This window comes from Streptomyces aquilus, assembly GCF_003955715.1.
Taxonomy (GTDB): Bacteria; Actinomycetota; Actinomycetes; order Streptomycetales; family Streptomycetaceae; genus Streptomyces; species Streptomyces aquilus.
This window is the reverse complement of sequence record NZ_CP034463.1, coordinates 5,980,780-6,038,122: the sequence shown is the minus strand read 5'-3', so window position 1 is coordinate 6,038,122 and position 57,343 is coordinate 5,980,780. Positions and strand designations below refer to the sequence as shown.

51 protein-coding genes and 3 rRNA genes (1 of these 54 cut by a window edge) are annotated in these 57,343 nt (G+C 69.4%); 17 read left to right on the top strand and 37 right to left on the bottom strand.

Annotation, left to right across the window (positions count from 1 at the left end; translation table 11 throughout):
- Window positions 1-79: the final stretch of a hypothetical protein gene (locus tag EJC51_RS27795; RefSeq protein WP_126273582.1), read on the top strand. The gene continues 167 nt to the left of window position 1, outside the view; 79 of the gene's 246 nt are visible here — the last part of the coding sequence; its start codon lies beyond the left edge, outside the window; it ends in the stop codon at window positions 77-79.
- On the opposite strand, the gene EJC51_RS27790 is transcribed toward EJC51_RS27795, so the two are convergent.
- Window positions 25-1,317: a helix-turn-helix domain-containing protein gene (locus tag EJC51_RS27790; RefSeq protein WP_126273581.1), complete on the bottom strand. Its 1,293-nt coding sequence runs from the start codon at window positions 1,315-1,317 to the stop codon at window positions 25-27. The genes EJC51_RS27795 and EJC51_RS27790 overlap by 55 nt on opposite strands.
- A gap of 175 nt (window positions 1,318-1,492) precedes the next feature.
- Between EJC51_RS27790 and EJC51_RS27785 the strand changes: the two genes are divergently transcribed.
- Window positions 1,493-2,200: a DUF4232 domain-containing protein gene (locus EJC51_RS27785; protein WP_126273580.1), complete on the top strand. Its 708-nt coding sequence runs from the start codon at window positions 1,493-1,495 to the stop codon at window positions 2,198-2,200.
- Here the strand turns inward: EJC51_RS27785 and hemB are convergent.
- The 9 genes from hemB to EJC51_RS27740 form a co-directional block, all read right to left on the bottom strand.
- Complete coding sequence (hemB, locus tag EJC51_RS27780; protein ID WP_126273579.1) at window positions 2,194-3,198, bottom strand: porphobilinogen synthase; 1,005 nt, start codon at window positions 3,196-3,198, stop codon at window positions 2,194-2,196. The two genes, EJC51_RS27785 and hemB, sit on opposite strands and share 7 nt — an antisense overlap.
- Window positions 3,199-3,259: 61 nt before the next feature.
- Window positions 3,260-4,468, bottom strand: a complete 1,209-nt coding sequence (locus EJC51_RS27775; protein WP_126273578.1) for a hypothetical protein — start codon at window positions 4,466-4,468, stop codon at window positions 3,260-3,262.
- Window positions 4,468-5,292, bottom strand: a complete 825-nt coding sequence (locus EJC51_RS27770; protein WP_132799873.1) for a C39 family peptidase — start codon at window positions 5,290-5,292, stop codon at window positions 4,468-4,470. Before EJC51_RS27770 ends, EJC51_RS27775 begins: the two co-directional genes overlap by 1 nt.
- A gap of 117 nt (window positions 5,293-5,409) precedes the next feature.
- Entirely contained in the window at window positions 5,410-5,688 is a 279-nt protein-coding gene (locus tag EJC51_RS27765; protein WP_244362878.1) for a helix-turn-helix domain-containing protein, read from the bottom strand.
- Between the two features lie 154 nt (window positions 5,689-5,842).
- Entirely contained in the window at window positions 5,843-7,549 is a 1,707-nt protein-coding gene (locus EJC51_RS27760; protein ID WP_126273575.1) for a bifunctional uroporphyrinogen-III C-methyltransferase/uroporphyrinogen-III synthase, read from the bottom strand.
- Window positions 7,546-8,505 carry a hydroxymethylbilane synthase gene (gene hemC / locus EJC51_RS27755; protein ID WP_126273574.1) on the bottom strand — a complete coding sequence of 320 codons (960 nt, stop codon included), beginning with the start codon at window positions 8,503-8,505 and terminating at the stop codon, window positions 7,546-7,548. Before hemC ends, EJC51_RS27760 begins: the two co-directional genes overlap by 4 nt.
- Window positions 8,502-10,256 carry a glutamyl-tRNA reductase gene (locus tag EJC51_RS27750; RefSeq protein ID WP_126273573.1) on the bottom strand — a complete coding sequence of 585 codons (1,755 nt, stop codon included), beginning with the start codon at window positions 10,254-10,256 and terminating at the stop codon, window positions 8,502-8,504. The genes hemC and EJC51_RS27750 overlap by 4 nt, the downstream gene beginning before the upstream one ends.
- A complete protein-coding gene (locus EJC51_RS27745) occupies window positions 10,253-11,026 on the bottom strand; it encodes a redox-sensing transcriptional repressor Rex (protein ID WP_126273572.1) in 774 nt (257 codons plus the stop codon). Before EJC51_RS27745 ends, EJC51_RS27750 begins: the two co-directional genes overlap by 4 nt.
- 235 nt (window positions 11,027-11,261) lie before the next feature.
- Window positions 11,262-11,546 (bottom strand): glutaredoxin family protein, encoded by a 285-nt coding sequence (locus EJC51_RS27740; RefSeq protein WP_126273571.1) that lies wholly within the window; start codon window positions 11,544-11,546, stop codon window positions 11,262-11,264.
- A gap of 118 nt (window positions 11,547-11,664) precedes the next feature.
- Here EJC51_RS27740 and EJC51_RS27735 point away from each other — a divergent pair, with 118 nt between their 5' ends.
- The 3 genes from EJC51_RS27735 to EJC51_RS27725 all read left to right on the top strand — a co-directional run bounded on the left by EJC51_RS27735 (window position 11,665) and on the right by EJC51_RS27725 (window position 15,206).
- Window positions 11,665-12,585 (top strand): HAD family hydrolase, encoded by a 921-nt coding sequence (locus EJC51_RS27735; RefSeq protein WP_079310684.1) that lies wholly within the window; start codon window positions 11,665-11,667, stop codon window positions 12,583-12,585.
- 376 nt (window positions 12,586-12,961) lie between these two features.
- A complete protein-coding gene (locus EJC51_RS27730) occupies window positions 12,962-13,735 on the top strand; it encodes an ECF subfamily RNA polymerase sigma factor, BldN family (RefSeq protein ID WP_126273570.1) in 774 nt (257 codons plus the stop codon).
- Window positions 13,736-13,970: 235 nt separating this feature from the next.
- A complete protein-coding gene (locus EJC51_RS27725; protein WP_126273569.1) occupies window positions 13,971-15,206 on the top strand; it encodes a DUF5667 domain-containing protein in 1,236 nt (411 codons plus the stop codon).
- A 69-nt stretch (window positions 15,207-15,275) separates the two neighbouring features.
- Here the strand turns inward: EJC51_RS27725 and EJC51_RS27720 are convergent, their stop codons facing one another.
- From EJC51_RS27720 to EJC51_RS27660, 12 genes are all read right to left on the bottom strand, one after another.
- Window positions 15,276-16,340, bottom strand: coding sequence for a lysophospholipid acyltransferase family protein (locus EJC51_RS27720; RefSeq protein WP_126273568.1), 1,065 nt, complete (start codon window positions 16,338-16,340; stop codon window positions 15,276-15,278).
- 14 nt (window positions 16,341-16,354) lie between these two features.
- A complete protein-coding gene (locus EJC51_RS27715; RefSeq protein ID WP_126273567.1) occupies window positions 16,355-17,416 on the bottom strand; it encodes an NAD-dependent epimerase/dehydratase family protein in 1,062 nt (353 codons plus the stop codon).
- A gap of 237 nt (window positions 17,417-17,653) precedes the next feature.
- A complete protein-coding gene (locus EJC51_RS27710) occupies window positions 17,654-17,752 on the bottom strand; it encodes a 30S ribosomal protein bS22 (protein WP_003948845.1) in 99 nt (32 codons plus the stop codon).
- A gap of 158 nt (window positions 17,753-17,910) precedes the next feature.
- Window positions 17,911-18,123 carry a helix-turn-helix domain-containing protein gene (locus EJC51_RS27705; protein ID WP_004984898.1) on the bottom strand — a complete coding sequence of 71 codons (213 nt, stop codon included), beginning with the start codon at window positions 18,121-18,123 and terminating at the stop codon, window positions 17,911-17,913.
- Window positions 18,124-18,252: 129 nt separating this feature from the next.
- A complete protein-coding gene (locus EJC51_RS27700) occupies window positions 18,253-19,068 on the bottom strand; it encodes a phosphatase (protein WP_126273566.1) in 816 nt (271 codons plus the stop codon).
- A gap of 887 nt (window positions 19,069-19,955) precedes the next feature.
- Window positions 19,956-21,131, bottom strand: coding sequence for an acetoin utilization protein AcuC (locus EJC51_RS27690; protein WP_126273564.1), 1,176 nt, complete (start codon window positions 21,129-21,131; stop codon window positions 19,956-19,958).
- The gene (locus tag EJC51_RS27685) at window positions 21,082-22,299 is read right to left on the bottom strand and encodes an MFS transporter (RefSeq protein WP_126273563.1); all 1,218 of its coding nucleotides are present in this window, start codon (window positions 22,297-22,299) and stop codon (window positions 21,082-21,084) included. The genes EJC51_RS27690 and EJC51_RS27685 overlap by 50 nt, the downstream gene beginning before the upstream one ends.
- A 111-nt stretch (window positions 22,300-22,410) precedes the next feature.
- Window positions 22,411-23,112 (bottom strand): VC0807 family protein, encoded by a 702-nt coding sequence (locus EJC51_RS27680; protein WP_126273562.1) that lies wholly within the window; start codon window positions 23,110-23,112, stop codon window positions 22,411-22,413.
- A gap of 93 nt (window positions 23,113-23,205) precedes the next feature.
- Window positions 23,206-23,850, bottom strand: coding sequence for an HAD family hydrolase (locus EJC51_RS27675; RefSeq protein WP_126273561.1), 645 nt, complete (start codon window positions 23,848-23,850; stop codon window positions 23,206-23,208).
- 61 nt (window positions 23,851-23,911) lie between these two features.
- Window positions 23,912-24,028: ribosomal RNA gene (rrf, locus tag EJC51_RS27670) — 5S ribosomal RNA — on the bottom strand.
- A gap of 94 nt (window positions 24,029-24,122) precedes the next feature.
- Window positions 24,123-27,244 (bottom strand): 23S ribosomal RNA (locus EJC51_RS27665).
- A 308-nt stretch (window positions 27,245-27,552) separates the two neighbouring features.
- Window positions 27,553-29,078, bottom strand: a 16S ribosomal RNA gene (locus EJC51_RS27660).
- The 16S, 23S and 5S rRNA genes sit together here, the layout of an rRNA operon.
- A gap of 844 nt (window positions 29,079-29,922) precedes the next feature.
- Between EJC51_RS27660 and trpS the strand changes: the two genes are divergently transcribed.
- A complete protein-coding gene (gene trpS, locus EJC51_RS27650; protein ID WP_126273560.1) occupies window positions 29,923-30,942 on the top strand; it encodes a tryptophan--tRNA ligase in 1,020 nt (339 codons plus the stop codon).
- Window positions 30,943-30,997: 55 nt separating this feature from the next.
- On the opposite strand, the gene proC is transcribed toward trpS, so the two are convergent.
- The 3 genes from proC to EJC51_RS27635 all read right to left on the bottom strand — a co-directional run bounded on the left by proC (window position 30,998) and on the right by EJC51_RS27635 (window position 33,548).
- Complete coding sequence (proC, locus tag EJC51_RS27645) at window positions 30,998-31,807, bottom strand: pyrroline-5-carboxylate reductase (RefSeq protein ID WP_126273559.1); 810 nt, start codon at window positions 31,805-31,807, stop codon at window positions 30,998-31,000.
- Between the two features lie 131 nt (window positions 31,808-31,938).
- Window positions 31,939-32,727, bottom strand: a complete 789-nt coding sequence (locus EJC51_RS27640; protein WP_126273558.1) for an ABC transporter permease — start codon at window positions 32,725-32,727, stop codon at window positions 31,939-31,941.
- Complete coding sequence (locus tag EJC51_RS27635) at window positions 32,724-33,548, bottom strand: ABC transporter ATP-binding protein (RefSeq protein WP_425276847.1); 825 nt, start codon at window positions 33,546-33,548, stop codon at window positions 32,724-32,726. Before EJC51_RS27635 ends, EJC51_RS27640 begins: the two co-directional genes overlap by 4 nt.
- A gap of 292 nt (window positions 33,549-33,840) precedes the next feature.
- Between EJC51_RS27635 and EJC51_RS27630 the strand changes: the two genes are divergently transcribed.
- Window positions 33,841-35,283, top strand: coding sequence for a SulP family inorganic anion transporter (locus EJC51_RS27630; protein WP_126273556.1), 1,443 nt, complete (start codon window positions 33,841-33,843; stop codon window positions 35,281-35,283).
- Here EJC51_RS27630 and EJC51_RS27625 read toward each other — a convergent pair.
- From EJC51_RS27625 to EJC51_RS27605, 5 genes are all read right to left on the bottom strand, one after another.
- Window positions 35,247-36,014, bottom strand: a complete 768-nt coding sequence (locus EJC51_RS27625) for a class I SAM-dependent methyltransferase (protein ID WP_126273555.1) — start codon at window positions 36,012-36,014, stop codon at window positions 35,247-35,249. The two genes, EJC51_RS27630 and EJC51_RS27625, sit on opposite strands and share 37 nt — an antisense overlap.
- A gap of 74 nt (window positions 36,015-36,088) precedes the next feature.
- Window positions 36,089-36,592, bottom strand: a complete 504-nt coding sequence (locus EJC51_RS27620) for an EamA/RhaT family transporter (protein WP_126273554.1) — start codon at window positions 36,590-36,592, stop codon at window positions 36,089-36,091.
- A gap of 43 nt (window positions 36,593-36,635) precedes the next feature.
- A complete protein-coding gene (locus EJC51_RS27615; protein WP_166682909.1) occupies window positions 36,636-36,968 on the bottom strand; it encodes a hypothetical protein in 333 nt (110 codons plus the stop codon).
- 27 nt (window positions 36,969-36,995) lie between these two features.
- Window positions 36,996-37,337, bottom strand: a complete 342-nt coding sequence (locus EJC51_RS27610; protein ID WP_126273553.1) for an SH3 domain-containing protein — start codon at window positions 37,335-37,337, stop codon at window positions 36,996-36,998.
- 151 nt (window positions 37,338-37,488) lie between these two features.
- Window positions 37,489-37,800 (bottom strand): SH3 domain-containing protein, encoded by a 312-nt coding sequence (locus EJC51_RS27605; protein ID WP_126273552.1) that lies wholly within the window; start codon window positions 37,798-37,800, stop codon window positions 37,489-37,491.
- A gap of 182 nt (window positions 37,801-37,982) precedes the next feature.
- On the opposite strand from EJC51_RS27605, the gene EJC51_RS27600 reads away from it, so the two are divergent.
- Window positions 37,983-40,073 (top strand): serine/threonine-protein kinase, encoded by a 2,091-nt coding sequence (locus tag EJC51_RS27600; protein WP_126273551.1) that lies wholly within the window; start codon window positions 37,983-37,985, stop codon window positions 40,071-40,073.
- A 76-nt stretch (window positions 40,074-40,149) separates the two neighbouring features.
- On the opposite strand, the gene ilvD is transcribed toward EJC51_RS27600, so the two are convergent.
- The 4 genes from ilvD to EJC51_RS27580 form a co-directional block, all read right to left on the bottom strand.
- A complete protein-coding gene (gene ilvD / locus EJC51_RS27595) occupies window positions 40,150-42,003 on the bottom strand; it encodes a dihydroxy-acid dehydratase (protein WP_126273550.1) in 1,854 nt (617 codons plus the stop codon).
- Between the two features lie 110 nt (window positions 42,004-42,113).
- Entirely contained in the window at window positions 42,114-42,722 is a 609-nt protein-coding gene (locus tag EJC51_RS27590) for a TetR/AcrR family transcriptional regulator (RefSeq protein WP_126273549.1), read from the bottom strand.
- Window positions 42,719-43,546 (bottom strand): sugar phosphate isomerase/epimerase family protein, encoded by an 828-nt coding sequence (locus tag EJC51_RS27585; RefSeq protein ID WP_126273548.1) that lies wholly within the window; start codon window positions 43,544-43,546, stop codon window positions 42,719-42,721. The genes EJC51_RS27590 and EJC51_RS27585 overlap by 4 nt, the downstream gene beginning before the upstream one ends.
- A gap of 77 nt (window positions 43,547-43,623) precedes the next feature.
- A complete protein-coding gene (locus EJC51_RS27580; protein WP_126273547.1) occupies window positions 43,624-44,556 on the bottom strand; it encodes a Ppx/GppA family phosphatase in 933 nt (310 codons plus the stop codon).
- A 71-nt stretch (window positions 44,557-44,627) separates the two neighbouring features.
- On the opposite strand from EJC51_RS27580, the gene EJC51_RS27575 reads away from it, so the two are divergent.
- Window positions 44,628-45,554, top strand: coding sequence for a DUF3109 family protein (locus EJC51_RS27575; protein ID WP_126273546.1), 927 nt, complete (start codon window positions 44,628-44,630; stop codon window positions 45,552-45,554).
- 127 nt (window positions 45,555-45,681) lie between these two features.
- On the opposite strand, the gene EJC51_RS27570 is transcribed toward EJC51_RS27575, so the two are convergent.
- A complete protein-coding gene (locus EJC51_RS27570) occupies window positions 45,682-47,382 on the bottom strand; it encodes a BACON domain-containing protein (protein WP_425276809.1) in 1,701 nt (566 codons plus the stop codon).
- Window positions 47,383-47,632: 250 nt separating this feature from the next.
- Between EJC51_RS27570 and EJC51_RS48870 the strand changes: the two genes are divergently transcribed.
- From EJC51_RS48870 to disA, 3 genes are all read left to right on the top strand, one after another.
- Window positions 47,633-48,328, top strand: coding sequence for a hypothetical protein (locus tag EJC51_RS48870; RefSeq protein ID WP_244362876.1), 696 nt, complete (start codon window positions 47,633-47,635; stop codon window positions 48,326-48,328).
- A gap of 57 nt (window positions 48,329-48,385) precedes the next feature.
- A complete protein-coding gene (gene radA / locus EJC51_RS27560; RefSeq protein WP_126273544.1) occupies window positions 48,386-49,795 on the top strand; it encodes a DNA repair protein RadA in 1,410 nt (469 codons plus the stop codon).
- An 82-nt stretch (window positions 49,796-49,877) separates the two neighbouring features.
- On the top strand, window positions 49,878-51,002 hold the full coding sequence (gene disA / locus EJC51_RS27555) for a DNA integrity scanning diadenylate cyclase DisA (RefSeq protein ID WP_059193952.1): 1,125 nt from the start codon (window positions 49,878-49,880) through the stop codon (window positions 51,000-51,002).
- 102 nt (window positions 51,003-51,104) lie between these two features.
- On the opposite strand, the gene EJC51_RS27550 is transcribed toward disA, so the two are convergent.
- Window positions 51,105-51,935, bottom strand: a complete 831-nt coding sequence (locus EJC51_RS27550; protein WP_126273543.1) for a hypothetical protein — start codon at window positions 51,933-51,935, stop codon at window positions 51,105-51,107.
- Between the two features lie 311 nt (window positions 51,936-52,246).
- Between EJC51_RS27550 and EJC51_RS27545 the strand changes: the two genes are divergently transcribed.
- The 5 genes from EJC51_RS27545 (at window position 52,247) to cseC (ending at window position 56,877) form a co-directional block, all read left to right on the top strand.
- A complete protein-coding gene (locus tag EJC51_RS27545) occupies window positions 52,247-53,215 on the top strand; it encodes an HhH-GPD family protein (RefSeq protein ID WP_126273542.1) in 969 nt (322 codons plus the stop codon).
- Between the two features lie 236 nt (window positions 53,216-53,451).
- Complete coding sequence (locus EJC51_RS27540) at window positions 53,452-53,994, top strand: SigE family RNA polymerase sigma factor (protein ID WP_059193955.1); 543 nt, start codon at window positions 53,452-53,454, stop codon at window positions 53,992-53,994.
- A complete protein-coding gene (locus EJC51_RS27535) occupies window positions 53,979-54,701 on the top strand; it encodes a hypothetical protein (protein WP_399578958.1) in 723 nt (240 codons plus the stop codon). Before EJC51_RS27540 ends, EJC51_RS27535 begins: the two co-directional genes overlap by 16 nt.
- 113 nt (window positions 54,702-54,814) lie before the next feature.
- Window positions 54,815-55,519, top strand: a complete 705-nt coding sequence (gene cseB / locus EJC51_RS27530) for a two-component system response regulator CseB (protein ID WP_126273541.1) — start codon at window positions 54,815-54,817, stop codon at window positions 55,517-55,519.
- An 11-nt stretch (window positions 55,520-55,530) separates the two neighbouring features.
- On the top strand, window positions 55,531-56,877 hold the full coding sequence (cseC, locus tag EJC51_RS27525; protein WP_126273540.1) for a two-component system sensor histidine kinase CseC: 1,347 nt from the start codon (window positions 55,531-55,533) through the stop codon (window positions 56,875-56,877).
- A 26-nt stretch (window positions 56,878-56,903) separates the two neighbouring features.
- On the opposite strand, the gene EJC51_RS27520 is transcribed toward cseC, so the two are convergent.
- Entirely contained in the window at window positions 56,904-57,335 is a 432-nt protein-coding gene (locus EJC51_RS27520) for a VOC family protein (RefSeq protein WP_126273539.1), read from the bottom strand.
- Window positions 57,336-57,343 lie beyond the last annotated feature (8 nt).

The following is a 57,343-nucleotide window of genomic DNA, read 5'->3' as shown; positions in this document are numbered from 1 at the left end:
TTCGACCTCGACCTCGACCTCGCTCTACGACGACCCGCCGGCCGGCTCCCAGGCCTCTCCGCCGAGCGGGAACTCGTAAGCCGGTCGCCCGTTGTTGCCACTGGTGCGGAAGGGCTTCCCCTTGTTGTCGATCCGCAGCGTGCCGCTGCGCGACCCGCTCGACCAGTTCAGCTCCAGAAACCAGCTCACGTCGTAGGCGGAGGCGTCGGCCCGGATGTAGTAGACCTCGGGGTCCGACTCGCTCACCTTGAACGGGAAGTCCCGGTGCCCGGCCTCGGGCACTACTGCGGGCCGCGTCGCGTCGAGGGCGACGGTGAAGGACCGGGTCGGCACATTGCCGCCGCAGCCCACGCCCGGAAACGCCATGGCGTAGTCGTTCCAGGCGAGCGGCGACCGCTTTCCGACCATCTGCACGGTCAGGTCCTTGACGACCACCGTCTCCTCACCCGTGCCCTGCACGGTGAGCGTCACATACTGCTCCCCCGACGACACCGCCCCCGTGGCGGCCACCCACGCCGCCGCACGCTGCTCGATCGGCGGCGGAGGCACCTCGCCGGGCGGCTTGTCGACGAGATACCGCTGGGCGCAAGGACTCTCCCAGGAGTACGGGGCGACAGAGACGGTCAGCGGAACGGCGGGGGCGGAGGCCGACGGAGTGGAGGTCGCCTTCCCGCCGGTGCCCTTTTCCCGAGCCTTGTCCTTCGCGGTGGCCGTGGGCGAGGCGGACGGCGAGCTCTTCGAAGGCGAGGGTGACGCTGCCGTGCTCTCCTCCCCCGCCCTGTCGTCACCGGCGACGGACACGGACCCCCCGGGACGCTCACTGCGGTCGCCGTCCCCGCCCGAGGGCAGCCCCAGGGCAAGCCCGACGGCACCGAGGACACCGGCCACGGCGATGGCGGCGACGAGGGCGGTACGACGACGCCGGGGCGTCGCGACGGCGGCGACATCCGTGACCTCGTCAGCCTCCACAGGAGCCGCGGACTCAGCAGGCTCCACAGGTGCCGCAGCCTCCACAGGCGCCGCGGGCTCCACAGGCGCCGTAGATGGCGAAGCCGCCCCCTTCTTCCCCCGCCCCGCATCCGCCAGCACCCACCGCCGATGCAGCTCGACGAGCTCCTCCGGCGTGGCCTTGCACAGCCGCGCGAGCCGCTCGGCGGGCGCGTAGTCCGCCGGTACGGCATCGCCGTTGCAGTAGCGGTGCAGCGTCGACGTACTCATGTGAAGCCGCTTGGCGAGCACCCCGTAGCTGAGCCCGGAGCGGTCCTTCAACTCCCGCAGAAACTCGGCGAACGCATCCGCGCCGGAGCCGTCGGTCACCGTTCTCCACCCCCATGTCGTCCCGTTCCGGCGTTCCAGGAACGGACTGTTCTAGCAGGTCAAAGCCCCTTTGGGCGTTCCAGCGTCCCGTATGGTCCGGCAGCGCTGGCGGCCGGGACGAGGCGCCCCACAAGCTCTGATCATCCCAACCAGCGCTTCCGAAAGGGAACTTGCCATGCGTACCGTTCGCCACCACCTGCTCGCCGCCGCCGGCCTCACGCTCGCCACCCTCGCACTGACCGCCTGCAATGACGGAACGGGCACGACGGACGAGGGAGCGGCGAAGCCGACCGCCTCCGCGACGGCATCGACCACGGACAAGCCGGCGGCCGAGAAGCCGACGACCGAGAAGCCGGCCGCCACCCCCGCGAGCAACAACACCACGAAGCCCTCGACGGCCGCCCCCTCCGCGAAGGACTCCGCGAAGGACTCCGCGAAGGAGGACAACCCCGCCGCCTACGCCTTCTGCAACGGCTCCAACACCACGACCACCGCCCAACCGGTCTCCCGCCCCCTGAACCACATGCTCCTGACGGTGAAGAACACCGGCTCGAAGCCCTGCAACCTCACCTACTACCCGGTGCTGCGCTTCGACGGCATGCAGTGGGCGCCGCGCCCGATCGAGGCCTCGCACCCGCAGGCGGTCGTCACGCTGAACCCCGGCGAGTCCGGTTACGCGGGCGTGCTGCTGTCGGCCGCCGACGGCAGCGGCGACGGCGGTACGACGGGCAAGAAGCTGACGGTGATGTTCCAGGCGGGCACGCCGAACAGCGACGGGGGAGCGTCGGCGATCCCGGCGCTCCCCGCGAAGGGCGTGTACTACGACAGCACCCTGGCGCCGACGTACTGGCAGACGACGGCGGACGACGCCCTGTCCTACTGACGGCCGTCGTTCAGCAGCTGGGCCGCCTCGACGGCCCAGTAGGTGAGGATGTTCTGGGCCCCGGCCCGCTTGATGCCGGTCAGGGTCTCCAGGATCGCCCGCTCCCGGTCGATCCACCCCTTCTCTGCCGCGGCCTCGACCATCGAGTACTCGCCGGAGATCTGGTAGGCGGCGACGGGGACGTCGACGGCGTCGGCGACCCGGGCCAGGATGTCGAGGTAGGGCCCGGCCGGCTTGACCATCACCATGTCGGCCCCCTCCTCCAGGTCGAGGGCCAGCTCCCGCAGCGCCTCCCGGGCGTTGGCGGGGTCCTGCTGGTAGGTCTTGCGATCGCCCTTGAGCGAGGAGTTGACGGCCTCCCGGAACGGCCCGAAGAAGGCGGACGCGTACTTGGCGGTGTAGGCGAGGATGGCGACATCCTCGCGGCCGATCTGGTCGAGGGCATCGCGGATGACCCCGATCTGCCCGTCCATCATCCCGCTGGGCCCGACGACATGGGCGCCCGCATCGGCCTGCACCTGGGCCATCTCGGCGTAGCGCTCCAGGGTGGCGTCGTTGTCGACGCGCCCTTCGCTGTCGAGCACCCCGCAATGCCCGTGATCAGTGGTCTCGTCGAGACACACGTCGGACATCACCAGCAGGTCGTCACCGACCTCGGCCCGCACATCGCGCAGGGCGACCTGCAAGATCCCGTCAGGATCGGTCCCAGGCGTCCCGAGGGCGTCCTTCTTGCTCTCCTCGGGCACCCCGAACAGCATGATCCCGGACACCCCGGCGGCAACGGCCTCGGCGGCGGCCTTCTTGAGACTGTCCCGCGTGTGCTGCACCACCCCCGGCATGGCAGCGATCGGCACCGGCTCGCTCACGCCCTCCCGCACGAACGCGGGAAGGATGAAGTCGGCGGGGTGCAACCGGGTCTCGGCAACCATCCGCCGCATCACAGGCGAGGTCCGCAACCGCCGCGGCCGACTACCAGGAAACGATCCGTACTTCGACATACCCCTAAGCTACGCCCGCCCGCACCCTGCCTTTACCGACGCCTCGTCGGGCTCCGGCGTCTCACGAGGAGGAGTGCCGCCAGGCCAGGACCGTCGGCTTGGTACCCCGGGACTGGGCGAACTGGTACGGGTCGTAGACGACGTACAGCGTGTCGTCGTAGCCCCTCGGTACCCCGAGCCCGACGGCGTCGGCGGCGAACACGGTCGCCTTCGTGGGCCGGCGGACGTCGTTCAGCGCGTAGCCGCTGCCCGACCAGGTCACCAGGCGGTCCTTGGTGACCCAGGCGACGGTGTAGAAGCCGTTGACCGCCTTGCCGACCTCGATCGGAGCCGTCTCTGCGCCGATCGTGAGGACCTTGATCCTGGCGGTCTCGTCGGCGGAGCGCGGATAGTAGGCGATGCGCCCGCCTCGGACGGCGAAGCCGCCGCTGCCGGTGAACGTCGCCACCTTCACGGCCGCCCTCGGGTGCTGCCCGAGGCCCAGGCGGTAGGTGGTACGGATGCTCGTCCCGCCGTCCTGCGACAGCTTCCCCTCGGTGAGGTACAAGGTGCGGCCGTCCACGTCGAGTTGACCGAATCCGGATCCGGCGCGGGTCAGGACGCGCACGGGCCTGCCCTTGCCCGGTGTCCAGCGGAAGACGCCCGTCTTCCCACCGGGCAGGGCCTCCTCCCAGACGAAGGAGCCCTTGTAAGCCAGCGGATGCGGCACCAGGCTCTGGGGACCGGCGTGCGCCGACCGGGCCAGCAGCACCGGCTTGTGCGAGCTGAGGGGCTGGCTGTACAGCCGCCAGCGGTAGCAGTCCGCGGCCTCCGACTTCTCCTCCCCGCAGGCCGTACCGTCGAGCTGGCGGCTCTCCACGCGCAGCAGCCGGCCGGATGCCAAGGTGACCGTGTTGGACGTCCAGCCGGGGTTCGCCTGCTGGTAGCGCCGCACCGTGCCGGTGCCGGAATCCACGACCCACGTCTCGGACCCCTGGCCGTCGGAGGCCGACTTGGCGGGTGGGACGGCGAGGAAGGCCAGGTTCCTGCCGGAGCGGACCACGCCCGTGCTGTCGATGTTCCAGCCGCTGGGCATGCCGAGGGTGCCGTCGGGCGCGAGATGCGCCAGGGCATGCGGCACCGGCGAGACCGGCTTCAGCCGCAGCGCTGCCGGGGCCCCGGCGGCCGCCGGGTCTGCCTCGGCGGCCGCCGTGCCGCTGTCGCATCCGGAGGACAGCAGTGCCGCCGCCGCACAGAGCAGCGGCAGCACGAACCGCGAACGCAGAGTCACTACCACACCAGCTCGTTGTCGGCCTTGCCGTCGCCGCCGTAATTGGCGTTCATCGCAGCCCAGACGTACTTCCGGTTGACCGCGTGGCGGCCGTACAGGGCGTTGGCATCGACCGGGTCGAAGTACTTGAGCGAGACGCCGTCGCTCCCGTAGCCGTAGAGGGTGATGAAGTGCAGGCCGTGGTAGCCGTTGCTGCTCCAGATCGGCAGGGAGTGGCCCTGCACCAAGGGGATCAGGGGAGCCTTCCAGCCGCCGTCCACGTTGATCTTGACTCGGGCGAAGAGGTCCTTCGCGCTGCTCGTGTTCTTCGAGTCCTTGTAGCCGTTGCGGGACTGATAGGCGTTGAGGGCGGCCGGGATCTTCGAGGCGTACGTACCGTCGCTGTCCGTGTGCATCTTGGTCGCCAGCGTCGACTGCGCCTTGGTCACCGAGAAGGCGGTGAGGGCGGCCCGGCCGGCCGCGGGGCCGCACCAGTAGTGCTTCTGCTGCATCTGCGTGGTGATGCCGATCGTGTTGTACGAGACGGCCGCGGTGGCGCCGGACGCGTCCGTGGTCGTGGCGTCGTCGTCGTCCGGCAGCGAGGCCTCGATGACCGCGAGCTTGATCTGCTTGGCCCACTCCGTGCTGGTTCCGTCGGCCTCGCCGGCGTCGTCCACGCGTGCGCCGTTGATGAAGCTGGACGTGGCCATTTCGGTCGACGCCGGGTCGGTGTCGTCGGGGCCCTCGATGTCGTCGGCTGCGAACGCGGGGCCCGTGACGAGGCCGACCGCGAGCAGGCCGGAGACCAGCGCACAGACAACACCGGGACGATGGCGAACGGGCATGGTGCGATTCCCCCTTGAGAAGGCGCTGTCGGAGCGCTGTTGATCAAGCGGTGCACCAGCCAACCAGGCCGAGATCCGGCCGGACATCGGCCTCTCAGCCAGTTACCGACGAGTAACTCACCCGAGGAATCCGCTGACTTGAGCCAGCACCATCGCGCAGGCGATCTCCACCCGGCTGGTCGCCTCCAAGTGCCGCAGCACATCGGCTACATGGGCCCGCACCGTGCGCGGACTGATGAACAACCGGTCGGCGATCTCCGGATCGCTCAGCCCGCTCGTCACCAGCTCGGCCACCTCGCGCTGGCGCGGGCTGAGCCCGGGCAACAGACGCGCTCTCGCCCGATGCCCGGCGATGATCCCGCCAATCCCGTCGAGCGGTACGCCTCCGCTGCTCACGGCACTCCCCCTCACCCACACCATGCCTGGTCAGAGCATGGACATGACGTAAGGATAGGCGGGGGAAGTTATGGACGGCGCAAAGTATTCGGGCACGCGGTGAGGGCGGTCGCCACGGGCGCCGCCCTCACCGGAAGGGTCACCTCTCCGACCGTCAGGTCGTACGCCGCCGCCGCGCCCCCGGCCGCCGCTCACTCGGCCGTGTCACCGGATCCCCGGCCTCGACCGCCGCCGCCCGCCGCTTCAGCCCGAAGTCGGCCAGCGCCTCCGCGAGCTTGTGCACGGACGGCTCCGGAGCCATCACATCCACCCGCAGCCCGTGCTCCTCGGCCGTCTTCGCCGTCGCCGGCCCGATACACGCGATCACGGTCACGTTGTGCGGCTTGCCGGCGATCCCCACCAGGTTCCGCACGGTCGAGGACGACGTGAAGAGAACGGCGTCGAAGCCACCGCCCTTGATCGCCTCCCGCGTCTCCGCCGGCGGCGGCGAGGCCCGCACGGTCCGGTAGGCGGTGACGTCGTCGACCTCCCACCCGAGCTCGATCAGCCCGGCCACCAGCGTCTCGGTGGCGATGTCGGCACGCGGCAGGAAGACCCGGTCGATCGGGTCGAAGACGGGGTCGTACGGCGGCCAGTCCTCAAGGAGCCCCGCCGCCGACTGCTCACCGCTCGGCACCAGATCCGGCTTCACACCGAACGCGATGAGCGCCTTCGCGGTCTGCTCACCCACCGCGGCCACCTTGATGCCCGCGAAGGCCCGGGCGTCGAGCCCGTACTCCTCGAACTTCTCGCGGACGGCCTTGACCGCGTTGACGGAGGTGAAGGCGATCCACTCGTAGCGTCCGGTCACGAGCCCCTTGACGGCCCGCTCCATCTGCTGGGGCGTGCGCGGCGGCTCGACGGCGATGGTCGGCACCTCGTGCGGCACAGCGCCGTAGGAGCGCAGCTGGTCGGAGAGCGAGGCCGCCTGCTCCTTCGTACGCGGCACGAGAACCCGCCACCCGAAGAGGGGCTTGTTCTCGAACCACGACAGCTGGTCGCGCTGGGCGGCGGCGGAACGCTCACCGACCACGGCTATCACCGGCCGCCCGCCCTCGGGCGAGGGCAGCACCTTGGCCTGCTTGAGCGTCTGGGCGATGGTGCCCAGGGTCGCCGTCCAGGTGCGCTGGCGCGTGGTCGTACCGGCGACCGTGACCGTCATCGGGGTGTCCGGCTTGCGGCCCGCGGCCACCAGCTCGCCGGCCGCCGCCGCGACCGAGTCGAGGGTCGTCGACACCACGACCGTGCCGTCCGAGGCCCCCACCTCCGTCCAGCACCGGTCGGAAGCGGTCCGGGCGTCCACGAACCGCACGTCCGCGCCCTCGGCGTCGCGCAGCGGCACACCGGCGTAGGCGGGCACGCCGACCGCGGCCGCGACACCGGGAACCACCTCGAAGGGCACCCCGGCGCGGGCGCACGCCAGCATCTCCTCGGCGGCGTACGCGTCGAGCCCGGGGTCCCCGGACACCGCACGCACGACCCGCCTGCCGCCCCGCGCGGCCTCCATGACAAGATGTGCGGCATCCCTCACGGCGGGGACACCCGCGGTTGCTGACGAACCGTCAACAACCGTCAGCTGAGGCGCGCCTGTGCCCGGGACCGGGTCCGACGAGGACCCCGGCTCCGTGTTCACGACGGCGACGCCCGAACGGGCGTGGACGCGTACGACGTCGAGCACCTCGTGCTCGGCGACGAGGACGTCCGCGCTCGCCAGCGCCTCCACGGCGCGCAGAGTCAGTAGTCCCGGATCCCCGGGTCCGGCACCCAGGAAGGTGACGTGCCCGTGCTCAGGACCGGCGGCAGGAAGGGTGGTGGGGCTCACTGTGCTCGCTCCCCCATCAGACCGGCCGCGCCCTGGGCAAGCATCTCGGCCGCGAGTTCACGGCCGAGCGCCATTGCTTGGTCGTACGTCTCGGGCACGGGACCGGTGGTGGACAGCTGCACCGTACGGGAGCCGTCGGTGGTACCGACTATCCCCCGCAGGCGCATTTCCTTGACAACGTGCCCGTCGGCCAGCAGGTCGGCCAGCGCGCCCACAGGGGCGCTGCAACCGGCCTCCAGGGCGGCGAGCAGCGACCGCTCGGCGGTCACGGCGACCCGCGTGAACGGGTCGTCGAGCTCTCCGAGCGCGGCGATCAGGTCCGCGTGGTCCGCGGCGCATTCGATCGCGAGTGCTCCCTGGCCGGGAGCGGGCAAAACCGTGTCGACCGACAGGAAGTCGGTCACCTCTTCGATGCGCCCGATGCGGTTCAGTCCGGCCGCGGCCAGCACCACCGCGTCCAGCTCACCGTCGTGGACGTACCGGATGCGCGTGTCCACGTTCCCGCGGATCGGCACGGCCTCGATGTCGAGGCCGTGGGCGCGTGCGTACGCGTTCAGCTGGGCCATGCGCCGCGGCGAGCCGGTACCGATCCGGGCCCCGCGGGGCAGGTCGGTGAACTTCAGCGCGTCCCGGGCGACGATGACGTCCCGCGGGTCCTCGCGCACCGGGATCGCGGCGAGCGCGAGCTCCTCGGGCTGCCCGGTCGGCAGGTCCTTGAGGGAGTGGACGGCGAAGTCCACCTCACCCTTGAGCAGCGCCTCCCGCAGCGCGGTGACGAACACACCCGTGCCACCGATCTGCGCGAGCTGCTCCCTGCTCACATCCCCATACGTGGTGATCTCGACGAGCTCGACGGGCCGCCCGGTCACCTGGCTCACGGCGTCCGCCACCTGCCCGGACTGGGCCATGGCGAGCTTGCTCCGCCTGGTCCCGAGCCGTAGCGCCTTCTCACTCATGCCGGCCCTCGGTCTTCCTCATCGGTGGTGCTGTCCTCGGCGCGGGACACGGCGGCCACCGTCTCCTGGTCGAGGTCGAACAGAGTCCGCAGCGCGTCCGCGTACCCGGCACCGCCGGGCTCGGCCGCGAGCTGCTTGACCCGTACGGTCGGAGCGTGCAGCAGCTTGTCCACCACGCGCTTCACGGTCTGCGTGATCTCGCCGCGCTGCTTGGCGTCGAGCCCCGGGAGGCGCCCCTCCAGCCGGGCCATCTCCATCGCCACGACGTCGGCGGCCATGGTGCGCAGCGCGACGACGGTGGGGGTGATGTGCGCGGCCCGCAGTGCGGCCCCGAACGCGGCCACCTCGTCGGCGACGATCCGCCGCACCTGGTCCACGTCGGCGGCCATGGGCGCGTCGGCGGAAGCCTCCGCCAGCGACTCGATGTCGACGAGCCGCACCCCGGCGATCCGATGCACGGCGGCGTCGATGTCACGGGGCATGGCGAGGTCGAGCAGGAAGAGCACGGGCTCCGGCCCCGCGGCGAGCGGTTCGGGCCGACGCCGCTCGGGAATCCGCCCACCGGCGGCCGCCGCGGCGGCGAGCGCGGCGATGGCCTCCGCCTCGTCGACGACGGACCCGGTGCCCTGCGGCCGGGGCGCGTTGTCGACCCAGGCGGCATGCTGCTCGAGCTCGGCGGCGGCCATCCCGGCGACAGCGGCTTCCCCGAGCACGGAGAAACCGGGGGTGGCCTGGACGGCGTTCAGGTCGAGCGGACAGTTGTCCTCAGCCGACCCCGTCTGGTCCGCGGGCAGTCGTGCCGCTTGGGCGGCACGGGTGGGCGCGGACGGCACCCCGACAGCGCCGGGCCGCGCGACACCCTCGGCCTCAGCCCCCGCCACGGGCACCCGCCCACGAACAGCACCCGAAACGGCCTCACCAGTGAGCACCAGCCCGGTCGCGCCCGTACAAGACACCACAACATCGGCACGTGTCAGCTCGCCCGGCACCGCGTCCATCGGTACCGCGCGGGCCACCACGTCCCCGTCACCGGCGTCGGAAGAGGCACCCTCGTTGAGAATCTCGGCCAGCCGATCGGCCCGCTCCGCGGTCCGGTTGGCGATGACCACCTCGGCCACCCCGGCCCGCACCAGCGTCGCCGCGGCCAGCGAGGACATCGAACCGGCCCCGATGACCAGTGCTTTCTTCCCCCGCGCCCACTCCGCGGCGTCACCGCCGGAGGCACCCGCGGCGAGCTGCTCCAGCCCGAAGGTCACCAGCGACTGCCCGGCCCGGTCGATCCCGGTCTCGGAGTGCGCCCGCTTGCCGACCCGAAGCGCCTGCTGGAAAAGATCGTTGAGCAGCCGCCCGGCGGTGTGCAGCTCCTGCGCCTTGCCCAGCGAGTCCTTGATCTGCCCGAGGATCTGCCCCTCGCCGACGACCATGGAGTCGAGCCCGCAGGCGACGGAGAACAGGTGGTGAACCGCCCGGTCCTCGTAGTGCACGTACAGATAGGGAGTGAGCTCCTCAAGGGCCACCCCGCTGTGCTGGGCGAGCAGCGTGGACAGCTCGGCGACACCGGCGTGGAACTTGTCGACGTCGGCGTACAGCTCGATGCGGTTGCAGGTGGCGAGCACCGCGGCCTCGGCGGCCGGCTCCGCGGCGACCGTGTCCTGGAGCAGCTTGATCTGGGCGTCGGCGTTCAGCGCCGCCCGCTCCAGCACGCTGACCGGGGCGCTGCGGTGGCTCAGCCCCACGACGAGGAGACTCATGCCGGCATCACGGCGGGTACGTCCCCGTCAGGTCCCTTGTCAGCGGAGGCGGACTCGCCGCGCGCGGCGACGGCCGGAGCGCCCCCGTCGGTCCCGGCGGCGGCCTCCTCACCGGCCTTGCGCTGCTCGTGGAAGGCGAGGATCTGGAGTTCGATCGACAGATCCACCTTGCGCACGTCGACCCCGTCCGGAACGGACAGCACGGTCGGCGCGAAGTTCAGGATGGAGGTGACACCGGCGGCGACGAGCCGGTCGCAGACCTGCTGGGCGACGCCCGGCGGGGTGGTGATCACGCCGATGGAGACGCCGTTGTCGGAGATGATCTTCTCCAGGCCGTCGCTGTGCTGCACGGCGATCCCGGCGACCTGCCGTCCGGTCATGGCCGGGTCGGCGTCGATGAGGGCGGCCACCCGGAAACCGCGGGAGGCGAAACCGCCGTAATTGGCGAGGGCGGCACCGAGGTTGCCGATACCGACGATCACGACCGGCCAGTCCTGGGTGAGCCCGAGCTCACGGGAGATCTGGTAGACGAGATACTCGACGTCGTACCCGACACCACGCGTTCCGTAAGAACCCAGGTAAGAGAAATCCTTGCGCAGCTTCGCGGAGTTGACCCCCGCCGCGGCCGCGAGCTCCTCGGAGGAGACCGTGGGCACCGAGCGCTCCGACAGTGCGGTCAGCGCGCGGAGGTACAGCGGAAGCCTGGCGACGGTGGCCTCGGGAATCCCTCGGCTACGGGTCGCCGGTCGGTGAGTTCGGCCAGTTGCCACGGTGCTCCTGCGGGTAGAGCGGGGCTGCAGGCGGTCACACGTACCTAGACCGCCCCGTCGAATGCAGGCTATGTCTTTGTGAACGCGTGCACAAAGATGGTGTCCGATTTGCCCGGCCAACGTGACCGGGGTCACGCACTGCAGTCTCGGGGGCAAAACAGGTCACTCTCCTCACGAATCCCACCCCCAAGGCCAAGCCGCCAACGATCCTAAGCGAGTTTGCGGATCGTTTGGACTACTCGGTCAGTGCCCTGCGCAGTCGATCTTCGTTCACCCGCCAGAACGTGTGCTGTTCACCGTCGACGAGTACGACGGGAATCTGCTCCCAGTACTGGTCGTGCAGCGCCTGATCTGTGGAGATGTCCTTCTGCTCCCACGTCACACCGAGCTCGCCGCACACCTTCTCCACCACCAGCTGTGCGTCATCACACAGATGGCAGCCCGGTTTGCGGATGAGAGTGACCAGCCTGTCCTGGGGCGCCGACGGCTTCCGGCGGAAGAGGGGACTCATACCGGCCATTGTCCCGCGCCCCTCCACTCGCCCGCGAGCAGTCCTTTAACGACGGAGTCGCGGAGAGTTCACACCCTCCAAACCTCTCGACTCCGGAACCACCGAACAAACTGGCTATGCTCACGCCATGGCCGCTCTCGGATGGCTCACTCCCCGTAGGCGCTCCGCCACGGCGCGGAGCGTGTTGGCAGGCGAGGCCTCGGCGGAGGCCGCGCGCAAGTCGTCACAGGAGGTCGAGGAGACCTCAACCCCGGAACCGGAGTTCCCGGTACTCGGCGACGACAAGGCAGCCGCCTTCTTCGACCTCGACAACACCGTCATGCAGGGTGCGTCGCTCTTCCACTTCGGCCGGGGCCTGTACAAGCGGAAGTTCTTCGAGACCCGCGACCTCGCCAAGTTCGCCTGGCAGCAGGCCTGGTTCAGGCTGGCCGGCATCGAGGACCCCGAACACATGCAGGAGGCCCGCGACTCGGCCCTCTCCATCGTCCAGGGCCACCGCGTCTCCGAGCTGATGTCCATCGGCGAGGAGATCTACGACGAGTACATGGCCGAGCGCATCTGGCCGGGCACCCGCGCCCTCGCCCAGGCCCACCTGGACGCGGGCCAGAAGGTGTGGCTCGTCACCGCGGCCCCCGTGGAGATCGCCCAGGTCATCGCCCGCCGCCTCGGCCTGACCGGCGCGCTCGGCACGGTCGCGGAGTCCGTGGACGGCGTCTACACCGGCAAACTCGTCGGCGAACCCCTGCACGGCCCCGCGAAGGCGGAGGCGGTACGCGCGTTGGCCGCCGCGGAGGGCCTGGACCTCTCCCGCTGCGCGGCCTACAGCGACAGCCACAACGACATCCCGATGCTCTCCCTGGTCGGCCACCCCTACGCGATCAACCCGGACACAAAGCTGCGCAAGCACGCCCGCCAACTGGACTGGCGTTTGCGCGATTACCGCACCGGAAGGAAGGCCGCGAAGGTGGGCATCCCGGCGGCGGCAGGGGTGGGCGCGGTGGCGGGCGGCACAGCGGCAGCGATCGCTCTGCATCGCCGGCGCCGGTAACGCACCTGGGGGCGCGGGGCTGTGTCGATTTGCGGCTCCGCCGCGTGGGCGCGACCGGCCGCAGCGGGCCCGCGCCCGAAACACAACCAGTACCCCCCTCCCCCTCCCTCCAGTCCTCTTGTCGGGACACAGCCACAACACGCCCCGCTCCTGACCGAAACCCGATCCAAAACGATCAACAACCGGTCACCCTGCGGTACTTGAGAGGGCATCAATCGGTTACAGAAGCGACGTAATCGATGAATAGAGCAACTGGGTGTAGCAGTGCCTGCACGAAGCGTTATTCTCCTCAGACGCAATCCGGTACCCCTCCGTCGCTACGACGGGTGAACGGTCCCGCACTGCACGTGATGGAAGCTCTGCCTCTGGGAGTCCCGTGTACTCACACGTCGGGGTTGACGCCTCGGGCCTGGCTACGCTGCGCGCGACGGTCAACAACCTCATGCGCTTCGTCCCCACCGCGTACGCCATCCCCGCCCTTGCCGTAGCCACCGCACCAACCGGCCCGTGCTACGCACTGGCCGAGAGCAGCGCGGCCGTCGGCAGAAGGGGACGCTCGGCCGGCGCCGCAACGACCACCCGCCGTCCCGCCGCGGACAGCGACAGCGCCCGGATGATGGATCTCGTGGAGCGCGCCCAGGCCGGCGAGGCCGACGCGTTCGGGCGGCTCTACGACCAGTACAGCGACACCGTCTACCGGTACATCTACTACCGCGTCGGCGGAAAGGCGACCGCCGAGGACCTCACCAGCGAGACGTTCCTGCGGGCGCTCAGAAGGATCGGCACCTTCACCTGGCAGGGCCGCGACTTCGGCGCCTGGCTGGTGACCATCGCCCGCAACCTCGTCGCCGACCACTTCAAGTCGAGCCGCTTCCGCCTGGAGGTGACCACCGGCGAGATGCTCGACGCCAACGAGGTGGAGCGCTCCCCGGAGGACTCCGTCCTGGAGTCCCTCTCCAACGCCGCGCTCCTGGACGCCGTACGCCGCCTCAACCCGCAGCAGCAGGAGTGCGTGACGCTCCGCTTCCTCCAGGGCCTGTCCGTCGCCGAGACCGCGCGCGTGATGGGCAAGAACGAGGGCGCGATCAAGACCCTCCAGTACCGGGCCGTCCGCACCCTCGCCCGGCTCCTGCCGGAAGACGCCCGCTGACGCCGGGCACTCTGAGCCACTCCCAACTCACGGTCGGTTAAAGTCCGTTGACTTCGCGATCCGATCATCCGCAGTCCGTAACCCAAGTGCCGCGCCGCTCGTTGTGCGGGATGCAGGCTCCCTGTGGTCACTCCCTGGCCGACATCGATCACTCGATCGTGTGCATGTGGTCAGGGCGTGCAACCCTCAGGACCCCCTGGGGAGTCGACCGTCATGACGAGAGGAGGTGCCGCCAGTGATCGCGAACGTATCGGCGCACCGGCGGGCGAACGCCTTCGCCCAGGCCCTGGAGGACCAGTCCGACCGGGGCACGGCGGCCCAAGAGGCCGAAGGACCGGCGCCCGACCCGGCCGCCGCCGAACAGACCGAGCAGGGCCGCATGATGGCCCTCGCGGAATGTCTCGGCGAGCTGCCGAGGCCGACGCTGGATCCCGAGGTCAAGGTCGTCCAGCGGGCCCAGCTGGTGGCAGCGTTCGAGGCCATGCTCCAAGAGGGCACCGTCGGAGGCGAGGCAGGCGACGCGTCGGTGCCCGAGCAACGCTCGCATCGCGCGCGGGGCGCCCACCGGGCGACCGGGCTGGGCAAACTGCGACCGCGTTCCCGGCTCACCAAGGGCCTCGCGGCCGGCGGGCTCAGCGTCGGGGTCGCCGCGGGAGCCTTCGGCGGAGTCGCAGCGGCCAGCTCGGACGCCCTCCCGGGCGACTCGCTCTACGGCCTCAAGCGCGGCATCGAGGACTTCAAGCTCAACTACCTGTCCGACGGGGACGACGAGCGCGGCGTGGCCTACCTCGACCAGGCCTCCACCCGGCTCAACGAGGCCCGCCGGCTGATGGACCGCGACCGCGGCGGCCAGCTGGACCACGAGTCGCTGGGCGAGATCCGCCGCGCCCTGTCCGGCATGCAGCACGACGCGACCGAAGGCCACCGCCTGCTGCACGAGGCCTACGAACGCGACCCGGACTCCCTCGGCCCCATCCAGGCCCTCTCCTCCTTCTCGCGCTCGCACCGCGAGGTCTGGGGTGCGCTCCGCGACCGTCTCCCCGTCCAGCTGGGCGATGTCAGTCAGCAGGTGTCGTCGGTGTTCGACGCCATAGACGAAGAGGTCGCCCCGCTCCAGTCCCTGCTCCCCCAGCCCCCGGCCCAGGACGGCGGCGCGAGCAGCAGGCAGAGCGGTTCCGGTACGGCGTCCAAGGGCACCTCCGGCTCCGACCGCTCGGCCACCCCGAGCAAGGGCAACGGCACCTCGGACGGCTCGGGCACCGACTCCGGCAAGCCCAGCCACTCCGCCTCCTCCGGCAGCGACGACGGCCTGCTCGGCGGCAACACCGGCGGCCTCCTGGACCCCCCGGAGACCGGCACCGGCACGTCCACGCCGACGACCACCCCGTCCACCGAACCGGACGTCACCCTCCCGCCCCTCCTCCCGGGCCTCCTGCCCGGCCTGGGCATCAACGGAGAAGACGCGAGCTAGAGAAACGGCGGTACGACGATGGGGGCGCCCTTCCCGAGGAGGGCGCCCCCATCGTCGTACCACCAACTGCTAGAAGAACACCGACCGGCGCTGCACCAGCAGCTTGTAGAGCGTGTGCTGGATCTGTTCGCGTACCTGGTCCGTGAGGTTGAACATCAGCATCGGGTCCTCCGCCGCCTCCGGCGGATAGCCGTCCGTGTGGATCGGCTCGCCGAACTGGATCGTCCACTTCGTCGGCAGCGGGATCGCGCCGAGCGGGCCGAGCCACGGGAAGGTCGGCGTCAGCGGGAAGTACGGGAAGCCGAGGAGGCGCGCCAGGGTCTTGGCGTTGCCGATCATCGGGTAGATCTCCTCCGCGCCCACGATCGAGCACGGGATGATCGGGGCGCCCCGGCGCAGGGCCGTCGAGACGAAACCGCCCCGGCCGAAGCGCTGGAGCTTGTAGCGCTCGCTGAACGGCTTGCCGATGCCCTTGAAGCCCTCCGGCATGACGCCGACCAACTCGCCCTGGCCGAGGAGCCGTTCCGCGTCCTCCGCGCAGGCCAGGGTGTGGCCGAGCTTGCGGGCCAGCTCGTTGACCACCGGCAGCATGAAGACCAGGTCCGCGGCGAGGAGGCGCAGATGCCGGCCCGCAGGGTGGTTGTCGTGCACCGCGACCTGCATCATCAGGCCGTCCAGCGGCAGCGTCCCGGAGTGGTTGGCGACGATCAGCGCGCCGCCCTCCGCCGGGATGTTCTCGACGCCCTTCACCTCGACCCGGAAGTACTTCTCGTACACCGGCCGTAGCAGCGACATCAGGACCTGGTCGGTCAGCTCCTCGTCGTAACCGAAGTCGTCGACGTCGTAGTCGCCGGTGAGCCGGCGGCGCAGGAACGACAGCCCGCCGGCGATACGCCGCTCGAGACCGCCGGCCCCACCCTCGTCCTGCGGCCCGACCGGCGGCTGTTCCTCACGCGTCACAGGGACATCATCCTGCGCCGACGCCCTGCCGGGCAGGGGTTGAACCTCACGGACCTCACGGACCAGCGACGATTCCTTGCGTCGGCTCCCCGCGCCGCGGCGCCGCGACGGCCGCTGCACGGCGGCCCCGCGGGACCTGTCGTCGTCGAACGGAATGACCTTGGCGTCCGCCATCGTTGATGCGCTCCTCAGTTGGCGCTCTGCGTCGGGGGGTGGCCGCCGCCCAGGGCGGGCAGCGCGGCGATCCGGTCGACGGCCCCCGCGAGGGCCTCCGGCGGCAGCAGCCCGGGGCCGCGGACCCGCGCGAAGTCCGCGAAGGTCTCCGCCGTCGTGTACTTCGGCTGGAAGCCCAGCGTCTCCCGCATCTGGTCCGTCGCCACGACCCGGCCATGGGTGAGCAGCCGGATCTGTTCGGGCGAGAAGTCCGTCATGCCCAGCGTACGGACCAGGGAGCCCGCCCAGGTGACGGCGGGCAGCAACAGCGGCACGGTCGGCCGCCCGAGCCGCCGCGAGCACTGCGAGAGCAGCAGCACGCCGTCGCCGGCGATGTTGAAGGTGCCGCTGTTGAGTGTGCCCCGCTCCGGTTCGTGCGAGGCGATCCGCAGCACCTCGATCACGTCGTCCTCATGGACGAACTGCAACCGCGGGTCGTACCCGAACACGGTCGGCAGCACCGGCAGCGAGAAGTACGAGGCGAGCGGGGTGTCCGCGCTCGGCCCGAGGATGTTCGCGAACCGCAGCACGCACACGGCGACATCGGGCCGCCGCCGCGCGAAGCCGCGCACATACCCCTCGACCTCGACGGCGTCCTTGGCGAACCCGCCGCTGGGCAGGGACTTGGGCGGGGTGGTCTCGGTGAAGACGGCCGGATCACGGGGCGCCGACCCGTACACGTTCGTACTGGACTTCACCACCAGCCGCTTGACCGACGGCGACTTCTGACAGGCCCCGAGCAGCTGCATGGTGCCGATGACGTTGGTCTCCTTGACCGTGGTCCGGCTGCCACCGCCGAGTGCCATCGCCGTCACATCCAGGTGTACGACCGTATCGGCGGCCGTCTCGGCCAGCACCCTCGCTATGGTCGGCTGCCGGATGTCGGCCTGGATGAATTCGGCACCGCCCAGATGGTGCTCCGGCGGCACGGCGTCCACGGCGATCACCCGGTCGACCCGCGGGTCCCGCTGGATGCGCCGGACGAACCGACCGCCCAGTTGACGGGCCACTCCGGTCACGAGCACGACCTTGCCCAAGATCAGCGCCTTCCTTCCAGCACTCGTCCCCCTGCACACCCTGTCGCGTTCCCCGTGTGCGGCCAACCTAGCGGGTCGATGTTGCGCTGTGATGACCACCCAATGCACGAAGTGACGACATCCACAGTCGTACGACCAGACCAGGCCATGTGAAGCGGGCGGGGGACGGTGGATATGCGTGTGGCCCCCCACCGGGTGTGGTGGGGGGCCACATCACGCAGTCTGCGCGGCGCCGTACTACTTCTTGTTACGACGCTGAACGCGCGTGCGCTTGAGCAGCTTGCGGTGCTTCTTCTTCGCCATCCGCTTGCGCCGCTTCTTGATAACAGAGCCCACGACTACCCTCGCTCACTTCTCATCCACTCGGCGTTTGGGCGCCATGGGCCCACACGACCTACGAGGGGCTAGCCTACCCGCCCGAGCGCTGAGGTCGTAATCGAGGGGGAAAGGGGGGTCCGGAACATGCCCTGAAGGATCCCCCCACCCCACAGCCATCAGGCGGTTTCCACCCCCACATAGCTCTCGCGAAGGTACTCGTGAACCGCTTGCTCGGGGACGCGGAAGGACCGCCCCACCCGGATCGCGGGCAGATGACCGCTGTGCACCAACCGGTACACGGTCATCTTCGACACTCGCATCACCGAGGCGACTTCCGCCACGGTAAGGAACTGAACCTCGTTCAGAGGCCTCTCGCCAGCTGCAGCCATGACACACCTGAACCTTCCGCACTCGACGGCCACCGGCTTCCCCTTCCGGTGACTCTTCGTCGTTGCGTGCTCACTCCCCAATGTAGGGGCGGGTGATGCGAGTGGGGAAGAGGTGCACCCATCGGCGGCCTACTGTGACAGACACGCTCGATTGAGTACGTAGCGGGTAAGCGGCCGGTAGTAATCAGACCGCACAGCGTCATCAAGTGGAACGACTACGGACACGACCCCTTCGGCCTCCCCCACGAACAACGCGGGATCATCCGTGTCGGCCAGCCCAATGGCCTCAAACCCCAGCTGACCTGCCCCGCAGACCCATCCGTGATCCCCGATGACAAGCTCGGGCAGCCCCGTGCCCCGCTCCGCGGCGGCCGCCAGCACGGTCCGAACCGGGAGGGGCGAGTGGGTGTGCACGCCGGTCGCACAACCGGAGCTCAACTCGCCCGGTTCCCGTACCAGCGCGACTCCTCGTACGTAGTCAAGGTTGTACGTGCGTAGGCCGAACCGGGTCGTTATGTCGACACAGTGACCCTGCGCTGGGGTGAGGACGGTACATCCCGCCGCCGACAGCGCGTCCGCCAAGGCGGCGTAGAACCCCAGCAGTCGATGGGGGTGCCCGGTCCCGAGCAGCACCGTGGCGCCACGCTCCGCTACAGCGGCGAGCCGAGCAGCGAAGGCGTCAAGCGCGGCGAGCGTCCGGTCGGGATCGATCACATCATGGCCAGTTGTGTGCCCGGGGTCGTCGGAGACCCCACACTTATCGGCCATCAAAGCGATCAAATCCCGCTGCTCCCAAGCCCACTCCGGGTCAAGCCCGATCAGCACCCGAGGATCCCGGGCAGCGAACAGCCGATAACTCCGCAGACTCTCCTCCCGAGAGGTAGCCACGGTCCCGGCCAGCCGAGCGGCCAACAGATGAGCGCGCAGCGCGCCGGTGCTCAACACGGGAGCGATGCTGACGGATCCCCCCACACAACAACACGGGAACAGAAAAACACCGCACAGTTGGCGTAACGCCCCCTGCGCCTCCGCCGAGCCACGGGCGGTCGTGGGGCCCTATGCCCTGGCTACGGACAGCCGCACCGCCGGGACGACACCCACCCAAACAACGCCACCCGCATCCCTGCGTAGCTGCGGGCAGTCGTGCCGCTGGGACGACGCCCACCCAAGCAACGCCACCCGCATCCCTGCGTAGCTGCGGGCAGTCGCACCGCCGGGACGACGCCCACCCAAACAACGCCACCCGCATCCCTGCGTAGCTGCGGGCAGTCGTGCCGCTGGGACGACGCCCACCCAAGCAACGCCACCCGCATCCCTGCGTAGCTGCGGGCAGTCGCACCGCCGGGACGACGCCCACCCAAACAACGCCACCCGCACCCCTGCGCAACTGCGGGCAGTCGTGCCGCTGGGACGACGCCCACCCAAGCAACGCCACCCGCATCCCTGCGTAGCTGCGGGCAGTCGCACCGCCGGGACGACGCCCACCCAAACAACGCCACCCGCACCCCTGCGCAACTGCGGGCAGTCGTGCCGCTGGGACGACGCCCACCCAAGCAACGCCACCCGCATCCCTGCGTAGCTGCGGGCAGTCGCACCGCCGGGACGACGCCCACCCAAACAACGCCACCCGCACCCCTGCGCAACTGCGGGCAGTCGTGCCGCTGGGACGACGCCCACCCAAGCAACGCCACCCGCATCCCTGCGTAGCTGCGGGCAGTCGCACCGCCGGGACGGCACGGGTGGGCGCAGCGGCACCCCGCCAGCGCGGGCGAGCGAAACCCACCCCCGCCCAGCACCGCCCAGCCCCACGCCGGCCAGAGACCCGAGCAGCCCTACGCCAACAACCCCCGCAACGGAAACACCGCCCGCCGAGTAGCCAGCACCGCCTGATCCAGCCGGTCAGCCGGGTCGTACCCCGCCTCCCAGTCGGCCCAAGACACCGGCCACCGCCCATCAGTCATCCGCATCGGCCCCAACTGCCGCGTCCGAGCGAACACTTCCTGCCGCCAACTCTCAGGAATCACACTCTCCGGCGCCAACTCCCGCCCCGCCGCGATCCCCACCAGATGCGTCCACGACCGAGGCACGACGTCCACGACCGCATACCCGCCCCCGCCCAACGCGACCCACCGCCCGTCGGCACAAGAGTGCGCCAGCTCATGACACGCCACCTGCACAGCCCGCTGCGCATCCAACGACACCGCAAGATGAGCCAACGGATCCTCGAAGTGCGTATCCGCCCCGTGCTGCGTCACCAACACCTGCGGCCGAAAATCGGCAAGCAGCTCCGGCACCACCGCATGAAACGCCCGCAACCACCCCGCATCCCCGGTCCCCGCAGGCAACGCGACATTCACCGCGCTCCCCTCCGCGGCCCCGTCCGCCCCGGTCTCCTCAGCCCACCCGGTCTGCGGAAACAACGTCCGAGGATGCTCGTGCAGCGAAATCGTCAGAACCCGCGGATCCTCCCAGAACGCCGCCTGCACCCCGTCCCCGTGATGCACATCGACATCCACGTACGCGACCCGCTCGGCCCCCAGCTCCAGCAGCCGCGCGATCGCCAGCGAAGCATCGTTGTAGATACAGAACCCCGACGCACCCCCGGGCATCGCATGATGCAGCCCACCTGCGAAGTTCACCGCGTGCAGCGCGTCCCCGTGCCACACCGCCTCCGCCGCCCCCACCGACTGCCCGGCGATCATCGCGGACACCTCGTGCATCCCGGCGAAGGCGGGATCATCCAGCGTCCCGATCCCGTACGCCCCGTCCGCCGCCCCGGGATTCTCCGAAGCCGCCTTCACGGCCTCGATGTAGTCCTCCCGGTGCACCAGCCGCAGCGTCGACTCCCCGGCCGGCTTCGCGGCGACGACGTCCACGTCCCGGTCCAGCCCGAAGGCACTCACCAGGCTCCGGGTCAGCGCAAGCCGGACCGGATCCATCGGATGCTCCGGACCGAAGTCATAGCCCGTTACTGCCTCGTCCCACATCAGCTGTGCGCGGCCGCTCATGCCCGCCACCGTATCGGTCCGGTTGAGCGGCGAACGACCGGGCGTACACCAGCGTCACCAGCACCAACACCATCGGCACCAGCATCGCCCCGCGATAACTCCACGCGTCACCGAGCGCCCCCACCAACGGCGAACCGACCAAAAACCCGACATAGTTGAATACATTGAGCCGCGCGACCGCCGCATCGGACGCCGCCGGGAACAGCCGCCCGGCCGCCGCGAAGGTCTGCGGCACCAGCACACACAGCCCCAGCCCCAGCAACGTGAACCCGAGCATCCCGACCCACGCCCCGGGCGCCACAGCCACCACCGCGAACCCGAGCGCGGCCACCACGGCCCCCACCCGCACCACGGTCACCGCCCCGAACCGCCGCACCCCGAAGTCCCCGAGCCCCCGCCCGATCAGGGTGGTGACCATGTAGACGTTGTACGGCACGGTCGCCAACTGCTCACTGCTCCCGAGCACGTCCTCCAGATACTTCGCACTCCAGTTGGAGACCGTCGAGTCCCCGATGTACGCGAAGGTCATCACCAGACACAGCGGCAGCAACGCCTTGAAGACCACACCGTCCCCGCCGCCGCCGGCCTGCGCCTCCACCGGCCCGGGATCATCGCTGTCGACGTACCACCGACTCCCGACGAACGCGGCCGGCAGCAGCACGGCCACGACCGGCAGATACGACACGAACAACGCCAGATCCCAGTGCGCCCCCACCCACGCCAGCGACGCCCCCACGATCCCGCCGAGGCTGAACACGGCATGGAAGCTGAGCATGATGCTGCGCCCGTACGCCCGCTGCAGACTGACCCCGAGCATGTTCATCGAGGCGTCCAGCGCACCGACAGCGAGGCCGAACGCGGCCAGCGCGATCGCCAGCTCGACCGTCGCGTCCCCCGCCCCGACCCCGAGCAGCGCCAGCAGCACGACCGGCTGGGCCCACCGCAGCAGCCGGCTCGGCGGTATGCGCTTCACCAGCTTCTCGGTGGTCACGCTCCCGACCCCGGCCAGCACCGGCACGGCGGCCAGGAAGGCCGGCAGCAGCGCGTCGGAGATCCCGTACCGGTCCTGAATCGCCGGAATCCGCGTCACGAGCAGAGCGAAGGCCACCCCCTGCGCGAAGAAGCTGAACGCCAACGAGGCCCTACCGCGCCGCAGCACATCTGTCATGGCGGCGAGCGTAGGGCCCCGGACTACCCGTGGGTAGATCCAGCCAAAGATGAATTTCCTTCACCTTCGATCGGAGCTGGTCCCGGAAGGTCTTGGCTTACGACGATGAGGTCAGGCGGCGACGGCGACCTGGGCCTTCATGGCCTCCTCGGCCGCCTCGACCTCGGCGGCGAGCATCCGCTCCATGGGCCCGGCGGCCAGCGCCCCACCCACCACGATCCCGAGCCCGATCGCGCCGACCAGGACGACCGAGCCCAGCCACACCATGGTGTCCACGGGCACGGTGTACGCCCCCACCATCCGCACCACGCACTCCCCGAGCAGCACCACACCCCACACCACCGAGAAGACCCGCTCGGCCCGCAGGAAGGCCGCGGACCCGGCCGCGCCGCCACCCAGCAACCGCTCCCAGGCCGCGTGCTTTGCGGCGTCCGCCTTCACCAGGAACGGCTTGAGACCGGCCGTCATCATCGGCCGCCCCAGCACCACCGACGCCAGGATCCCGATCCCGATCGTGCTGCTGACCGCACTGTCCTTGGCGAGCATCAGCCGCGGATCCCCGGAGACGAAGCTGAGCAGCAGCGACACCAGGTTCACGACCAGGATCAGCCCGGCCAGCCCGTTGGCCTTCCGCTCCTTGACGACCGCCCACACGGTCCGCCCGGCCGGCACGACACTGCTCCAGGCGAGCGCCGCGAAGGTGCTCATCCCGAAGGCCTCCCGGAAGAGGTAGTACGACCCGACCGGCACCGCCACGTCCAGGAGCAGGGGGCGGAAGGGGTTCTGCGGCTTGTTCGCACTCGTCGTCGTCATGCCCTCAGCTTCTCGTCCAGCAGGGATCCCCCAGTAGAAACGATCGTCCGGAGCTGGGCGTGACAAATGTCAGGCCGCCGACGATGCCCACGATCACATCAGCAGGTCGGCCAACTCGCCCATGCCGGAGAAGAGTTGAGTGGCACCGGCGAGCCTGTCGGCAGGCGTCATAGCGGTGAACCCATAGACATCCATCCCGGCCGCGACAGCCGCCTGCACCCCCAGCGGACTGTCCTCGACGACCACACACCGCCCCGGCGCCACCCCCATCCGCTCGGCGGCGTACAGGAACAGATCCGGCGCCGGCTTCCCCCGCCCCACATCCTGCGAACTGAAGACCCGCGCCTCCTCGAACCACCGGTCGAGCCCGGTCGTACGATGCCCGACCCGAATCCGCTCATGACTCCCGGACGAGGCCACGCAGTACGGCACCCCGGCACCGGCCAGCCTCTCCAGCACGTCCACCGCACCGCCCACGGGCTTCAACTCCCGCTCGAACGCGTCAAACACCCGCCGATGAAAGACGTCATCGAACTCGGCCGGCAGCCGCTCTCCCGTGCGCTCCAGCACCAGATCATGAATCCGGTGCATCGCGGACCCCATGTAGTCCCGGATGGAGTCCTCGTACGAGGTCGGGTGCCCGAGCTCCGTCAGATAGGCGGCCAGCAACCGATTGGAGATCGGCTCACTGTCCACGAGGACACCGTCATTGTCGAAGATCACCAAGTCGTAGCGCATAAACCAGAGCCTAAACGCAGAAAACCCCGCACCGAACCGATGCGGGGTTTTCTCAAAATTTGTTCGGCGGCGTCCTACTCTCCCACAGGGTCCCCCCTGCAGTACCATCGGCGCTGTAAGGCTTAGCTTCCGGGTTCGGAATGTAACCGGGCGTTTCCCTCACGCTATGACCACCGAAACACTATGAAACTGTCAAACACTGCCACACCACGCCGTGACCAGGCGCGGGGCTGTTCGTGGTTTCAGAACCAACACAGTGGACGCGAGCAACTGAGGACAAGCCCTCGGCCTATTAGTACCGGTCACCTCCACACGTTACCGTGCTTCCAGATCCGGCCTATCAACCCAGTCGTCTACTGGGAGCCTTACCCTCTTATAGAGGTGGGAGTCCTCATCTCGAAGCAGGCTTCCCGCTTAGATGCTTTCAGCGGTTATCCCTCCCGAACGTAGCCAACCAGCCATGCCCTTGGCAGAACAACTGGCACACCAGAGGTTCGTCCGTCCCGGTCCTCTCGTACTAGGGACAGCCCTTCTCAAGACTCCTACGCGCACAGCGGATAGGGACCGAACTGTCTCACGACGTTCTAAACCCAGCTCGCGTACCGCTTTAATGGGCGAACAGCCCAACCCTTGGGACCGACTCCAGCCCCAGGATGCGACGAGCCGACATCGAGGTGCCAAACCATCCCGTCGATATGGACTCTTGGGGAAGATCAGCCTGTTATCCCCGGGGTACCTTTTATCCGTTGAGCGACGGCGCTTCCACAAGCCACCGCCGGATCACTAGTCCCGACTTTCGTCCCTGCTCGACCCGTCGGTCTCACAGTCAAGCTCCCTTGTGCACTTACACTCAACACCTGATTGCCAACCAGGCTGAGGGAACCTTTGGGCGCCTCCGTTACTCTTTAGGAGGCAACCGCCCCAGTTAAACTACCCATCAGACACTGTCCCTGATCCGGATCACGGACCCAGGTTAGACATCCAGCACGACCAGACTGGTATTTCAACGACGACTCCACCCGAACTGGCGTCCGAGCTTCACAGTCTCCCAGCTATCCTACACAAGCCGAACCGAACACCAATATCAAACTGTAGTAAAGGTCCCGGGGTCTTTCCGTCCTGCTGCGCGAAACGAGCATCTTTACTCGTAGTGCAATTTCACCGGGCCTATGGTTGAGACAGTCGAGAAGTCGTTACGCCATTCGTGCAGGTCGGAACTTACCCGACAAGGAATTTCGCTACCTTAGGATGGTTATAGTTACCACCGCCGTTTACTGGCGCTTAAGTTCTCAGCTTCGCAACCCCGAAAGGTCACTAACCGGTCCCCTTAACGTTCCAGCACCGGGCAGGCGTCAGTCCGTATACATCGCCTTACGGCTTCGCACGGACCTGTGTTTTTAGTAAACAGTCGCTTCTCGCTGGTCTCTGCGGCCACCCCCAGCTCGAGGAGCAAGTCCTCTCACCAAGCGTGGCCCCCCTTCTCCCGAAGTTACGGGGGCATTTTGCCGAGTTCCTTAACCATAGTTCACCCGAACGCCTCGGTATTCTCTACCTGACCACCTGAGTCGGTTTAGGGTACGGGCCGCCATGAAACTCGCTAGAGGCTTTTCTCGACAGCATAGGATCATCCACTTCACCACAATCGGCTCGGCATCAGGTCTCAGCCTTATGTGATCCGGATTTGCCTAGATCACGGCCTACACCCTTACCCCGGGACAACCACCGCCCGGGATGGACTACCTTCCTGCGTCACCCCATCACTCACCTACTACCAGATCGGGTCAGCGGCTCCACCACTCCCCTTTGCCCGAAGGCTCCGGGGCGGCTTCACGGCCTTAGCATCACTGGATTCGATGTTTGACGCTTCACAGCGGGTACCGGAATATCAACCGGTTATCCATCGACTACGCCTGTCGGCCTCGCCTTAGGTCCCGACTTACCCTGGGCAGATCAGCTTGACCCAGGAACCCTTAGTCAATCGGCGCACACGTTTCTCACGTGTGAATCGCTACTCATGCCTGCATTCTCACTCGTCAACCGTCCACAACTCGCTTCCGCGGCTGCTTCACCCGGCAGACGACGCTCCCCTACCCATCACAGCAGGCGTTGGCCCTATTGCTGCAATGACACGACTTCGGCGGTACGCTTGAGCCCCGCTACATTGTCGGCGCGGAATCACTAGACCAGTGAGCTATTACGCACTCTTTCAAGGGTGGCTGCTTCTAAGCCAACCTCCTGGTTGTCTGTGCGACTCCACATCCTTTCCCACTTAGCGTACGCTTAGGGGCCTTAGTCGATGCTCTGGGCTGTTTCCCTCTCGACCATGGAGCTTATCCCCCACAGTCTCACTGCCGCGCTCTCACTTACCGGCATTCGGAGTTTGGCTAAGGTCAGTAACCCGGTAGGGCCCATCGCCTATCCAGTGCTCTACCTCCGGCAAGAAACACACGACGCTGCACCTAAATGCATTTCGGGGAGAACCAGCTATCACGGAGTTTGATTGGCCTTTCACCCCTAACCACAGGTCATCCCCCAGGTTTTCAACCCTGGTGGGTTCGGTCCTCCACGAAGTCTTACCTCCGCTTCAACCTGCCCATGGCTAGATCACTCCGCTTCGGGTCTTGAGCGCGCTACTAAACCGCCCTATTCGGACTCGCTTTCGCTACGGCTTCCCCACACGGGTTAACCTCGCAACACACCGCAAACTCGCAGGCTCATTCTTCAAAAGGCACGCAGTCACGACGCATTGAGTAAACTCAATGCGCGACGCTCCCACGGCTTGTAGGCACACGGTTTCAGGTACTATTTCACTCCGCTCCCGCGGTACTTTTCACCATTCCCTCACGGTACTATCCGCTATCGGTCACCAGGGAATATTTAGGCTTAGCGGGTGGTCCCGCCAGATTCACACGGGATTTCTCGGGCCCCGTGCTACTTGGGTGTCTCTCAAACGAGCCGCTGACGTTTCGACTACGGGGGTCTTACCCTCTACGCCGGACCTTTCGCATGTCCTTCGCCTACATCAACGGTTTCTGACTCGTCCTGTCGCCGGCAGACGACAGAAGAGAGATCCCACAACCCCGTATACGCAACCCCTGCCGGGTCTCACACGCATACGGTTTGGCCTCATCCGGTTTCGCTCGCCACTACTCCCGGAATCACGGTTGTTTTCTCTTCCTGCGGGTACTGAGATGTTTCACTTCCCCGCGTTCCCTCCACATACCCTATGTGTTCAGGTATGGGTGACAGCCCATGACGACTGCCGGGTTTCCCCATTCGGAAACCCCCGGATCAAAGCCTGGTTGACGACTCCCCGGGGACTATCGTGGCCTCCCACGTCCTTCATCGGTTCCTGGTGCCAAGGCATCCACCGTGCGCCCTTAAAAACTTGGCCACAGATGCTCGCGTCCACTGTGCAGTTCTCAAACAACGACCAGCCACCCATCACCCCGCCACACTCGGCGAGTTCACTGGGGCCGGCATCGAAGCACAACCTTGCGGCCGTTACTTCAGACACCCAACAGCGTGCCCGACACCCTCGCCACTCGTGATCAGCGTTCCACGCTCCGAAGAGCAGTACTGGCAGCCCGAGATGACTGAGAGTGCCGAATAATCAACGTTCCACCCATGAGCAACCAGCATCGAACGTTCGCCGATGTACTGGCCTCTGACCAACCGGAGTTGGTGAGAAGTGCTCCTTAGAAAGGAGGTGATCCAGCCGCACCTTCCGGTACGGCTACCTTGTTACGACTTCGTCCCAATCGCTGGTCCCACCTTCGACAGCTCCCTCCCACAAGGGGTTGGGCCACCGGCTTCGGGTGTTACCGACTTTCGTGACGTGACGGGCGGTGTGTACAAGGCCCGGGAACGTATTCACCGCAGCAATGCTGATCTGCGATTACTAGCAACTCCGACTTCATGGGGTCGAGTTGCAGACCCCAATCCGAACTGAGACAGGCTTTTTGAGATTCGCTCCACCTCACGGTTTCGCAGCTCATTGTACCTGCCATTGTAGCACGTGTGCAGCCCAAGACATAAGGGGCATGATGACTTGACGTCGTCCCCACCTTCCTCCGAGTTGACCCCGGCGGTCTCCTGTGAGTCCCCATCACCCCGAAGGGCATGCTGGCAACACAGGACAAGGGTTGCGCTCGTTGCGGGACTTAACCCAACATCTCACGACACGAGCTGACGACAGCCATGCACCACCTGTACACCGACCACAAGGGGGCGACCATCTCTGGCCGTTTCCGGTGTATGTCAAGCCTTGGTAAGGTTCTTCGCGTTGCGTCGAATTAAGCCACATGCTCCGCTGCTTGTGCGGGCCCCCGTCAATTCCTTTGAGTTTTAGCCTTGCGGCCGTACTCCCCAGGCGGGGAACTTAATGCGTTAGCTGCGGCACCGACGACGTGGAATGTCGCCAACACCTAGTTCCCACCGTTTACGGCGTGGACTACCAGGGTATCTAATCCTGTTCGCTCCCCACGCTTTCGCTCCTCAGCGTCAGTAATGGCCCAGAGATCCGCCTTCGCCACCGGTGTTCCTCCTGATATCTGCGCATTTCACCGCTACACCAGGAATTCCGATCTCCCCTACCACACTCTAGCTAGCCCGTATCGAATGCAGACCCGGGGTTAAGCCCCGGGCTTTCACACCCGACGTGACAAGCCGCCTACGAGCTCTTTACGCCCAATAATTCCGGACAACGCTTGCGCCCTACGTATTACCGCGGCTGCTGGCACGTAGTTAGCCGGCGCTTCTTCTGCAGGTACCGTCACTTTCGCTTCTTCCCTGCTGAAAGAGGTTTACAACCCGAAGGCCGTCATCCCTCACGCGGCGTCGCTGCATCAGGCTTTCGCCCATTGTGCAATATTCCCCACTGCTGCCTCCCGTAGGAGTCTGGGCCGTGTCTCAGTCCCAGTGTGGCCGGTCGCCCTCTCAGGCCGGCTACCCGTCGTCGCCTTGGTGAGCCGTTACCTCACCAACAAGCTGATAGGCCGCGGGCTCATCCTTCACCGCCGGAGCTTTCAACCCCCACCCATGCGAGTGGAAGTGGTATCCGGTATTAGACCCCGTTTCCAGGGCTTGTCCCAGAGTGAAGGGCAGATTGCCCACGTGTTACTCACCCGTTCGCCACTAATCCCCACCGAAGTGGTTCATCGTTCGACTTGCATGTGTTAAGCACGCCGCCAGCGTTCGTCCTGAGCCAGGATCAAACTCTCCGTGAATGTTTTCCCGTAATCGGGATGAACACCACGAGAGCGGAACCACCGGAGGAATGATCCGATGGTTCACAGCGTCCTCGCTGTGTTGTTTCAAAGGAACCTCGTCCCAACCGGAACCGGTCGGAGACGGGGTATCAACTAATCTGGCGTTGATTTTTGGCACGCTGTTGAGTTCTCAAGGAACGGACGCTTCCTTTGTATTCACCCGAGAGACTCTCTCAGGCTTTCCTCCGGGCTTTTCCCTTCGGTCTTGCGTTTCCGACTCTATCAGATCGTTTCCGGTTCTGATTTCCTCGGTGCTTTCCAGGTTTCCGCTTTCGCGTTTCCCTTTCCGGCGGTTCCGACTCTATCAGATCCTTTCGGGCCTGACTCCCAGTCAGAGGGGCTTGCCTTCCCGGCCGTTGGGCCGTTCCGACGAGTGAGACTTTAGCGGATTCCCGGCCCCCGAGCTAATCGGGGCCCGCGTCCTTTCGAACGTGGATTCCTCATTTCGCAAATACGCATGGCGATACGCACGACGACGGATCATCGATTGTTTGCTGGTACCTGCGGAATGGCTGTCCGGGGACCGACCGGAGTCGACTCTCACGTCGGACAACTCGGAGAACAGTACGGACCAGGTCTGGGTGTGTCAACTCCGCTCCGGAAGGGACCCTCCCGGCGTACTCTGGGACGCATGACGACGCGTACGTACACCCAGCTGTGGTGGGCCGCCTGACGGCGGCCGGACTACGTATGCACTCAACGGCCGCCGCCTCGGCGGCCGTTCTCGTATCTCCCTCCGGAGCTCCAGGGGGACGGCCCGCAGAGGCGGGCGGTCCCGACCAGGAGATGGAGTGGAGTAGAGATGACGCGGGTCTTCAGTGGGGTCAAGCCGACCGGGCATCTGACGCTAGGGAACTACCTGGGAGCCATGCGGCGGTGGGCTGCCGTGGATCAGCACCAGGCCGACGCGCTCTTCTGCGTCGTAGACCTGCACGCGCTGACCGTGGACCACGATCCGGCGCGGGTGCGACGTCTCAGTCGGCAGGCGGCGACGCTGTTGCTTGCGGCGGGGCTGGATCCGGAGCTGTGCACCGTGTTCGTACAGAGTCATGTCGATGAGCACGCGCGGCTGTCGTATCTGCTGGAGTGCGTGGCCACCGACGGCGAGATGCGGCGGATGATCCAGTACAAGGAGAAGGCCGCGCGCGAGCGGGAGCGTGGGGGGAGTGTGCGGCTGTCGCTGCTGACGTATCCCGTATTGATGGCGGCGGACATCCTGGCGTACCGGACGGACGAGGTGCCGGTCGGGGACGACCAGTCGCAGCATGTGGAGCTGGCGCGGGACATCGCGGTGCGGTTCAACCAGCGCTACGGCCATTCCTTCGTGGTGCCTCGGGCCACGCGTCCCGGTGTGGCCGCTCGGGTCATGAATCTTCAGGATCCGGTGTCGAAGATGGGGAAGAGCGACGACGTCGGGCCGGGGATCGTCTATCTGCTGGACGAGCCGGACGTGGTGCGGAAGAAGGTCATGCGGGCGGTGACGGACAGCGGGGCCGAGGTCGTGTACGACCGGGAGGCGCGGCCTGGGGTGGCGAATCTGCTGGAGATTCTGGCTGCCTGCTCGGGCGGGAACCCCGAGGAGCTGGGCGGTGTATATGAGTCGTACGGCGCCTTGAAGAAGGACACCGCAGAGGCCGTGGTGGAGGTTCTCAGGCCCGTGCAGGAGAGGCACAAGGAGTTGTGCGCGGATCCTGGCTATGTGGAGGGGGTGCTGCGGGATGGTGCGGAGAAGGCTCGGGCGATGGCCCGGCCGACCGTGGATGCCGCGTATCGGGCGATCGGGTTGCTGCCGGCGGTCGCTGATATCGGCGTGAGCGTTTAGGGGTGCGCTGGGCCGCCCCTCCCCGAGGTTTCCGGGGGTGGGGCGGCCGGCGGTGTCAGTTGTTGCCGGAGGCCAGTTCGCGGCTGCGGTCGCGGGCGGCTTCGAGGGCGGCGATGAGGGCTGCTCGTACGCCGTGGTTCTCGAGTTCGCGGATGGCGTTGATCGTCGTGCCCGCGGGGGACGTGACGTTCTCGCGGAGCTTGACGGGGTGCTCGCCGCTGTCGCGGAGCATCGTGGCGGCGCCGATCGCGGACTGGACGATGAGGTCGTGGGCCTTGTCGCGGGGCAGGCCGAGCAGGATGCCGGCGTCCGTCATGGCTTCGACCAGGTAGAAGAAGTACGCCGGGCCGGAGCCGGAGAGGGCCGTGCAGGCGTCCTGCTGGGACTCGGGGACGCGGAGCGTCTTGCCGACGGCGCCGAAGATCTCCTCGGCGTGCGCGAGGTGGTCGGCGGTGGCGTGGCTGCCGGCGGAGATGACGGACATGGCCTCGTCGACGAGGGCGGGGGTGTTCGTCATGACGCGGACGACCGGGGTGCCCGCGGCGAGGCGCTCCTCGAAGAAGGAGGTGGGGATGCCTGCCGCGCCGCTGATGATCAGGCGGTCGGCGGGGACGTGGGGGGCGAGCTCGGCGAGGAGGGTGCCCATGTCCTGCGGCTTGACCGTGAGGATCAGGGTGTCGGCGGTCTTGGCGGCCTCGGCGTTGGTGACCGGGGTGACTCCGTAGCGCGCCTGGAGTTCCTCGGCTCGCTCCTGACGGCGGGCGGTGACGAGGAGGTCGGCCGGGGCCCAGCCGCCTCGGATCATTCCGCTGAGCAGGGCTTCGCCGATCTTGCCGGTGCCGAGGACTGCGACTTTCTGGGTCATGGCTGCGGGTGCCCTCCGGGGGTTGCGTCGTCCGGGGTTCATCCTCGCACCGGGGGTCGGGGTGCGGCTCGGTTGTCCGGTGGGCGGGACGTCCGGGCGGACGGCTGGGCGGGGCGTGGGCGCCCGTGCGGCTACTGGGTCCTGCGCCTGAGGGTCGCGGCTCCGAGGGCCAGGACCAGGAGGGCGCAGCCGGCCACGATCAGGATGTCGCGGACGAAGGTGGCGGTCATGTCGGTGTGCTTGAGGACCTCGTTCATGCCGTCGACGGCGTAGGACATGGGGAGGACGTCGGAGATGGCCTCCAGGACGGGGTGCATGTTGTCGCGGGGCGTGAACAGGCCGCAGAGGAGGAGCTGGGGGAAGATCACGGCCGGCATGAACTGGACGGCCTGGAACTCGGAGGAGGCGAAGGCCGAGACGAACAGGCCGAGGGCGGTGCCGAGGAGGGCGTCGAGCAGGGCCACCAGGAGCAGCAGCCAGGGGCTGCCGGTGACGTCGAGGCCGAGGCCCCAGAGGGCGAGGGCGGTGGCGAGGGTGGACTGGATGATCGCGAGGGTGCCGAAGGCGAGGGCGTAGCCGGCGATGAGGTCGCCTTTGCCCAGCGGCATGGCGAGGAGGCGTTCGAGGGTGCCGGAGGTGCGTTCGCGGAGGGTGGCGATGGAGGTGACCAGGAACATCGTGATCAGCGGGAAGATCCCGAGGAGGGAGGCGCCGATGTTGTCGAAGGTCTGCGGGCTGCCGTCGAAGACGTAGCGCAGCAGGAACAGCATCACGCAGGGCACCAGGATCATCAGCGCGATCGAGCGTGGGTCGTGGCGGAGCTGGCGCAGGACGCGGGCGGCGGTGGCGAGGGTGCGGGAGGCGTTGAGGGGGCTGATCGGGGCCGGGGCGATCGGCGGGGTGGTGGTCGTGGTGCTCATCGGGTCGTCTCCTTGTTGCGTCCGGCCGCGACGGCCTCGTCCACGAGGTGCAGGAATGCGTCTTCGACGGTCTCGGAGCCGGTGCGGGTGCGCAGGGCGTCCGGGGTGTCGTCGGCGAGGATCTCGCCCTCGCGCATGAGGAGGAGGCGGTGGCAGCGCTCGGCCTCGTCCATGACGTGGGAGGAGATGAGGAGGGTGGCGCCGCGTTGGGCGGTGATGTCGTGGAAGAGGTTCCACAGGTCGCGGCGCAGGACGGGGTCCAGGCCGACGGTCGGTTCGTCCAGGACGAGGAGTTCGGGTGTGCCGAGGAGGGCCACGGCCAGGGAGACGCGGCTGCGCTGGCCGCCGGAGAGGTTGCCGGCGAGGGAGTCGGCGTGGCTGGTGAGGTCGACGTCCTCGATGACTCGGGTGACGTCGGAGTGGCGGCGTTCGGAGGCGGCGTGGCCGGGGGCGAGGATCGCGGCGAAGTAGTCGAGGTTCTGGCGGACGGTCAGGTCGTCGTAGACGGAGGGGGCTTGGGTGACGTAGCCGATGCGGGTGCGCAGGGTGGGGTGTCCGGCGGGGCGGCCGAGGACGTCGAGGGTGCCGGTGACCTTGGCCTGGGTGCCGACGACGGAGCGCATGAGGGTGGATTTGCCGCAGCCGGAGGGGCCGAGCAGTCCGGTGATCTGGCCGCGGGGGACGGTGAAGTCGAGGCCGCGCAGGACGGTGCGGGGGCCGCGGATGACGGTGAGGCCTGCGGCGTGGACGGCGGGGGTGTCGGCTGAGCCGGGCTCGTTGGGTGGGCCGGGTTCGGTGGGTGAGCCGGACAGATAATTCATCATGCGATGAATAATGCTCTCGCGCCCAGCACCCGTCAAGCGGCGCGCCTGCGGGATGACCGGTGGCGCGGGCGCGTGACGGCAGGTTCGGTGGCGCAGGCGCGTGGTGGAGTGATCGGAGGCGGGTCGTCCGGTTCCTGCGCCTCCGGAGCCCCCGGTGGCTCAGCGGAACGGGCTGCGCGATCAACTCCCGCTCCCGACAATGGGTTTCAGTGCCGCGTACTCCCCCGACGCGGCACGCCCACGCATCTCCCGTGGCTCCCATGGCTTCGTAACCGGAGGTGCTCCTGTCATGCGTGTACTGCGCGCTCGCGTACGCAAGGCCGATCTGTTCGCTTCCCTCGTCGTGTTTCTCGTGGCGCTGCCGCTGTGTGTGGGAGTCGCCATCGCCTCCGGTGTGCCTGCCGAGTTGGGGCTGGTGACCGGGATCGTCGGCGGGCTGGTCGCCGGGGCGCTGCCGGGCAGCAGCCTCCAGGTGAGCGGGCCGGCGGCGGGGCTCACGGTGCTGGTCTACGAGGCCGTGCACCGGTACGGGGTCGGGGCGCTCGGGGTGCTGGTGTTCGGGGCCGGGCTGGTGCAGCTCGGGCTCGGGGTGCTGCGGCTCGGGCGGTGGTTCAGGGCCGTGTCCGTGGCGGTCGTGCAGGGGATGCTCGCCGGGATCGGGCTCGTCCTGGTCGCCGGTCAGGTGTACGCGCTGGGCGATGTGACCGCGCCGGGCGGCGGGTTGGGGAAGCTCACCGGGCTGGTGTCGTTGCCGTCGTTGCTGGACCCGGTGGCGTTGTCAGTGGGGGGTGCCACCATTGCCGTACTGCTGCTGTGGCCGCGATGGAAGCGCGGGGCTCGCCTGGTGCCCGCGCCGCTGGTCGCGGTCGGCCTCGCGGCGGCGGTGACCGGGGTGTTCGGCCTGGAGGTGCGGCGGGTCGAAGTGCGCGGGCTGCTGGATGCCGTACGGCTGCCGGAGGCCGCGGATGTCGGGCGGCTGACGGAAGTGGGCGTGCTGGGGACGGTCGTGGCGTTCGCGTTGATCGCGTCGGCGGAGTCCCTGTTCAGCGCGGCGGCGGTGGACCGGCTGCATGACGGGCGGCGTACGGACTACGACCGTGAGCTGATCGCGCAGGGCGCGGGCAACACGGTGTGCGGGGTGCTCGGGGCGTTGCCGATGACCGCGGTGATCGTGCGGAGCGCGGCGAATGTTCAGGCGGGTGCCGAGACCAAGGCCTCCCGGGTGCTGCACGGGGTGTGGCTGCTGCTGTTCACGGTCGTCGTGCCCGGGGTGCTCGGGGTGATTCCGGTGGCGGCGCTGGCCGCGCTGCTGGTGCACGCCGGGTGCAAGCTCGTGCCGGTGCGGGGGGTGCGGGTGTTGTGGCGCGGGCATCGCGGGGAGGTGGTCGTGCTGGTGGTGACGGCGACGGCGATCGTCGTGGGGAACTTGTTCGAGGGGGTGTTGGTGGGGTTGGCGCTGGCGGTGGCGAAGACCGCGTGGGATGCCAGCCATGTGCATGTGGAGACCGAGGACCGCGGTGAGGCGGGGCTCGTCGTCCGGGTGCTGGGGCATGCGACGTTCCTGCGGCTGCCCAAGCTGCTGGACGCGTTGGAGGCGTTGCCGCGCGACCGGGAGGTGCGGCTGGAGTTGGGCGGGCTGCGGCATCTGGACCATGCGTGCGCGGCGGCCCTGGAGGGGTGGGCCGCCGGGCGGGGTCAGGCGTTGCGGGCGACCAGCAGCTTCACGTCATAGGTGACCTCGGCGATTCCGTCCGGGAAGACCTGAAGCAGATGCCGGCGCTCCTCGGCGAGGAAGGCCGCGGTGTGTTCCTCCTCGGCGACCAGGAAGATCGAGTGGCTGCCAAGGTTGGCGAGGTGGGTGTCGACGGGGACGCGGCGGCTCCAGCGGACCACGCGCTCACTGAAGTCGAGGCGGCCGGAGGGGTCGATGAGCCGGGGGTTGACGTTCCGCTGCTCGGCGGGGACGTCCACGGCGAAGTGGCGCCCCATCCGTCGCGCGGCGTCGGCGAGCCATGGCACATCGAGGGCGTCGGTGTTCCACCACAGCGCGAGCGCGCCGCCCGGCCGCAGCACCCGGAGGGCCTCCGGGACGGCCAGGGCGGGGTCGGTCCAGTGCCAGGCCTGGGCGTAGGTGAGGAGGTCGACGGAGGCGTCCGCCAGGGGAAGGGTGTTGCCGTCGCCCCGCACGATCGGGATGCCGGGGTTGCTGCGACGGAACTGGGCGGCCATACCCTCGCCGGGTTCGACCGCGAGCACGTCCGCGCCGCGGGCGTGCAGCAGGGCGGTGGCGATCCCGGTGCCGGCGCCGACGTCCGCGACGCGGGCGCCGGTGAGGGGCCGGCCCGCGAGGTCCTCGACGGCGTCGAAGAGGGCGGGCGGGTAGGACGGGCGGTTCGCCGCGTACTGGGCAGCGGCAGCGTTGAAGGACTGGGCACGGGCGCTGTGCGAGGAGGCCGTCGTCATACCGCCATGGTGGCGGAGGTGGATGCAGGGTGCAGTGAGTTTTCGGTGAGAGGGAGTGCGGTGGCCGCGGGTGCTCAGGAGCGGCGGCGCTTCTTCGGGTTGCCGGAGCGGCGGGTGGTGCGCTTCTCGTACTGCTTGAGGGCGGCCTCGTACTCCTCGCGGTGGAGCTTCTCGCCGGGGGCCTCGGTGAGGGAGCGGAAGAAGTAGGCGAGGAGCGAGCCGACGAAGCCGATGGCGAGCAGGCCGCGCAGGGAGGCCTGGCGGTCGGGGTCAGGGCGCTTGGTGAAGCCGTCCCAGGTGTGCCGGAAGGCGAGGGCGCTGCAGATCGCGAACATCACGACCATGAGGAGGGTGACGAAGCTGCCGATGTCCGCGATCGCGAGGCCCTCGTATGCGAAGCGCAGGACCAGGCAGGAGGCGACGGCGGCGGCGAGGGAGCCGACGGCCGCGCCGACACGGCGGACCGTGTAGCCGTTGGCGTGGTCGACCCAGGTCGTGCCGAAGAACCGGATGGGTTCCGGCCGGGGGCCGGGCGCGGAGCCCGCGGGGGTTTCCTGGGTGCCGTTGTCGTCGCTCACGCGTCGATTATGGCTCCGGGGCGGGCGCGGGCTCCGCGGGGGCTCAGCAGCGCCGGGTCACATAGCCGTCGCTGCCCGTCTTCACATAGGTGTCCGAGACATAGACGCCGTCGGCGGTCTTGTCCCAGATGTTCGAGGTGCCGAGCGGGCCGGTGATGGTCTCGCCCGGCGTCTGGCAGACGAGCGTGAGGTTCTGGCCCGGCTTGTAGGTCTTGATGATCTGGTAGCTGGTTCCCGGGCCGCTCCGGGCGTTCACGTCCGAGGTGCCGACCACCGGGTAGCCCGCGGCGGAGGCCTGGGAGGCGGCGCCGAGCACGGTGAGGAACGCGGCGGCGGTGCTTGCCAGCAGGAGGGAGCTGCGCTTCAGCAATGTCATGAGGGTTTCTTTGGACCTTCCTGGTGATCAGAGTGCGCAGCGGGGGCGGATGTACCCGTCGCTGCCCGTCTGCACGTAGGTGTCCGACACGTACTCACCGCTGTAGATGCAGTCCCAGATGTTCGACGTGCCGTACGGACCCGTCACCGTCGTCCCCGGCGTCTGGCAGAGGATCGCGACCTGGGCGCCTTCGGCGAGGACTCTGACGATGGGATAGCTGGTGCCGGGGCCACTGCGGACGTTCAGCCGGTACCCCGGGGCGACCGGGTAGTAGCGCACGGCCGCGTCGGCGGTGGCGGCGGCGCTCACCGTGATGAAGGCGCCGGTGGCGCCGGCGAGCAGGACGGATCTGCGGTTCCAGGTCTTCATCGGAGTCCCTTGGACGAGAGCCGGGTTCGGAATGTGCAGCGGAGGCGGACCGGGCCGCCTCCGCGATGTTCACGTACGCGTTCGGGACCAACTCGTCGTCGTGGACGTGGTTCCAGGTGGCGGATGTGCCGTGAGGCTCGGGCGTCGCGGGTCAGCCGCAGCGGTCCGCGACATAGCCGTCGCTGCCGGTCTGGACGTAGGCGTCCGAGACGTACTGGCCGTAGCTGATGTTGTCCCAGATGTTCGACGTGCCGTACGGACCCGTCACCGTCGTCCCCGGCGCCTGGCAGTAGATCGGCACCTTGGAGCCCTCGGTCAGGACCCGCACGATGCTGAATTGGGTGCCGGGGCCGCTGCGGACGTTGAGACGGACACCCGGCGCGATGGAGTAGTAGCGGACCGACGCCGACAGGGTCTCGATCTCCTGGACGCCCTCAGCCTCTTCCACACGGTCGACAGACATGAAAAACCTCCCCCGTTGAACCCCATGACTGCCATGGGGCCCCGTTGATTCCCCCGAATCACGCCATCAAACAGATGTGCGCAACTCGCGCAGGGAGACTAGCAAGCCGCCTCTGTCTCGTACGAGTCATCGACTAGGCTCCGTGCGTCGCGCGCGCGGACGAACAGCACGGGGGTGGTCCCATGGCGCCACAGCGCAATACCGGAGCGGGCGCGGAAGCGGAACTTCCGGAGTACGCCGGTCACTACCGTCTGGAGTCCTGCCTCGGGTCCGGCGGGATGGGTGTCGTGCATCTCGCGCGGAGCACCTCGGGGATGAAGCTCGCGGTGAAGATCGTGCACGCCGAGTTCGCGAAGGACCCCGAGTTCAGGGGACGGTTCCGGCAGGAGGTGGCCGCCGCCCGGAGGGTGAGCGGGGCGTTCACCGCGTCCGTCGTGGATGCCGATCCGGAGGCCGAACGGCCTTGGATGGCCACCCTGTTCATCCCTGGCCCGACGCTGTCCGACCATGTGAAGCGGAACGGTCCCATGGACCCGGCCCAGTTGCGCCGCCTGATGGCCGGGCTGGCGGAGGCGCTGCGGGACATCCACCGTGTCGGCGTGGTGCACCGTGACCTCAAACCGAGCAACGTGCTGCTCGCCGACGACGGTCCGAAGGTCATCGACTTCGGCATTTCCCGGCCAAAGGACAGCGAACTGCGCACCGAGACCGGGAAACTGATCGGCACTCCGCCCTTCATGGCGCCCGAGCAGTTCCGGCGACCCCGAGAGGTGGGGCCCGCAGCCGACGTCTTCGCGCTCGGGTCCGTGATGGTGCACGCGGCGACCGGACGCGGGCCGTTCGACTCCGACAGTCCGTATGTCGTCGCCTACCAGGTCGTACACGACGAGCCGGACCTGACCGGAGTACCGGAGAACCTCGCGCCGCTGGTACTGCGCTGCCTGGCCAAGGAGCCCGAGGACCGGCCCACTCCCGACGAGTTGATGCGTGCGCTGCGGTCGGTCGCGGCCTCGTACGACACGCAGGCCTTCATACCGGCCCAACGGTCCGGGGACGCGCCGAGATCCGAGTCCGCACCGCCGCGGTCCCGGCCTCGGAGACGCCCTGGCCGGAAGACGGCCATCGCCGCCGCAGCATGCGTACTCGTCGTGGCCGGAGTCCTTACCTCGGTCCGGCTGCTCGGCGGCAGCGGCACAACACCGGAGGGTGGCGACACACCCTCGGTCTCCGCCTCCCGGTTCACCGGCTGGGAAGCGAATCCGGTGCCCGACGGAGCGGGCGCCGCTCAATGCTCGTACGGAAGACAGCAGTTGTTCTGCGCTCGCCCTGGCGCGGTCTTCGGCCTCGACCCGTCCGACGGCAGCGTGCTCTGGCGGCACCCGATGGACACGCCGAGCGTGACCAGGCCGCCGGTCCTGGCAGCCGGGCTCGTGCAGCCGATGACGGACGAGGGCCGGCGTCTGGAAGCGCTGGACCCCACCTCGGGCAAGGCCCGATGGCAGCGAAAGATGCCCGCGCACAACGCGATGCAGGCCGCCGGGGGCACGATCCTCCTCACCGGCCTCGACGGGACCGTCAGCGCGGTGGACGCGTCGACGGGCGACCCGAGGTGGAGCCGACGGATTCCGGGGCACCCTCTGCCGTCCTTCGCCTCCTTCGCCGGAGATCCACTGGCGTACGCGACGAACCCCTCGGTCGACGCGTCGAAGACCCGGGTCACGGCCGTGGACCCGGCCACCGGATCAGTGCGCTGGGACGCACGGCTGGACGGGAAACTGACGCTGATCGGTGTGCAGGGCGGATCCCTTTTCTTCCTCGCCACCGACAAGGTCTACGACGACACGGACGCCGTCGTCCGCTACACGCCGTCCACCAAGTCGACGCGCCGGACGGCGCTCCCGGTGCCGCGCGCCGACGCCCTGGCGGCCGTCCACGGAAACGTCGTCTACCTCCTCGGCTCGGGCGGCTCGCTCGATGCCGTGGACATGGCGGCGCGCAAGCGGCTGTGGCACCTCGAGACGGCCGTGAGCAGAGGCTCTGTTCCCGTCTCCGACGGCACCCATGTGTTCTTCGTCGCCGCCGACGGCCGGCTGCTGGCCGTGGACGCTCACAACGGCCGCCTCGTCGGGCAGACCCCGGTACGCCTGGACGCTGCCTCGGGCCGGGTCGCCGGCGCTCTGCCCGGCCCCTTGCTCGCCCACGGCCACCTCTACGCCACCGCCCCCGACGGCACCGTCTTCGCCGTCGACGCGCGTGACCCCGCCGCCTGGTAGCTCGCGTGACCCCGCCGCCTGGTAGCAGCGGAAAGGGCCGCCCCCGAGCAGGAGGCGGCCCCGTGGGTCAGTAGGTTCAGCCCAGCTTCGACACGTCCCGCACCGCGCCCTTGTCCGCGCTCGTCGCCATCGCGGCGTACGCCTTCAGCGCGGCGGAGACCTTGCGCTCGCGGTTCTTGGGGACGTACGCCCCGCCCAGCGCCTGCTCGCGGCGGGCCAGTTCCGCGTCGTCGACCAGGAGGTCGATCGTGCGGCCCGGGATGTCGATGCGGATGCGGTCGCCGTCCTCGACGAGGGCGATCGTGCCGCCCGCGGCGGCCTCCGGGGAGGCGTGGCCGATCGACAGACCCGAGGTGCCGCCGGAGAAGCGGCCGTCGGTGACGAGCGCGCAGGCCTTGCCGAGGCCGCGGCCCTTCAGGTACGAGGTCGGGTAGAGCATCTCCTGCATGCCCGGGCCGCCCTTGGGGCCCTCGTAGCGGATGACCACCACGTCGCCCTCCTTGATCTCCTTCAGGAGGATCTTCTGGACGGCCTCTTCCTGGGACTCGCAGACGACCGCGGGGCCCTCGAACGTCCAGATGGACTCGTCGACGCCGGCCGTCTTCACGACGCAGCCGTCGACCGCCAGGTTGCCCTTGAGGACCGCCAGGCCACCGTCCTTGGAGTACGCGTGCTCGGCGGACCGGATGCAGCCGCCCTCCGCGTCCTCGTCCAGGGCCTCCCAGCGCTCCGACTGGGAGAAGGCCTCGGCGGAGCGGACGCAGCCGGGGGCCGCGTGCCACAGTTCCACCGCGTCCGCCGACGGGGAGCCGCCGCGGACGTCCCACGTCTTCAGCCAGTCCGCGAGCGACGGGCTGTGGACCGAGTGGACGTCCTCGTTGAGCAGACCCGCGCGGTGCAGTTCGCCGAGGAGGGCCGGGATGCCGCCCGCGCGGTGCACGTCCTCCATGTAGTACGTGCGGTTCTTCGCGACGTTCGGCGCGACCTTCGCCAGGCAGGGCACCCGGCGCGAGACCGCGTCGATCTCGGCGAGGCCGAAGGGGACCTCCGCCTCCTGGGCGGCGGCCAGCAGGTGCAGGATCGTGTTGGTCGAGCCGCCCATCGCGATGTCGAGCGCCATCGCGTTCTCGAAGGCCGCGAAGGAGGCGATCGAGCGCGGCAGGACCGTCTCGTCGTCCTGCTCGTAGTAGCGCCGGGTGATGTCCATGACCGTGCGGGCCGCGTCCTCGTACAGGCGGCGGCGGGCCGTGTGCGTGGCCAGGACCGAGCCGTTGCCGGGGAGCGAGAGGCCGATGGCCTCCGTCAGGCAGTTCATCGAGTTGGCGGTGAACATGCCGGAACAGGAGCCGCAGGTCGGGCAGGCGTTCTCCTCGATACGGAGGATGTCCTCGTCCGAGATCTTGTCGTTCACGGCGTCGGAGATCGCGTCGACCAGGTCGAGCGTGCGGACCGTGCCGTCCACGAGGGTGGCGCGGCCGGACTCCATCGGGCCGCCGGAGACGAAGACCGTCGGGATGTTCAGCCGCAGGGCCGCGTTGAGCATGCCCGGCGTGATCTTGTCGCAGTTGGAGATGCAGATCAGCGCGTCGGCGCAGTGGGCCTCGACCATGTACTCGACCGAGTCCGCGATCAGGTCGCGGGACGGGAGGGAGTACAGCATGCCGCCGTGGCCCATCGCGATGCCGTCGTCGACGGCGATCGTGTTGAACTCGCGCGGGATGCCGCCGGCCTCGCGGATCGCCTCGGAGACGATCCGGCCGACCGGCTGGAGGTGGGTGTGGCCCGGCACGAACTCGGTGAAGGAGTTCGCGACGGCGATGATCGGCTTGCGGCCGATGTCCGCGCCGGGTACACCGGAGGCGCGCATAAGGGCGCGGGCGCCCGCCATGTTGCGGCCGTGGGTGACTGTGCGGGACCTCAGCTCGGGCATCGTCGCTCGCTCCTTCTGACAGTTGTGGCTGTTATCGAGCGTACGCCGGTCATCCAGGGGGCGGACACGATGTCCGGAATGCGGGACGACCGTCTCAGCTCACCCGGTACTCACGCCCCGGTCAGATGCCCCTGCACCACCGGCGCCACCCGCGCGATGATCTGCTCCACATCCGCCGACGCCAGCGGCTCCACCTTGATCACGTACCGCAGCATCGCGATCCCGACCAGCTGCGCGGCCGCCAGCTCGGCGCGCAGTTCCGCGTCCGGGGCGTCGAGCTCCCCGGCGATCCGGCGCAGCAGCTGTGCGGAGACGAGGCGGCGGAAGACGCTGGCCGCGGCCTCGTTGTTCACCGCCGAGCGGACGATCGCGAGCAGCGGCGCCCGGGTCACCGGGTTCTCCCAGAGCCCGAAGATCATCCGGGTCATCCGCTCGCCGACGTCCTCCACCGACCCTTCCAGCACCGTGTCCCGCACGACCAGCGCCGGCGCGAAGGCCACCTCCACGGCCGCCTCGAAGACCTGCTCCTTGGTGCCGAAGTAGTGGTGGACCAGGGCCGAGTCGACGCCGGCGGCCTTCGCGATGCCGCGCACCGACGTCTTCTCGTACCCCCGCTCGGAGAACTCCTCGCGGGCGGCGGCCAGGATGCGGTCGCGGGTGTCGGCCGATTCCGTACGAGGAGGCCGGCCCCGCTTGCGCGCGGTGACGCCGTCGGTCACGGCAGCCTCTGCGCCTTCACGGCCGACGCCAGATGCAGCCGGGTGTACGCCAGCGCCTCCGCGAGGTCGGCTTCACGTTCGGCGCTGGACATCGCGCGCCGGGTGTTGACCTCGATGACGACATGGCCGTCGAAGCCGCTCAGGGCGAGACGTTCCAGCAGCTCGGCGCAGGGCTGGTTGCCGCGCCCCGGGACGAGGTGCTCGTCCTTCGCGGAGCCGCGGCCGTCGGCGAGGTGGACGTGGCCGAGGCGGTCGCCCATGCGGTCGACCATCTCCATCGCGTCGACGCGGGCCGTCGCGGAATGGCTGAGGTCGATCGTGAAGTGCCGGTAGTCCTCTTTGGTGACGTCCCAGTCGGGGGCGTACGCGAGCATCTCGCGGTCGCGGTAGCGCCACGGGTACATGTTCTCGACGGCGAACCGTACGTCCGTCTCGTTCGCCATCCGCCAGATGCCCTCGACGAAGTCGCGGGCGTACTGGCGCTGCCAGCGGAACGGGGGATGGACGACGACGGTGCTCGCGCCGAGCTTCTCGGCGGCGGCCTGGGCGCGCTGGAGCTTGACCCAGGGGTCCGTCGACCACACGCGCTGCGTGATGAGCAGGCAGGGGGCGTGCACGGCGAGGATCGGGATCTGGTGGTAGTCGCTCAGTCTGCGCAGGGCTTCCATGTCCTGGCTGACGGGGTCGGTCCACACCATGACCTCGACGCCGTCGTAGCCGAGGCGTGCGGCGATCTCGAAGGCCGTCGCCGTGGACTCCGGGTACACGGAGGCCGTGGAGAGCGCCACCTTCGCGTCCGGGATCCGTACGACTGGTTCTGCCACGTGGGTCAGCCTAAAGGGTTCGGTCGGGTGGATGCGGGGTGCCTATTCGCCGTTGTGGGGTTTGCCACGGGCGGGCGTCACACCGAGCCCATGTGATCAAGTCGCCGTAGGATCACGCCTTCTCGCAGCGCCCACGGACAGATCTCCAGCTTCTCCACCCCGAACAGGTCCATCGCGCCCTCCGCCACCAACGCCCCCGCGAGCAGCTGGCCGGCCCGGCCCTCCGAGACTCCCGGGAGTTCGGACCGCTGTGCCACCGTCATCCCCGCCAGCTGCGGTACCCACGCCTCCAGGGACTCCCGCTTCAGCTCGCGCTGGACGTAGAGGCCCTCGGCGGAGCGGGCGGCGCCGGCCAGACGGGCCAGCTGCTTGAAGGTCTTGGAGGTGGCGACGACGTGGTCGGGGGCGCCGAAGCGGGTGAACTCGCCGACCGTGCGGGCGATCTGGGCGCGGACGTGGCGTCGTAGGGCCCTTATCGCCTCCGGGTCCGGCGGGTCGCCCGGCAGCCAGCCGGCGGTGAGGCGGCCCGCGCCGAGCGGCAGCGAGACGGCCGCGTCGGGCTCCTCGTCGATGCCGTACGCGATCTCCAGGCTGCCGCCGCCGATGTCGAGGACGAGCAGCTTCCCGGCCGACCAGCCGAACCAGCGGCGGGCCGCGAGGAAGGTGAGGCGGGCCTCTTCGGCGCCGGTGAGGACCTGGAGCTCGACGCCGGTCTCGGCCTGCACGCGCGCGAGGACGTCGTCGGCGTTGCTGGCCTCCCGCACGGCGGAGGTGGCAAACGGCAGGAGGTCCTCGACGCCCTTGTCCTCGGCGGCCTGGAGGGCCTCGCGGACGACCGCGATGAGTTTGTCGACCCCTTCGGGGCTGACGGCCCCGGCCTCGTCGAGGAGTTGGGCGAGGCGCAGCTCCACCTTGTGCGAGTGCGCGGGCAGCGGGCGCGCGCCAGGGTGTGCATCCACCACCAGGAGATGCACCGTGTTCGATCCCACGTCGAGGACACCGAGTCTCATGTACGGAACGCTACTGCCAGCCGAGCCGTCCGCCGTCCCCGGAGCCTTCCTGGGCGACTTACCCTGGACGCGTGCCAAAGACCAAAAAGGCGAAGAATGAGCAGGCCGCCACTGCCTCCGGCGCTTCTTCGCAGGCGAAGTCGCAGGTGAAGTCGTCGGCGAAGTCGTCGGCAGCGTCGGCGGACTCCCAGAAGTCACAGCTGATGACCGAGGTGAAGTCTCCGAAGATGTCGAAGAAGGCCCGGGCAGCGGACGAGAAGGGGCTCGACTTCGCGCGCGCGTGGGTGGAGTTCCCTGATCCGGCGGACGACGAGCAGGTCTTCCGGTGCGATCTGACATGGCTGACCTCTCGCTGGAACTGCATCTTCGGCAGCGGCTGCCAGGGCATCCAGGCGGGCCGCGCGGACGACGGGTGCTGCACGCTGGGCGCCCACTTCTCCGACGAGGACGACGAGCAGCGGGTGGCCGGGCATGTGGCCAGGCTCACTCCGGAGATCTGGCAGTTCCACGACGAGGGCCGGGAACACGGCTGGATCTCGGAGGACGAGGACGGCGACCGGCAGACCCGCCCCTACCAGGGCTCCTGCATCTTCCAGAACCGTCCCGGCTTCGCCGGTGGCGCGGGCTGCTCGCTGCACATCCTGGCCATAAAGGAGGGCCGCGAGCCGCTGGAGACCAAGCCGGACGTCTGCTGGCAGCTTCCGGTGCGGCGGACGTACGAGTGGATCGACCGGCCCGACGACACCCGGGTGCTTCAGGTGTCGATCGGTGAGTACGACCGGCGCGGCTGGGGTCCGGGCGGCCATGACCTGCACTGGTGGTGCACGTCGGCCACCTCGGCGCACGGCGCGGGCGACCCGGTGTACGTGTCCTACGGCCCGGAGCTGACCGAGCTGATGGGCAAGGCCGGCTACGACCGGCTGGTCGAGCTGTGCGAGGAGCGGCTGGCCTCGCAGCTGCCCCTGCTGGCACCGCATCCCGCGGATCCGGTGGCCTGACCGGTCCATAGGCGACCGGCCCACGACCCGGTCCACCCGCGACCGGCCCACGACCCGGTCCATCGACGACCGGCTCACGACACGGTCCGTCGACGACCGGCTACGCCCCGGTCCATCGGCGACCGGTCTACGACGTCGACGGGCTCGGGTCGCCGCTGTCGCTGGGCGGCGGCGAGCTCGCCGGGTCCGACGGGGTCGGGTCGGTCGGGTCCGGGTCGGGCGACGAGGGCGGTGGGTCGCTCGGCGTCGGGTCCGTAGGGGCTGACGTGGTGGGTGTCGGGTCGGGGTCGTCGGACGAGGGCGGCGGGTCGACGGGGGTGCCGGGGTCGGTCGGGGTGGGCGCGGTGCCGTAGCCCCCGATGGAGACGACGGCGCCGGCCGGTGACACGGCCACCCGCGCGCTCCAGTAGCCGGACGGCTCGCGCAGATGGTCCACGTACACCTTGATCGTCAACGACTCGCCGGGGCCGAGGGTTCCCGCGGACTGGCTGAGGTAGAGCCAGGAGGCGCCGGTGGTCGCGGACCAGCGGACCGGGGTCTCACCGGTCGCGGTGAGGGTGATCAGCGTGGTGTCGCCGCTGTTGCCGGCCGCCACCTCCAGATGGCCGGCGCCCTTCTTGCCGGCGCCCGCGACGCTGATGACCTCCACGGACACATCGGGTTTGTTGCCCTTGGTGAAGCGGTCGCCGGGCTGGGTGCTGGCGTTGCCCGCGTTCTCGTAGCCGTCGCCGACCGCCTCGCCGTCCAGGCCGCCCGGGCCGCGTGCCTCGCTGGCGGAGGCCGAGCGGCCCTCGCCGCCCTCGGCGGTGGGGGTGCCTCGGTAGGCGGCCCAGAGCGCCAGGACCGGGGCCGCTACGACGGTGGCGACGACGGTCGTGGTGACGGCACGCGCGCGGAGGCGGTCGCGACGGGCCGCGCGGTCCTTGGGGTCCATCGGGAAGCCGCGCCGGTCGAAGCGCGGTGCGGCGGCGCCCCGCGCGCGCGGGAAGTGCGCCATGGCGACGTGCAGGGTCGCGCGGGGCGCCTCCAGGACGGGCAGCTCCGAGGGCGTGACGCTCGCGCCGGGCCAGCGGCCGGTGATCGCGCGCTCGGCGGTACGGCGGCAGCGCGGGCAGTCGTCGACATGCCGGACCAGCTCACGGCGTACGGCCGTGCTGAGCACCAGCTGGTGGTCGCCGGTGAGGCGGGCGACGCCCGGGCAGCTGCCGGTCTCCACGACGGCGAGGGCCGCGCGGGTGCGCTCGACCTCGCAGGCGGCGGCCGAGAGCAGTTCACGGGCGGCGGCGAGGTCCATGCCGAGGACGGCGGCGACCTCGTGGGCGGCGAGGTGGTGGCGCACGGCGAGTTCGAGGGCCTCGCGCTGCTCCGGGGTGGTGCCGGCGGCCTCCGGCCAGGCGAGCAGGGCGAGTTCACGCCGGCGCTCCTCCTGGACCTCCTCGGAGACGGGCGGGGCGGCCTTGCGGTCGACGGTGTTCCGGTCGCCGGTGTGGCGGCCCGCCGCGTGGGTGGCCTGACGTTTCTGCTTGGCCTCGGCCAGCTTGCGCAGACAGGCCCAGCGGGCGAGCGCGTAGAGCCAGGCCCGGCGGTCGCCCGCCGCGTCCGGGCCGCGGCGCTTCTCGGCGAGCGCGAGGACGTCACCGAGCGCGGCGGTGGCCGCGTCGTGGTCGCACAGCACCGACAGGCAGTAGGTGAACAGGCCGTCCAGGTACGGCTCGTAGCGCGCGGGTGGCCGCTGCGCCAGTGTGCGCGCGGCACCGCGATCGCGCGCCTCCCGTTGCGCCCGATGTGCGCCGGTGGTGCGGGTCGAGGTCTGCGGACTGCTGCTCATCACCCGTGGACGGTAGGACGCGGGCGATCGCCCCTTCTTCCACCTTGAGCACTTTTACTCCGTACGGGTGAAACGATCCCTCATAAGGGGACAGGAACCCTTCGTTCCGTGGCTTGTTCCTGACAGCGATGGCCGGTTACCGACGGCGCGCATCGCCCGGCGGCCGGTGCGCCGCACTGAGTGTGATGCACGCCATCTTCTGAGTAGTCGTACTCATGTCCGATCTCTTGCTGGCTCACAGACTTCCGACATGAGACGAACTTCCCTGATTTCCCTGATGCCGATCGCGGCACTGACCGCGCTGTGCGGGCTCGCGCTCGCGGGCTGCGGCACCGAACGGGCGGCGGACCCGACCGCGCGGACCGAGGTCGACCAGGTCCGGGCCGGTTCCTCCGCTTCCGCCACACCCCGGCCCGACCCGGCCGACGACGAGTCCGGCGACTCCGAGTTCCTCGCGTTCATGATGCTCCTCAACACGGTCGTCGAGCCGTGCGCACCGGAGCTTGAGACCGCGGTGCCCCCGGAGGATTCGGAAGCCATGGAAGAGGTTCCTTCCGACGCGCCCCTCCCCGACGAACTGCCCCTCCCCGACGAGCCGCCGCCCACGAGCGAGCCGCGCGACCCCGAGGAGGCCCGGCAGGAGATCGAGCTGAGCCCCGTCGAGAAGTGCGAGGCCCGCCGGCACACGAGCCGCATCACCAAGGCCCTCGCCGCCGGCAGCGCCGACCCGGCGCCGCAGGACGTCGCCGCGGTCCTGCGCAAGCTCGGCTACATCGAGGAGCGCATCGACGGCCCGCAACGCGCGCGTGGGGGCGTCGAGTTCACGCTCGACCTGCGCGTGATGGGCGGCTCGCTGTGCCTGTCCGGCACCACGACCGGCACGAAGACCACGATCGAGCCGTACGGCGCCGACGTGGAGGTCGCCTGCACGCAGGTGCGGAGGTGAGGCGCGGAAACTGAGCCGCGGCGGGCGTTGTCAGTGCGGGCGGCTACGGTTTCGTCCATGGCTGCCCGTACGAAGACCGCCAAGGACCGCCCCGCCTTCCGCTGCACCGAGTGCGGCTGGCAGACGACGAAGTGGCTCGGCCGCTGCCCCGAATGCCAGGCATGGGGGACGGTCGAGGAGTACGGCGCGCCCGCGGTGCGCACGACGGCACCCGGCCGCGTCACCACCTCCGCCCTGCCCATCGGCCAGGTGGACGGCCGGCAGGCCACCGCCCGCTCCACCGGCGTGCCCGAGCTGGACCGCGTCCTGGGCGGCGGCCTCGTCCCCGGCGCGGTCGTGCTGCTGGCGGGCGAGCCCGGCGTGGGCAAGTCCACGCTCCTGCTCGACGTGGCGGCCAAGTCGGCGAGCGACGAGCACCGCACGCTGTACGTCACGGGCGAGGAGTCGGCGAGCCAGGTCCGGCTGCGCGCCGACCGCATCAAGGCCATCGACGACCATCTGTACCTCGCCGCGGAGACCGACCTCGCCGCCGTCCTCGGCCACTTGGACGCGGTGAAGCCGTCGCTGCTGATCCTCGACTCGGTGCAGACGGTCGCCTCCCCGGAGATCGACGGCGCCCCCGGCGGCATGGCCCAGGTCCGCGAGGTCGCGGGCGCGCTCATCCGGGCCTCCAAGGAACGCGGCATGTCCACGCTCCTGGTGGGCCATGTCACCAAGGACGGCGCGATCGCGGGCCCGCGCCTGCTGGAGCACCTCGTGGACGTGGTCCTCTCCTTCGAGGGCGACCGGCACGCGCGCCTCCGTCTCGTCCGGGGCGTCAAGAACCGCTACGGCGCGACGGACGAGGTCGGCTGCTTCGAACTGCACGATGAGGGCATTACGGGCCTTACGGACCCGAGCGGACTTTTCCTGACCCGTCGTGACGAACCGGTCCCCGGCACCTGTCTGACGGTCACCCTGGAGGGCCGCCGCCCGCTGGTGGCCGAGGTCCAGGCCCTGACCGTCGACTCCCAGATCCCCTCCCCCAGGCGCACCACGTCCGGTCTGGAGACCTCCCGCGTCTCGATGATGCTGGCCGTCCTGGAGCAGCGGGGCCGGATCAGCGCCCTCGGCAAGCGGGACATCTACTCCGCGACGGTCGGCGGAGTGAAGCTCTCGGAGCCCGCCGCGGACCTGGCCATCGCCCTCGCGCTGGCCTCCGCGGCGAGCGACACCCCGCTGCCCAAGAACCTCGTCGCGATCGGCGAAGTAGGCCTCGCGGGCGAGGTCAGACGGGTCACGGGCGTCCAGCGCCGACTGTCCGAGGCCCACCGTCTGGGCTTCACCCACGCCCTCGTGCCGGGCGACCCCGGCAAGATCCCTCCCGGGATGAAGGTCCTGGAAGTCGCCGACATAGGGGACGCCCTGAGGGTCCTTCCGCGCTCGCGTCGGCGAGAGGCCCCACGGGACGAGGAGGAGCGCCGGTAGACTTTGCCCTGGTCTCGCCCGTCCGTACGAACCGCGTGTACGAAAGGGGAGCGCCAGAAGAACCTGCGACCGGAGGAGTGCAGTGGCAGCCAACGACCGGGCAGCAGCTCCCGGAAAGTCCGGCGGGAGCTCCGGTGCCGATGGCCTGATGCGCGCCTCACTGAGCGCCGTGGCACCCGGCACGGCCCTGCGCGACGGCCTGGAGCGGATTCTCCGCGGCAACACGGGCGGGCTCATCGTGCTCGGCTTCGACAAGACGGTGGAGCCGATGTGCACGGGCGGTTTCGTCCTGGACGTCGAGTTCACGGCCACGCGCCTGCGTGAGCTGTGCAAGCTCGACGGCGGCATCGTGCTCTCCTCGGACCTGTCGAAGATCCTGCGGGCCGGCGTCCAGCTGGTCCCGGACCCGACGATCCCGACGGAGGAGACCGGCACCCGTCACCGCACCGCGGACCGGGTGTCCAAGCAGGTCGGCTTCCCGGTCGTCTCGGTCTCCCAGTCGATGCGCCTGATCGCCCTCTACGTCGACGGCCAGCGCCGCGTCCTGGAGGACTCGGCGGCGATCCTGTCCCGCGCGAACCAGGCGCTGGCGACCCTGGAGCGGTACAAGCTCCGCCTGGACGAGGTCGCGGGAACGTTGTCAGCGCTGGAGATCGAGGACCTCGTCACGGTCCGGGACGTCTCCGCGGTGGCCCAGCGCCTGGAGATGGTCCGCCGCATCGCGACGGAGATCGCCGAGTACGTGGTCGAGCTCGGCACGGACGGCCGCCTCCTGGCCCTCCAGCTCGACGAGCTGATCGCGGGCGTGGAACCGGAACGCGAGCTGGTGGTCCGGGACTACGTCCCCGAGCCCACGGCCAAGCGCTCCCGCACGGTCGAAGAGGCCCTGTACGAGCTGGACGCCCTCACCCACGCCGAGCTCCTCGAACTCCCCACGGTGGCAAAGGCACTGGGCTACACGGGTTCGCCGGAGGCGTTGGACTCCGCGGTGTCCCCGCGCGGCTTCCGCCTGCTGGCCAAGGTCCCGCGCCTCCCGGGCGCGATCATCGACCGCTTGGTGGAACATTTCGGCGGCCTGCAGAAGCTCCTCGCGGCGAGCGTGGACGACTTGCAGACGGTGGACGGGGTCGGCGAGGCGAGGGCGAGGAGCGTACGGGAGGGCTTGTCGAGGTTGGCGGAGAGCTCAATCCTGGAACGGTACGTGTAGCTCCCCGGGGGCGCGGGGCTGTATCGATGTGCGGCTCCGCCGCGTGGGCGCGACAAGCCCCCACAAAGCCGAAGCCGACACACAACCGACCCCGGCCGCCCCTCAGTCGCTCTCCAGCACGAACGACGTCTGCACCTTCGCGAACCCGGGCGCGGCCAACTCCACCAGATACGTCCCGGCCCCGGCCGCCCCCGCAGCCGGCGTCGCACACCGCGGAGCACTCGGCTTCCGGTCCCACTTCACGGTGTACGTGATGCTGCTGCCCGCAGGCGCCCGGAACACCAGGCTCCCCGCCGTCTTCGGGCAGTCGGCGGACGACCAGAACTCGTCGTCCTCCGCGGCCTGAGTGATCGTCAACACCGCGCTCTTCGGCCCGAGATCGACCTTGCAGTCACTGCCGGAGGAGTTGGCCGCGGTCACCAGCAGCGTGGGCGTCTCACCGGGCCCGTACCCGTTGTGGAGACTGCGCACGGTCAACTTCACCGCGCCGCTGGTGCAGTTGGGCAGTGCGGAACCCGCCGGCACCGTGTCGCCCTGACCGACGCCACTGCCCGCACCGCCACCGGCCGCCCCGCCTTCCGAGCCGCCGGAACCCGCGGACCCCGAGCCTCCGGACCCCGCGGTCGAGCCGGTGCCGTCACCGGACCCGTCGTCGGAGCCCGACCCACCGCCGTCCCCGCCACCGCTCGACTCGTCGCGCCCGCCCGGTGCTTGACTGATCGCGGGCCCTGAACTCGACGGTCCCGGGGTGATGGAGGGCGCGGGATTCTTGCCGTTGGATCCGTCGGCGCCGTTGTTGCCGCCACCGCCGTCCGACGTGACCACCCAGGCGATCAGCAGCGCCAACAGGGCCAATACAGACAGCAGTACGGCCCTCCGTCGCCAGTAGATGGAGGAGGGAAGCGGCCCGACCGGATTGCGCAGAGATCCCACGGCGCAAACTGTACGAGAGATCGGCGCCCGCGCTGTCCCTACCCGCCGCGGAGGATCACAACTTTTCCGGATCATCATTCCGGACGCGGGTGTTCACGCCCCTGTCTTTCGTCGGGTGCGGCCCCTGATGATCGCGGGGTGTGACCGTATCGGCCCGCCGGCTACGGCCCGTGATCATGGAAGAGTTCAACCGGCCGACGTCACAAGTGACCGGAGAAACGGCACTGCTGTCGATCGTCGGGTGCTGCCGTACGCCTCAGGGGTGGCGGTGCCCCCGCGTCCCCTCCCCGGCATGGCAGGATCGGAAGGCCATGACTGCGCCCATCACCAAGTCCCCCGCCCTCTCCGAAGCCGAAGCCGGAGCCGCCGCCCGAGTCGGCGCCCAGCTCGACGCCGACGCTCCCGCCGGAGAGCATCTGCACGCCCCCGTCATCGACTGGTTCGACGAGCACGCCCGCGATCTTCCGTGGCGCCGCCCCGACGCCGGGCCGTGGGGGGTGATGGTCAGTGAGTTCATGCTCCAGCAGACGCCGGTCAGCCGGGTCCTGCCGGTCTACGAACAGTGGCTGGCCCGCTGGCCGCGCCCCGCGGACCTCGCCCAGGAGGCGCCCGGCGAGGCGGTGCGCGCCTGGGGCCGGCTCGGCTACCCGCGCCGCGCGCTGCGGCTGCACGGCGCCGCCGTGGCGATAACGGAACGGCACGGCGGGGACGTACCCACCGACCACGCCCAGCTGCTCGCGCTGCCCGGCATCGGCGAGTACACGGCCGCGGCCGTCGCCTCCTTCGCCTACGGCCAGCGGCACGCGGTCCTCGACACCAATGTCCGGCGGGTCTTCGCGCGGGCCGTCACCGGCGTGCAGTACCCGCCGAACGCCACCACCGCCGCCGAACGCAAGCTGGCCCGCGCCCTGTTGCCCGAGGACGAGTCCACCGCCTCCCGCTGGGCCGCCGCCTCCATGGAGCTCGGCGCGCTGGTGTGCACCGCCAAGAGCGAGTCCTGCCACCGCTGCCCGATCGCCGCGCAGTGCGCCTGGCGGCTCGCGGGCAAGCCGGAGCACGACGGTCCGCCGCGGCGCGGACAGACGTACGCCGGTACCGACCGCCAGGTGCGCGGCAAGCTGCTGGCCGTGCTGCGCGAGGCGCACGCGCCCGTGCCGCAGGCCGTACTCGACCGGGTGTGGCACGAACCGGTGCAGCGCGCGCGAGCCCTGGACGGGCTCGTCGCGGACGGTCTCGTGGAGCCCCTGTCCGGTGGTTTGTATCGGCTGCCGTTGACGTAACGCCGTACGAACACCCTCCCGAATCACCCCGAACCGGCGCGATTCGCTGCGCCGGTTTACCCCTTTCCTCCTTCCGTTACACAACCGACGGACAGCCGAGGGCTAGCCGCGCGCTGCTCCGCACAGCCCCGTGACAACAGCTCCGTAGCTTCATTGGCGTACCGCAAGGACGGCGGCACACAGGCAATGGAGAACCGGCGGCAGGCAAGTCGGAACGGGGATGGAGGCGGTCGATCATGGCGCAGGGCGAGGTGCTCGAGTTCGAGGAGTACGTCCGCACCCGGCAGGACGCGTTGCTGCGCAGCGCCCGTCGCCTGGTCCCGGACCCGGTCGACGCGCAGGACCTGCTCCAGACGGCGCTGGCGCGGACGTACGGCCGCTGGGAGACCATCGAGGACAAGCGGCTCGCGGACGCCTATCTGCGCCGGGTCATGATCAACACCCGGACCGAGTGGTGGCGGGCCCGCAAGCTGGAGGAGGTGCCGACCGAGCAGCTCCCGGACGCCTCGGTCGACGACGCCACCGAGCAGCACGCGGACCGCGCCCTGCTGATGGACATCATGAAGGTGCTCGCCCCCAAGCAGCGCTCCGTGGTCGTGCTGCGACACTGGGAGCAGATGTCCACGGAGGAGACGGCCGCCGCCCTCGGCATGTCGGCCGGTACGGTCAAGAGCACGCTGCACCGGGCCCTCGCCCGGCTCCGCGAGGAGCTGGAGAGCCGCGATCTGGACGCACGCGCGCTGGAGCGTGAGGAGCGGGAGCGTTGCACGGCGGCCTGACCGACAGGGCTCGCGGCGCCGACGGCACACTCGGCGCCGGCCTCGACCCCGCACCGGGGCGGGGCGCTTTCCAGGCGGCGATGACGGCAGTGGCCGTACTCGCCGCCCTCGCCCTTTTCGTCTCCGCCTGCGCCACCGGCGGCACCGGCACCCGTGACGAGGGTCCGGCCCATGTCGAGTCCTCGGCCGGCTCGGAGATGGCCGCGGGCGCCGCGCCCTCGGCGACGGCCTCGTACTCCGGCAAGCTGACCAAGGCCGAGGCCGCCCAGCTGCTCAAGGACGACCCCTCGGTCTCGGCCGAGGTCAAGAACGACCTCCAGCCCTGCACCGGCGACGACCCGCCCGTCGACGTGACCTCCGGCAACCTGACCGGCGGAGCCGCGCGCGACGTCGTGGTCAACGTGCTGACCTGCGGCGACATCATCGGCATAGGGGCGTACGTGTATCGCCTCCAGGACGGCGCGTACGAGAATGTCTTCAAGGCCGAGGAGCCCCCGGTCTACGCACAGATCGACCGGGGTGACCTGGTGGTGGACAAGCAGGTGTACGAGAAGGGCGACGCGGTGGCGGCGCCCTCCGGCGAGTACGTGTTCATCTACCACTGGACGCAGGGCCGGTTCGTCAAGCGCTGGGACCAGTACAGCGAGTACGGCAAGACGTCCGACGGCCCTGCCGAGGACACCCCGACGCCGGTGCCGACGACCTGAATTCCGGGAAGCCCCGGATTTCCGTGAACCGATCGGGCCGTTCGGAACGATCACCTTTCGACAGCAAGACCACGCGAGACCACCACGCAGGACCAAGGACAGAGAGCAGCGGGATGGCAGACCAGACTCACGTTCTGTTCGTCGAGGACGACGACGTCATCCGCGAGGCCACCCAGCTCGCCCTGGAGCGGGACGGCTTCGCGGTCACCGCCATGCCCGACGGCCTGTCGGGCCTGGAGGCGTTCCGGGCCGACCGCCCCGACATCGCCCTGCTGGACGTCATGGTCCCGGGCCTGGACGGCGTCAGCCTGTGCCGGCGCATCCGGGACGAGTCGACCGTTCCGGTGATCATGCTGTCGGCGCGCGCGGACTCCATCGACGTGGTGCTGGGCCTGGAGGCCGGCGCCGACGACTACGTGACGAAGCCGTTCGACGGCGCCGTGCTGGTCGCCCGTATCCGCGCGGTGCTGCGCCGCTTCGGACACGCGGGCGGCGGCGAGCGGGCCGACGACTCCGCGGCCGCGGCGGACGGCGGGGTGCTGACCTTCGGCGAGCTGGAGATCGACACCGAGGGCATGGAGGTGCGCCGGGCCGGCGAGCCGGTGGCGCTCACCCCGACCGAGATGCGCCTGCTCCTGGAGTTCTCCTCCGCGCCGGGTACGGTCCTGTCCCGCGACAAGCTCCTGGAGCGCGTGTGGGACTACGGCTGGGGCGGGGACACGCGCGTGGTGGACGTCCATGTGCAGCGGCTGCGGACGAAGATCGGCCAGGACCGCATCGAGACGGTCCGTGGCTTCGGCTACAAGTTGAAGGCCTGAGCGGGGCGGACATGCGGGGGACAATGCAGCGCCTGGTCCCGGCGCGACTGGAGCGCGCGGGCATCCGTACGGGACTGCGGTGGAAGCTCAGCGCGGCCATCGCCTTCGTCGGCGCGCTGGTCGCGATCGCGCTGAGCCTGGTCGTGCACAACGCGGCCCGGGTCTCGATGCTGGACAACGCCCGCGACCTCGCGGACGAGCGCATCCAGATCGCCCAGCGCAACTACGACCAGTACAAACGGCCGAACCCCTTCCCCAACGTGAAGATCAACGACTCCTCGCTGCCGAGGGAGCTGCGGGAGAAGGTCGAGCAGGGGCGCCGGGCGACGTACGTGACCGACCGGCCGGGCGGCGAGCCGGACATCTGGGCCGCCGTACCGGCGGCGAACGGCAATGTGCTGTCCCTGCACACCTCGTTCACCGACCGCAGCACCGACATCCTCAACGACCTCGACCAGGCCCTGGTGATCGGCTCCATCGCCGTCGTCCTCGGCGGCAGCGCCCTCGGCGTGCTCATAGGCGGCCGCCTGTCGAGCCGGCTGCGCAAGGCGGCGACGGCCGCGGGGCAGGTCGCGAGCGGCGAGACGGACGTACGGGTGCGGGACGCCATCGGCGGCGTGGTACGGGACGAGACCGACGACCTGGCCAGCGCGGTCGACGCGATGACCGAGGCGCTCCAGCAGCGCATCGAGGCCGAGCGCCGGGTCACCGCGGACATCGCGCACGAACTGCGCACCCCGGTGACCGGCCTGCTCACGGCGGCCGAGCTGCTGCCGCCCGGCCGTCCCACGGAACTGGTCCTGGACCGGGCGAAGGCGATGCGCACGCTCGTCGAGGACGTGCTGGAGGTGGCCCGCCTGGACAGCGCGTCGGAACGGGCGGAGTTGCAGGACATCCTGCTGGGCGAGTTCGTCAGCCGGCGGGTGGCGGCCAAGGACCCGGACATCGAGGTCCGCGTGGTGCACGAGTCGATGGTCACGACCGACCCGCGCCGCCTGGAGCGCGTCCTGTTCAACCTGCTCGCCAACGCCGCGCGGCACGGCAAGCAGCCGATCGAGGTCACCGTCGAAGGCCGGGTCATCCGCGTCCGCGACCACGGTCCCGGCTTCCCCGAGGACCTCCTCGCCGAGGGTCCGAGCCGTTTCCGCACGGGTAGCGCGGACCGCGCGGGCCACGGCCACGGCCTCGGCCTGACCATCGCCGCCGGCCAGGCCCGGGTGCTGGGCGCCCGCCTCACCTTCCGCAATGTCCGCCCGGCGGGCGCGCCGGACGGGGTGCGGGCGGAGGGGGCGGTGGCGGTGCTGTGGCTGCCGGAGCACGCGCCGACGAACACGGGGAGCTATCCGATGATGCCGTGAATCCCCTCAGCCCGCGTCCCGTGTGCTCAGAACGGCTTGGAGAAGTCCAGCTCCTCGCTCCGCTCGGTCAGCGAGTACCAGTTGCCGTTGTCGTCACGGAAGATCGCCTCGATGCCGTACGGCCGCTCCTGCGGCTCCTGGATGAACTCGACCCCGCGGGCCCGGAAGGTCTCGTAGTCCCCCCGGCAGTCGTCGGTGCGGAAGGCACCGGCCCCGATGACCCCCTTGCCGACCAGCGTCTTCAGCGCCTGGGACGACTCGGCGTCGAGCCCGGGTCCGTCGAGGCTCATCAGGGCCAGCTCGACCCCCGGCTGGTCCTTGGCGCCCACGGTGACCCAGCGCATGTCGCCCATGGAGAGGTCGTCGCGCACCTCGAAGTCGAGCTTCTCGGTGAAGAAGGCCTTGGTGCGCTGCTGGTCGAAGGTCCACACGGTGGTGATGCCCAGGCCCTTGATCATGGCTCTGC

Coding starts and splice junctions, on each gene's coding strand:
- EJC51_RS27785 (WP_126273580.1), top strand. CDS start 1,493: ATGCGTACCGTTCGCCACCACCTGCTCGCCGCCGCCGGCCTCACGCTC.
- hemB (WP_126273579.1), bottom strand. CDS start 3,198: ATGTCGAAGTACGGATCGTTTCCTGGTAGTCGGCCGCGGCGGTTGCGG.
- EJC51_RS27770 (WP_132799873.1), bottom strand. CDS start 5,292: ATGCCCGTTCGCCATCGTCCCGGTGTTGTCTGTGCGCTGGTCTCCGGC.
- hemC (WP_126273574.1), bottom strand. CDS start 8,505: ATGAGTGAGAAGGCGCTACGGCTCGGGACCAGGCGGAGCAAGCTCGCC.
- EJC51_RS27750 (WP_126273573.1), bottom strand. CDS start 10,256: ATGAGTCTCCTCGTCGTGGGGCTGAGCCACCGCAGCGCCCCGGTCAGC.
- EJC51_RS27740 (WP_126273571.1), bottom strand. CDS start 11,546: ATGGCCGGTATGAGTCCCCTCTTCCGCCGGAAGCCGTCGGCGCCCCAG.
- EJC51_RS27735 (WP_079310684.1), top strand. CDS start 11,665: ATGGCCGCTCTCGGATGGCTCACTCCCCGTAGGCGCTCCGCCACGGCG.
- EJC51_RS27720 (WP_126273568.1), bottom strand. CDS start 16,340: ATGGCGGACGCCAAGGTCATTCCGTTCGACGACGACAGGTCCCGCGGG.
- EJC51_RS27705 (WP_004984898.1), bottom strand. CDS start 18,123: ATGGCTGCAGCTGGCGAGAGGCCTCTGAACGAGGTTCAGTTCCTTACC.
- EJC51_RS27690 (WP_126273564.1), bottom strand. CDS start 21,131: ATGAGCGGCCGCGCACAGCTGATGTGGGACGAGGCAGTAACGGGCTAT.
- EJC51_RS27685 (WP_126273563.1), bottom strand. CDS start 22,299: ATGACAGATGTGCTGCGGCGCGGTAGGGCCTCGTTGGCGTTCAGCTTC.
- EJC51_RS27680 (WP_126273562.1), bottom strand. CDS start 23,112: ATGACGACGACGAGTGCGAACAAGCCGCAGAACCCCTTCCGCCCCCTG.
- EJC51_RS27675 (WP_126273561.1), bottom strand. CDS start 23,850: ATGCGCTACGACTTGGTGATCTTCGACAATGACGGTGTCCTCGTGGAC.
- trpS (WP_126273560.1), top strand. CDS start 29,923: ATGACGCGGGTCTTCAGTGGGGTCAAGCCGACCGGGCATCTGACGCTA.
- proC (WP_126273559.1), bottom strand. CDS start 31,807: ATGACCCAGAAAGTCGCAGTCCTCGGCACCGGCAAGATCGGCGAAGCC.
- EJC51_RS27640 (WP_126273558.1), bottom strand. CDS start 32,727: ATGAGCACCACGACCACCACCCCGCCGATCGCCCCGGCCCCGATCAGC.
- EJC51_RS27635 (WP_425276847.1), bottom strand. CDS start 33,548: ATGAATTATCTGTCCGGCTCACCCACCGAACCCGGCCCACCCAACGAG.
- EJC51_RS27630 (WP_126273556.1), top strand. CDS start 33,841: ATGCGTGTACTGCGCGCTCGCGTACGCAAGGCCGATCTGTTCGCTTCC.
- EJC51_RS27625 (WP_126273555.1), bottom strand. CDS start 36,014: ATGACGACGGCCTCCTCGCACAGCGCCCGTGCCCAGTCCTTCAACGCT.
- EJC51_RS27615 (WP_166682909.1), bottom strand. CDS start 36,968: ATGACATTGCTGAAGCGCAGCTCCCTCCTGCTGGCAAGCACCGCCGCC.
- EJC51_RS27610 (WP_126273553.1), bottom strand. CDS start 37,337: ATGAAGACCTGGAACCGCAGATCCGTCCTGCTCGCCGGCGCCACCGGC.
- EJC51_RS27605 (WP_126273552.1), bottom strand. CDS start 37,800: ATGTCTGTCGACCGTGTGGAAGAGGCTGAGGGCGTCCAGGAGATCGAG.
- EJC51_RS27600 (WP_126273551.1), top strand. CDS start 37,983: ATGGCGCCACAGCGCAATACCGGAGCGGGCGCGGAAGCGGAACTTCCG.
- ilvD (WP_126273550.1), bottom strand. CDS start 42,003: ATGCCCGAGCTGAGGTCCCGCACAGTCACCCACGGCCGCAACATGGCG.
- EJC51_RS27580 (WP_126273547.1), bottom strand. CDS start 44,556: ATGAGACTCGGTGTCCTCGACGTGGGATCGAACACGGTGCATCTCCTG.
- EJC51_RS27570 (WP_425276809.1), bottom strand. CDS start 47,382: ATGAGCAGCAGTCCGCAGACCTCGACCCGCACCACCGGCGCACATCGG.
- EJC51_RS48870 (WP_244362876.1), top strand. CDS start 47,633: ATGAGACGAACTTCCCTGATTTCCCTGATGCCGATCGCGGCACTGACC.
- radA (WP_126273544.1), top strand. CDS start 48,386: ATGGCTGCCCGTACGAAGACCGCCAAGGACCGCCCCGCCTTCCGCTGC.
- EJC51_RS27545 (WP_126273542.1), top strand. CDS start 52,247: ATGACTGCGCCCATCACCAAGTCCCCCGCCCTCTCCGAAGCCGAAGCC.
- EJC51_RS27540 (WP_059193955.1), top strand. CDS start 53,452: ATGGCGCAGGGCGAGGTGCTCGAGTTCGAGGAGTACGTCCGCACCCGG.
- cseB (WP_126273541.1), top strand. CDS start 54,815: ATGGCAGACCAGACTCACGTTCTGTTCGTCGAGGACGACGACGTCATC.
- cseC (WP_126273540.1), top strand. CDS start 55,531: ATGCGGGGGACAATGCAGCGCCTGGTCCCGGCGCGACTGGAGCGCGCG.
- EJC51_RS27520 (WP_126273539.1), bottom strand. CDS start 57,335: ATGATCAAGGGCCTGGGCATCACCACCGTGTGGACCTTCGACCAGCAG.